At 40.0% G+C, this 57,671-nt stretch carries 54 protein-coding genes and 1 pseudogene (1 of these 55 running past the window's edge); 43 read left to right on the top strand and 12 right to left on the bottom strand.

Features of this window, described 5'->3' with window-relative positions; genetic code table 11:
- Window positions 1–421 carry the final stretch of a radical SAM protein gene (locus HGJ98_RS02990; RefSeq protein ID WP_291349543.1) on the top strand. It extends 872 nt beyond the left edge of the window, so the window shows 421 of its 1,293 coding nt (coding positions 873–1,293); its start codon lies off the left edge, out of view; it ends in the stop codon at window positions 419–421.
- Between the two features lie 58 nt (window positions 422–479).
- On the opposite strand, the gene HGJ98_RS02985 is transcribed toward HGJ98_RS02990, so the two are convergent.
- Both HGJ98_RS02985 and HGJ98_RS02980 read right to left on the bottom strand, forming a co-directional pair.
- Window positions 480–971, bottom strand: coding sequence for a hypothetical protein (locus HGJ98_RS02985; protein WP_291349542.1), 492 nt, complete (start codon window positions 969–971; stop codon window positions 480–482).
- Between the two features lie 206 nt (window positions 972–1,177).
- Window positions 1,178–3,877, bottom strand: coding sequence for a PAS domain S-box protein (locus tag HGJ98_RS02980; RefSeq protein WP_291349541.1), 2,700 nt, complete (start codon window positions 3,875–3,877; stop codon window positions 1,178–1,180).
- A gap of 328 nt (window positions 3,878–4,205) precedes the next feature.
- Here HGJ98_RS02980 and HGJ98_RS02975 point away from each other — a divergent pair, with 328 nt between their 5' ends.
- From HGJ98_RS02975 to HGJ98_RS02950, 6 genes are all read left to right on the top strand, one after another.
- Entirely contained in the window at window positions 4,206–4,538 is a 333-nt protein-coding gene (locus HGJ98_RS02975; protein WP_291349540.1) for a TfoX/Sxy family protein, read from the top strand.
- Complete coding sequence (locus HGJ98_RS02970) at window positions 4,535–4,690, top strand: hypothetical protein (protein WP_291349539.1); 156 nt, start codon at window positions 4,535–4,537, stop codon at window positions 4,688–4,690. Before HGJ98_RS02975 ends, HGJ98_RS02970 begins: the two co-directional genes overlap by 4 nt.
- A 207-nt stretch (window positions 4,691–4,897) precedes the next feature.
- On the top strand, window positions 4,898–5,173 hold the full coding sequence (locus HGJ98_RS02965; protein WP_291349538.1) for a hypothetical protein: 276 nt from the start codon (window positions 4,898–4,900) through the stop codon (window positions 5,171–5,173).
- Window positions 5,174–5,534: 361 nt separating this feature from the next.
- Window positions 5,535–6,068: a rubrerythrin gene (gene rbr / locus HGJ98_RS02960; RefSeq protein ID WP_291349537.1), complete on the top strand. Its 534-nt coding sequence runs from the start codon at window positions 5,535–5,537 to the stop codon at window positions 6,066–6,068.
- Window positions 6,069–6,408: 340 nt separating this feature from the next.
- Complete coding sequence (locus HGJ98_RS02955; RefSeq protein WP_291349536.1) at window positions 6,409–6,609, top strand: sigma factor-like helix-turn-helix DNA-binding protein; 201 nt, start codon at window positions 6,409–6,411, stop codon at window positions 6,607–6,609.
- A gap of 598 nt (window positions 6,610–7,207) precedes the next feature.
- On the top strand, window positions 7,208–7,420 hold the full coding sequence (locus tag HGJ98_RS02950) for a hypothetical protein (protein WP_291349534.1): 213 nt from the start codon (window positions 7,208–7,210) through the stop codon (window positions 7,418–7,420).
- A 137-nt stretch (window positions 7,421–7,557) separates the two neighbouring features.
- Here the strand turns inward: HGJ98_RS02950 and HGJ98_RS02945 are convergent, their stop codons facing one another.
- A complete protein-coding gene (locus tag HGJ98_RS02945) occupies window positions 7,558–9,993 on the bottom strand; it encodes a PAS domain S-box protein (protein ID WP_291349532.1) in 2,436 nt (811 codons plus the stop codon).
- Window positions 9,994–10,447: 454 nt separating this feature from the next.
- Between HGJ98_RS02945 and HGJ98_RS02940 the strand changes: the two genes are divergently transcribed.
- Genes HGJ98_RS02940 through HGJ98_RS02925 form a run of 4 tightly spaced genes read left to right on the top strand, consistent with a single transcriptional unit; the run spans window position 10,448 to window position 15,451 of the window.
- Entirely contained in the window at window positions 10,448–11,095 is a 648-nt protein-coding gene (locus tag HGJ98_RS02940; protein ID WP_291349531.1) for a TetR/AcrR family transcriptional regulator, read from the top strand.
- Complete coding sequence (locus HGJ98_RS02935; protein WP_367142656.1) at window positions 11,064–12,386, top strand: MFS transporter; 1,323 nt, start codon at window positions 11,064–11,066, stop codon at window positions 12,384–12,386. Before HGJ98_RS02940 ends, HGJ98_RS02935 begins: the two co-directional genes overlap by 32 nt.
- Window positions 12,371–14,689, top strand: coding sequence for an ABC transporter permease (locus tag HGJ98_RS02930; protein WP_291349530.1), 2,319 nt, complete (start codon window positions 12,371–12,373; stop codon window positions 14,687–14,689). The genes HGJ98_RS02935 and HGJ98_RS02930 overlap by 16 nt, the downstream gene beginning before the upstream one ends.
- Window positions 14,690–14,692: 3 nt before the next feature.
- On the top strand, window positions 14,693–15,451 hold the full coding sequence (locus tag HGJ98_RS02925; protein ID WP_291349529.1) for an ABC transporter ATP-binding protein: 759 nt from the start codon (window positions 14,693–14,695) through the stop codon (window positions 15,449–15,451).
- 8 nt (window positions 15,452–15,459) lie between these two features.
- Here HGJ98_RS02925 and HGJ98_RS02920 read toward each other — a convergent pair whose 3' ends face one another.
- The 5 genes from HGJ98_RS02920 to HGJ98_RS02900 are packed head-to-tail and all read right to left on the bottom strand — an operon-like array spanning window position 15,460 to window position 17,882.
- Complete coding sequence (locus HGJ98_RS02920) at window positions 15,460–15,765, bottom strand: spore coat protein (protein ID WP_367142655.1); 306 nt, start codon at window positions 15,763–15,765, stop codon at window positions 15,460–15,462.
- 38 nt (window positions 15,766–15,803) lie between these two features.
- Entirely contained in the window at window positions 15,804–16,034 is a 231-nt protein-coding gene (locus HGJ98_RS02915; protein ID WP_291349528.1) for a spore coat protein, read from the bottom strand.
- 49 nt (window positions 16,035–16,083) lie between these two features.
- Window positions 16,084–17,241: a zinc-dependent alcohol dehydrogenase gene (locus HGJ98_RS02910; RefSeq protein ID WP_291349527.1), complete on the bottom strand. Its 1,158-nt coding sequence runs from the start codon at window positions 17,239–17,241 to the stop codon at window positions 16,084–16,086.
- Between the two features lie 20 nt (window positions 17,242–17,261).
- Window positions 17,262–17,666, bottom strand: coding sequence for a spore coat protein (locus HGJ98_RS02905; protein WP_291349526.1), 405 nt, complete (start codon window positions 17,664–17,666; stop codon window positions 17,262–17,264).
- 15 nt (window positions 17,667–17,681) lie between these two features.
- Window positions 17,682–17,882, bottom strand: coding sequence for a spore coat protein (locus HGJ98_RS02900; protein ID WP_367142654.1), 201 nt, complete (start codon window positions 17,880–17,882; stop codon window positions 17,682–17,684).
- A 203-nt stretch (window positions 17,883–18,085) separates the two neighbouring features.
- Between HGJ98_RS02900 and HGJ98_RS02895 the strand changes: the two genes are divergently transcribed.
- Together HGJ98_RS02895 and HGJ98_RS02890 are read left to right on the top strand one after the other, a co-directional pair.
- A complete protein-coding gene (locus HGJ98_RS02895) occupies window positions 18,086–18,523 on the top strand; it encodes a DUF1285 domain-containing protein (protein ID WP_291349524.1) in 438 nt (145 codons plus the stop codon).
- 23 nt (window positions 18,524–18,546) lie between these two features.
- Complete coding sequence (locus tag HGJ98_RS02890; RefSeq protein ID WP_291349523.1) at window positions 18,547–19,344, top strand: lysophospholipid acyltransferase family protein; 798 nt, start codon at window positions 18,547–18,549, stop codon at window positions 19,342–19,344.
- Window positions 19,345–19,567: 223 nt separating this feature from the next.
- Here HGJ98_RS02890 and HGJ98_RS02885 read toward each other — a convergent pair whose 3' ends face one another.
- Window positions 19,568–20,179 (bottom strand): hypothetical protein, encoded by a 612-nt coding sequence (locus HGJ98_RS02885; RefSeq protein ID WP_291349522.1) that lies wholly within the window; start codon window positions 20,177–20,179, stop codon window positions 19,568–19,570.
- A gap of 240 nt (window positions 20,180–20,419) precedes the next feature.
- Here HGJ98_RS02885 and HGJ98_RS02880 point away from each other — a divergent pair, with 240 nt between their 5' ends.
- Entirely contained in the window at window positions 20,420–21,181 is a 762-nt protein-coding gene (locus HGJ98_RS02880) for a sporulation protein (RefSeq protein WP_291349521.1), read from the top strand.
- Between the two features lie 304 nt (window positions 21,182–21,485).
- A complete protein-coding gene (locus tag HGJ98_RS02875) occupies window positions 21,486–22,523 on the top strand; it encodes an HD-GYP domain-containing protein (protein ID WP_291349520.1) in 1,038 nt (345 codons plus the stop codon).
- A gap of 158 nt (window positions 22,524–22,681) precedes the next feature.
- Here the strand turns inward: HGJ98_RS02875 and HGJ98_RS02870 are convergent, their stop codons facing one another.
- Entirely contained in the window at window positions 22,682–22,900 is a 219-nt protein-coding gene (locus HGJ98_RS02870; protein WP_291349519.1) for a hypothetical protein, read from the bottom strand.
- 222 nt (window positions 22,901–23,122) lie between these two features.
- Here HGJ98_RS02870 and HGJ98_RS02865 point away from each other — a divergent pair, with 222 nt between their 5' ends.
- Entirely contained in the window at window positions 23,123–23,683 is a 561-nt protein-coding gene (locus HGJ98_RS02865; RefSeq protein ID WP_291349518.1) for a phosphohydrolase, read from the top strand.
- A 13-nt stretch (window positions 23,684–23,696) separates the two neighbouring features.
- Here HGJ98_RS02865 and HGJ98_RS02860 read toward each other — a convergent pair whose 3' ends face one another.
- A complete protein-coding gene (locus HGJ98_RS02860; RefSeq protein ID WP_291349517.1) occupies window positions 23,697–24,278 on the bottom strand; it encodes an HDIG domain-containing metalloprotein in 582 nt (193 codons plus the stop codon).
- Between the two features lie 297 nt (window positions 24,279–24,575).
- On the opposite strand from HGJ98_RS02860, the gene HGJ98_RS02855 reads away from it, so the two are divergent.
- The 16 genes from HGJ98_RS02855 to HGJ98_RS02780 all read left to right on the top strand — a co-directional run bounded on the left by HGJ98_RS02855 (window position 24,576) and on the right by HGJ98_RS02780 (window position 44,314).
- The gene (locus HGJ98_RS02855) at window positions 24,576–25,124 is read left to right on the top strand and encodes a pyruvate kinase alpha/beta domain-containing protein (protein ID WP_291349516.1); all 549 of its coding nucleotides are present in this window, start codon (window positions 24,576–24,578) and stop codon (window positions 25,122–25,124) included.
- A 380-nt stretch (window positions 25,125–25,504) separates the two neighbouring features.
- Window positions 25,505–26,332 (top strand): amino acid ABC transporter substrate-binding protein, encoded by an 828-nt coding sequence (locus HGJ98_RS02850; RefSeq protein ID WP_291349515.1) that lies wholly within the window; start codon window positions 25,505–25,507, stop codon window positions 26,330–26,332.
- A gap of 95 nt (window positions 26,333–26,427) precedes the next feature.
- Window positions 26,428–27,069, top strand: a complete 642-nt coding sequence (locus HGJ98_RS02845; protein WP_291349514.1) for an amino acid ABC transporter permease — start codon at window positions 26,428–26,430, stop codon at window positions 27,067–27,069.
- 80 nt (window positions 27,070–27,149) lie between these two features.
- The gene (locus tag HGJ98_RS02840; protein ID WP_291349513.1) at window positions 27,150–27,800 is read left to right on the top strand and encodes an amino acid ABC transporter permease; all 651 of its coding nucleotides are present in this window, start codon (window positions 27,150–27,152) and stop codon (window positions 27,798–27,800) included.
- Window positions 27,801–27,816: 16 nt separating this feature from the next.
- Entirely contained in the window at window positions 27,817–28,575 is a 759-nt protein-coding gene (locus HGJ98_RS02835; protein WP_291349512.1) for an amino acid ABC transporter ATP-binding protein, read from the top strand.
- A 212-nt stretch (window positions 28,576–28,787) separates the two neighbouring features.
- Entirely contained in the window at window positions 28,788–29,753 is a 966-nt protein-coding gene (locus HGJ98_RS02830; protein ID WP_291349511.1) for a cellulose binding domain-containing protein, read from the top strand.
- 228 nt (window positions 29,754–29,981) lie between these two features.
- Window positions 29,982–30,509 carry a hypothetical protein gene (locus tag HGJ98_RS02825; RefSeq protein WP_291349510.1) on the top strand — a complete coding sequence of 176 codons (528 nt, stop codon included), beginning with the start codon at window positions 29,982–29,984 and terminating at the stop codon, window positions 30,507–30,509.
- Between the two features lie 177 nt (window positions 30,510–30,686).
- Entirely contained in the window at window positions 30,687–31,229 is a 543-nt protein-coding gene (locus HGJ98_RS02820; protein ID WP_291349509.1) for a signal peptidase I, read from the top strand.
- Window positions 31,230–31,317: 88 nt separating this feature from the next.
- Window positions 31,318–32,283, top strand: coding sequence for a hypothetical protein (locus HGJ98_RS02815; protein WP_291349508.1), 966 nt, complete (start codon window positions 31,318–31,320; stop codon window positions 32,281–32,283).
- Window positions 32,273–33,679, top strand: a complete 1,407-nt coding sequence (locus HGJ98_RS02810; protein ID WP_291349507.1) for a S26 family signal peptidase — start codon at window positions 32,273–32,275, stop codon at window positions 33,677–33,679. Before HGJ98_RS02815 ends, HGJ98_RS02810 begins: the two co-directional genes overlap by 11 nt.
- A 351-nt stretch (window positions 33,680–34,030) precedes the next feature.
- Window positions 34,031–37,858, top strand: a complete 3,828-nt coding sequence (locus HGJ98_RS02805; RefSeq protein ID WP_291349506.1) for a phosphoribosylformylglycinamidine synthase — start codon at window positions 34,031–34,033, stop codon at window positions 37,856–37,858.
- Window positions 37,859–38,074: 216 nt separating this feature from the next.
- Window positions 38,075–38,386 (top strand): hypothetical protein, encoded by a 312-nt coding sequence (locus HGJ98_RS02800; RefSeq protein WP_291349505.1) that lies wholly within the window; start codon window positions 38,075–38,077, stop codon window positions 38,384–38,386.
- 42 nt (window positions 38,387–38,428) lie between these two features.
- Window positions 38,429–39,595, top strand: coding sequence for a DNA polymerase IV (gene dinB / locus HGJ98_RS02795; RefSeq protein ID WP_291349504.1), 1,167 nt, complete (start codon window positions 38,429–38,431; stop codon window positions 39,593–39,595).
- Window positions 39,596–39,990: 395 nt separating this feature from the next.
- A complete protein-coding gene (locus HGJ98_RS02790; protein ID WP_291349503.1) occupies window positions 39,991–42,219 on the top strand; it encodes a YcdB/YcdC domain-containing protein in 2,229 nt (742 codons plus the stop codon).
- Between the two features lie 271 nt (window positions 42,220–42,490).
- Window positions 42,491–43,777: a 3-isopropylmalate dehydratase large subunit gene (locus tag HGJ98_RS02785; RefSeq protein WP_291349502.1), complete on the top strand. Its 1,287-nt coding sequence runs from the start codon at window positions 42,491–42,493 to the stop codon at window positions 43,775–43,777.
- Window positions 43,778–43,792: 15 nt separating this feature from the next.
- Entirely contained in the window at window positions 43,793–44,314 is a 522-nt protein-coding gene (locus tag HGJ98_RS02780; RefSeq protein WP_291349501.1) for a 3-isopropylmalate dehydratase small subunit, read from the top strand.
- A gap of 416 nt (window positions 44,315–44,730) precedes the next feature.
- On the opposite strand, the gene HGJ98_RS02775 is transcribed toward HGJ98_RS02780, so the two are convergent.
- Window positions 44,731–45,411: an AIM24 family protein gene (locus HGJ98_RS02775; protein WP_291349500.1), complete on the bottom strand. Its 681-nt coding sequence runs from the start codon at window positions 45,409–45,411 to the stop codon at window positions 44,731–44,733.
- 131 nt (window positions 45,412–45,542) lie between these two features.
- Between HGJ98_RS02775 and HGJ98_RS02770 the strand changes: the two genes are divergently transcribed.
- The 11 genes and pseudogenes from HGJ98_RS02770 to HGJ98_RS02720 all read left to right on the top strand — a co-directional run.
- Entirely contained in the window at window positions 45,543–47,792 is a 2,250-nt protein-coding gene (locus HGJ98_RS02770) for a molybdopterin cofactor-binding domain-containing protein (protein WP_291349499.1), read from the top strand.
- A 118-nt stretch (window positions 47,793–47,910) separates the two neighbouring features.
- Window positions 47,911–48,369 carry a (2Fe-2S)-binding protein gene (locus HGJ98_RS02765; RefSeq protein WP_291349498.1) on the top strand — a complete coding sequence of 153 codons (459 nt, stop codon included), beginning with the start codon at window positions 47,911–47,913 and terminating at the stop codon, window positions 48,367–48,369.
- A 158-nt stretch (window positions 48,370–48,527) separates the two neighbouring features.
- Entirely contained in the window at window positions 48,528–49,703 is a 1,176-nt protein-coding gene (locus HGJ98_RS02760; protein WP_291349497.1) for a MalY/PatB family protein, read from the top strand.
- Between the two features lie 179 nt (window positions 49,704–49,882).
- The gene (locus HGJ98_RS02755; protein WP_291349496.1) at window positions 49,883–50,650 is read left to right on the top strand and encodes an ABC transporter ATP-binding protein; all 768 of its coding nucleotides are present in this window, start codon (window positions 49,883–49,885) and stop codon (window positions 50,648–50,650) included.
- A complete protein-coding gene (locus HGJ98_RS02750; protein ID WP_291349495.1) occupies window positions 50,643–51,485 on the top strand; it encodes an ABC transporter permease in 843 nt (280 codons plus the stop codon). Before HGJ98_RS02755 ends, HGJ98_RS02750 begins: the two co-directional genes overlap by 8 nt.
- A gap of 65 nt (window positions 51,486–51,550) precedes the next feature.
- A complete protein-coding gene (locus HGJ98_RS02745; RefSeq protein WP_291349494.1) occupies window positions 51,551–52,564 on the top strand; it encodes an ABC transporter substrate-binding protein in 1,014 nt (337 codons plus the stop codon).
- Between the two features lie 176 nt (window positions 52,565–52,740).
- Window positions 52,741–53,658 carry a DMT family transporter gene (locus HGJ98_RS02740; protein WP_291349493.1) on the top strand — a complete coding sequence of 306 codons (918 nt, stop codon included), beginning with the start codon at window positions 52,741–52,743 and terminating at the stop codon, window positions 53,656–53,658.
- Between the two features lie 195 nt (window positions 53,659–53,853).
- Window positions 53,854–55,917: a transglycosylase domain-containing protein gene (locus tag HGJ98_RS02735; protein ID WP_291349492.1), complete on the top strand. Its 2,064-nt coding sequence runs from the start codon at window positions 53,854–53,856 to the stop codon at window positions 55,915–55,917.
- Window positions 55,918–55,996: 79 nt separating this feature from the next.
- Window positions 55,997–56,365 carry a bacillithiol system redox-active protein YtxJ gene (gene ytxJ, locus HGJ98_RS02730; RefSeq protein ID WP_291349491.1) on the top strand — a complete coding sequence of 123 codons (369 nt, stop codon included), beginning with the start codon at window positions 55,997–55,999 and terminating at the stop codon, window positions 56,363–56,365.
- A gap of 20 nt (window positions 56,366–56,385) precedes the next feature.
- Entirely contained in the window at window positions 56,386–57,216 is an 831-nt protein-coding gene (locus HGJ98_RS02725; RefSeq protein WP_291349490.1) for an alpha/beta hydrolase, read from the top strand.
- Window positions 57,217–57,433: 217 nt separating this feature from the next.
- Window positions 57,434–57,671 (top strand): annotated as a pseudogene (locus HGJ98_RS02720) (Fe-S oxidoreductase); the annotation flags it as partial.

Below are 57,671 nucleotides of genomic sequence, written 5' to 3'. Positions count from 1 at the left end.
TGAATATATTAAAAAGAAAGTAAACCGCTATAATTTACACACAGAGTTGGCAGACTATCCCTCCATCTCGGCTCAGATCATTGAAGAAGATAAGTCGGTTTTTGGTTGTACTGCTGGGGGAACGGATAGATTCTATATAAATGCTAAGGGCGATTTACAACCCTGCGAATTTCTAAACATCTCCTTTGGAAATATCAATGTGGATAATTTCGAGGATATTTATCAAACGATGCGCAGTCTCTTTGCATGGGGTGGAGAGTGTTTTCTATGCGAAAGCTGTGCACCAGAGATTCACAGGCTTTACAAAGAGAATGGGTTAACTACCCTTCCACTAACCCCGGAGCTTTCGTCGAAGATCTACAGTTCCTGGGAGCGGGGGAGGAAAACGAATTTGTATGAGCGGTTGGAGAGGATGAGGTAAAACGTCAGTTTTCCTCTCTATTTGTAAGACCTTAGATGATTTTACAATGTGGGTTGTGCTAGCGACTGTAACGACCCTGGTAACCTGGGAAATTGTGTAATTCTTCGGATGTAAGGATCCTAAATCCCATTTTAGTCCAAAATGTACGAGCCTCTGCGACAGATCCCAGAACGATGTATTTGAAGCCAAAAGCACTAGCAGAATCTTTAAGCCATTTGACACAGAAAGTTCCAATCCCCTTTCTTATAAGATGAGAAGGTAACGTTAACTGGTCCACGTAAATGCCTTGTTTAGCGTTACAGAAATGAAAACAGAATTGGATAAAATCTTCTTTAGTTTGATCATCTAAACAAACAATATCAGTACCATAATTCAATTGTTTAAGCTTAAGTTCGAAGTTTATATTTAAGGCGTCTCTTAACACTTCAACCCTTTGGTGAACTTCCTCGTAGAACAAATCCGTACTAAGTTCTCTTGATTTTATTACTGACGGTTCATAAACAAAAATTCCAGTGTCATTTGCATGAATGCCGCAATTCTGGCGCAACATTTATACATCCACTCCTCTAAAGAACCCTGTTTAGTAACAGGATATGTATATAAGGAATGAATGAATACAAAATATTCAAAAAACATAAAAGTTGAATTATTTCTCCCTTCTCTATGAACGAGCAGAGTCCTTTAAGAAATGAAAATACTGTTTTTAATTATCTAAATGGTTAGGAGTCTAGGGGAACATTGCCAAAACAGATGTATTTAAGCAATTAAGTTTTCCTGCTCTGTTGACGGAATAGGAAAAGAAATATAAAACGTTGTACCTGTGGGACTAGAATCGACGCAGATATTAGCATTATGAGATTCTACAATTTTGTAACATGTTGCAAGTCCCAACCCAGTCCCAGTATCTTTAGTAGTAAAGAAGGGGGTCCCTAGTTTTTTGATATTTTCAAGTGGAATACCACATCCTTCATCTTCAATTGCCAGCACCACCTTATCATCCTGTAAATAACTTTCAATAGTCAGGCAACCTTTTTCCTCCATTGCTTCGAGCCCATTGCGGGTTAGATTTAGAATAAGTTGAGTGATTTCTTTAGCATTTAATTCAAGATAGGTAATCTCCCCCAGAGTGAAGCGAATCTGTTTATTTTGAAAAAAAGCATCGGCTTCTAAAAGAGGATATAACTGCTCAAGAATGTCGTTAAGGTTTTGAAGTTTCAGTTCGGTTTTTTTTGTTTGAGCCAGGGAAAGGAATTCAGTAATTATTGAATTTGCACGATCAACTTCGGAAATCATAAGATCAAAGGTTGGTTTCAGAATTGCATAATCAGATTTTGCGCCTATCAATTGGAGATAGCCACGAATTGTTGTCAGTGGATTTCTTATTTCATGTCCTATACCTGCAGCCAATTGTCCTACAAGATTAAGACGGTCAAGTCTTGCCATTTCTTCTTCAGATTTTTTACGACTAGAAATGTCTTGAAAATAAATGGTAAGCCCATTTTCTATTGGGTACAGTTTAATCTCTACCCACGTGTTACCTAACATTTCCGAAACAATTTCATAAGTAATGGACCTTTTTTCATTCATTGCCGCTTGATAGTTAAGATGCGAGGCTTCATGGAGGTTAAATACTTCCGTTAGTTTTTTACCTAATAATTCTTCACGACACTTTCCAAAGGCTTTCTCAGCGGGACCATTTATGTAAGTAAATTCCCAGTCCGAATTAATTGCAAAAAAACTATCAGTCATGCTTTCGAGAATCGATACTGTTTCTTCTTTAGATTTAATCAAATCCTCACGCGCTGACTTTTGTTCAGTAATATCCCTATAATAAACAGATAAGCCGAATTGGGAAGGATATCCAGTCGTTTGATACCATTTGTCTTTGTAAGAAATACTTTCATATTCAAACGTAAAGGGTAACCTATCATCCATTGCTTTTTTATAATAGAGTTCGAGTAAGGTCCCTTTTGCTTGAGGAAATAAGTCCCAATATACTTTGCCTATTAGCTTTTCTCGTGTTTTTTGAAATAACTCAACTGCTTTGTTGTTTATAAAAATAAACCTGCCTTGATCATCTAACACGTAGAAGCTATCGGGCATGCTATTGATAATGTTTGCTATTAGTTGGTTACTTCGAGAAAGTTCTTTCTCTAATGTCAAGTATTTTGAAAGCTGTTTAAGCCTTTCTGTTTGCAATCGTTTTATTTTTGTAATGTCATTATACGCTAGCAAAATACATTCTTGATCGTCTATATTTATTTTTTCAGCAGAAAGCAAGAACGTGCCTATTGAATTGTATTTCGAAACCAGTGAACACTCAGTATTATGTACTATCCCTTTCAACTCAAGGGCATCCATAAGGCGTCTAAATTCACTGTCAGGAACACCTATCTCGATGGGTGTTTTACCAATAACTTCTCTACGTGTAAAACCCCTGACTTTAAGGAAACGATGGTTAACATCAATATATTTGTAATCTGATTTACGAATAATAGCCATCATATGAGGACTCAATTCAAATACTTTAGCAAATCTATCGTTCGCACCCCTAAGTTTTTCTTGGTCTCTCATCCGATCAGTTACATTGTTTATAATAGCCGCACATGCAAACTCGCCACTGGGTAGTTGAAAACTACACAAGTCAGCGACATAGTGTCGCTGATCATCTGTACAAATTTCTCGATGCAGCTGTTTTGTAGCATTTAAGAAGGTTCTTTTGCAATCCTCTGTTTGAACTAATCTTTCAATTACATTTAAAATACTATATTGCTTTTTCAAATTTTCACTTTGTAGAATTGGTCCACTAGTATTAAAAATCATTAAATTTATTGGACTAAAGTTTAAGATCGTATTTAGGATTGATGCTTTACGAAAGAATTCGGAAATCAAAAAGTAAAAGTTAAAAATTATTGTTGTTGCAAGTGGATTGATGATTAATACAGGGCCAGCAATTACTCTAAGAATAATTGTCGTATCGTTTCTCCATAGGTCGATAAAGGCAATAATTAATAGCGAGATACTTGACATAACCAACCCAATGAAATACCAAAACAATAGTCTTTTGCCATTTTGACTACCCTTCACATGTCTTCCTAAGATACTTCCAAAACAAGCAAAAATCATAATACTTAAGACGCCGCCCATTGAGCCATTTCCACCTACAAAATAACGATAAAGCCCACCAATGAAAGCTGCAGTTATAGCAGTAACTGGACCTCCAATAAATCCAGCTAATGTCATAGTAATATTTCGGAAGTCATAAAAGTGATCGTTAACAACCTCAATTCTACCTTTAATAACATAGATAGTAATAAGTCCAAATAGAATACCTAATAAAACACGAGAATAATAGTTGCTTTTGAGAGATAAATTAATCCAAATCACAATACCGCATAAGAACAATACATCTAATACATTGGATGCAAAGTCATAATACAAAATAACTACCTCCATTATGTGAAAAAAATTTACCAATAATTAGATTGTACATCCAACGTTCCCAATAATTTGTCATATTTTTTTGTCGGATAGGAGTAATAATTTGAAATATTAATCGTTTGAATGAATTAAACGTCGGCTTAGAAGAATACCTATAGTATACCCAGGACGTATAGCAATCGATAAAACAGTATGTGAAGCAACGTAGAAAAGTGAAGAAATAACGGGTAATCGGTAGATTATTAATTTTTTAACACGAAATACTACAACAATGAAAACGCCTAGATGGGCCCTGATTGAAGGTAGGAGTAGAGACAGATGAAATAAAACCAGGAGGTGTGACATGGCTACGAGTTCGGATTTTATAGATTATGTTTGTGAACAGATCTCAGGAGCGGGTACAATCAGATATAAAAAAATGTTTGGCGAATATATGGTCTATGTGGAAGAGAAACCTATTCTTCTGGTTTGTGATAATACAGTTTACGTAAAAATCCTTGATTGTATCAGGGATAAAATGAAAGGAGAACAAAAAGGCTTTCCTTATGACGGCGCAAAGGAGCATTATATATTGGATATTGATAACAGGAAGTATAGCAAAGAGATCATATCGCTGCTATTGCCCTTCATCCCTGTCCCTAAGCCAAGGAAGAAGAAGCAAAGGGCAAGTGAATGAAGCGAGGAAAGGGCCCATTTCACTCTCGGAGAAGGTTTGAACAAGGAAAGGTTATGGTCAGTCATTACCAAGTTCCTGGGTTACAACAAGGACAACACTTAGCCTATCAGTTAATACTGGTGGGCTTATTAGTTGTCCCGATCATGGGATGAATATGTTAAACCATCCGTCAATATTACTTCGTGATCAACAATTATGACGGCTTGTTTAGAGTAGTGACTTTAATAAAACTAAATATCCACACATAAGTAGCAATAGTAGAATTACACCTCGCTTTTGTTTAAGTGGGTCATTTGGAGTAAGAACATCATAAAACGTTGGACAACCTGATTAGAACTTAGGACAAGGGGGAAAAGGATGTGGATGATGCACCGAGCCGAATATTTCTGCTTTGTGATGCAGATGAATGTGCCTTTAATGAGTTACTAAAGGAGGCCAGGAGCAAAGCAACTATTAAAGACCTCGAAAGTGAATACGAGAATTGGATTACCATATATGGAAAAACCATAGAAATAGAGACTACTCGGAAGGGTATTCAAAATAAATTCATTGGATGCCAAAGTGGCCTTATAGCTTATGTAGACAGGAATCGCATACGGTTCTTGCCTTTCTCCTCAAATACGTCGGAATCGTAGATATGGAATGTTAAGACTATCTCCCCTTAATTAAAGCCAAATTTTTATGGACAGTTAACACAAAGGTAAGCCTGGTTTGGATTAAACCTGAGGATAGCGCTAAAGTATCACATTACGAATCCTCTCGCCTGCCCATCCCCAGAGAGCGTAACTGGTTTGGTAAAGAGGCACTGTTGCAGTTGAGGGAATGTGCTAGGGTGGTTGGATTTGTAAGTAAGCTAAGTATAATCTGAGGTAGTATTGTTAACAAAAGTTATGTAATTCGCTGAAGTTTTTACAAATTTTAATTGATTTAAACTAAAAATAATTATAAAATAACTAAAAGCACTTATGAATTAATATATAGGAGGAAGGACATCTTATGGAAGAGTTTAGTTCTAAAACGGAAAAAAATTTATGGGAAGCTTTTATAGGAGAATCTCAAGCCCGCAATAAGTATACGTACTATGCATCCATAGCTAAAAAAGAAGGGTATGAGCAAATCAGTTCATTTTTCTTGGAAACGGCTGAAAATGAGAAGGAACATGCTAAAATATGGTTCAGAGAACTTGGCGGTATTTCAAATACTATTGAAAACATGAAAGCGGCAGTAGCCGGAGAAAACAGCGAATGGACTGATATGTACCCGAGAATGGCTGCTGAAGCTAGGGAGGAAGGATTAGAGCATATTGCCAAGTTATTTGAAAATGTGGCAAAAATAGAAAAAGAACATGAGGAACGTTATAAGCAACTTTTAGAGAACCTTGAAGAGGGAAAAGTCTTTAAAAAAAATGGCAAGGTTTATTGGAAATGCAGAAACTGCGGTCATATTCACGAGGGAAGAGAAGCACCTGAGGTATGTCCAGTCTGTGAACATCCTAAAGCATATTTTGAAGTTCGAGAACAAAACTATTAAGAGCTTCTTGACAAAATAGCAGCAACCCTAAAGTCAATAGGATTGAAAGTGGGTTGCGGAGCTTTGTCGTTTGTTAGGGGAACTGACGCTGAATAATCAGCGTCTTTTTGTTTGTTAAATACTAGCCAATTCCAGCGTCAGACGCCCCTAAATCAAAGGAAAAAAGGTAAATACGATGGAGAGTGATTTTTTTGGGGTGAATATCGATTAAAGCAAAGCCTAGGCGTTTTAGGCCAATTTAGAGTTGTCGTGTTACAAATAAGGGAAATTTTGGGCATAATAGTTAAAATGAATTGTGTAATGATACATACAAGCATTCAAGTGTACAAGGAGAATTAAATTGTATATACGCGAGCAAGTTGTTGACGCCATTGAAAACTGTTTAGATGAAGGTGAGCGAAAAATAATTAGGACAAGATTCGGTATAGATGACGGAATACCCAAGACCTTAATTGAAATTGAGGTTAGGTTTGGAGTGGATCGTGAACAGGTCCGTGAAATTGAAAAGAAAGTCCGTACTTATCTTAAGGAACACTGTTAACTTATTCGAGTAGGTTTTCTTTGGGCGGCAGTTGCCTTACTATACTCTTTTAAAATTAATGTAAACACAATTATGAATAATAATACTGCCGGAGTTTGCGTTACGGGACGCAGTGTGGCGAAAGGCTCATTCCTTCGCCACAAAGTGTTCCTTTGTGGTGGGTGGATCATTTGAGGATCGCGGCTTCGGCGAAAGTCTCCAATAGAGACTTTCGTATCACTCCTCCTAATTTAGAATCCCATAAGATTTAGAAGGTTTTTCTTAATATACTATTCAGCATGTCCATTGAATGTTCATAGATCAACGATTTGAAAAGGTAATAAGAGTAGACTAATTGCAAAAAGGGTGTTACTGGTTTAGCAAAGAAATACTGGCGGATAATGTGCTGGATATCTAGAATATAAGTAGAGTAGTAACACTTATTGGACGGATCAACGTTTAGACGCTTGAATGAGAATCTTTTTTTGTTTTTCTATTTCCATGGAGGAAAATGGGAAATGATTAAAGAATCATATAGGGAATGTTGGTAAGTTTTAAACTGACTCTTCATGGTGAACTTAGACTTAATAAAGTTGAGCGGAGAAGGGGGAACTTATTTATGGTTTGGATGAATGTTGATAAACCAACCAAGAAGTGTACCTTACACATGAATAGTAGCTGTACCTATTTGCAAAAGAAACGTGAGACACCCAATAAGGGGGTCGGAAACTTAAAACTAGACGGAGGATGGTTGAGTTTTGCAGATCCAAAACTAGCAAAATTATATCATCATAGCAATTTGCCTGAGTACGAACTTATTGACCATTGTTAAAGCCGAGGTAGAGAGATTTGTTAATCGATCATTTCTTTTCAATTGATTCGAAGGAATATATTGAATCGATCGAGGAAAACGGATTTGTATGTTGGTGGGGATGAGATAAAATATAATTTCCTTACTATTCTACGACTCTAAAACCTAACATAAAAGGTTGTTCCTTCAGGCCTTGTTTCTATACTAATAGAAGCATTATGGCGAGATGCTATACCGTAACAAATACCCAAGCCAAGTCCAGTTCCGTCTTTTTTAGTTGTAAAGAAAGGTGTTCCTAATTTCTCTAAAACTTCAGATTTTATCCCTTCCCCTTCATCTTCGATTGCGAGTATTATATTTTGACCTTCTAATAAGGTTTTAATCGTTAATGTACCACCAGCATTCATAGCTTCTAGTCCATTTCTGCAAAGGTTTAATATCAGCTGTCGTATTTCCTTACTATTTAATAATAAACTTGGAACCTGAGATAGTTCTATTCTTAGATATTTATCCTGTGTGTAAGCATCGGCTTCAATAAGAGGTTTGAGAGACTCTACAATAATATTCAAATTTTGCAAATTCAAATCAGTAGGAGTATTCTTTCCTATTGACAGGAATTCAGTAATTATTGCATTGGCTCGATCCAATTCTTCAATCATTAGTATAAAATAGTCTCTGTAATTAAGACATTCTTCTTTATTTTGAAGTATCTGCAAGAATCCTCTGACTGTTGTCAATGGATTTCTTACCTCGTGACTAATACCTGCTGCCATTTCACCAATTAGATTAAGTCTATCAAACTTGACCATTTGCTCTTCATATAGTTTCTTTTGTGTAATATCCTGAATAAAAGCAATAGCGAATTCATAGGGTTCCTTAGATTGTGCGATAGTTAAACTAGCCCAGAGGATGGTCCCGTCTTTTTTAACATAACGTTTTTCAATTTCGTAATAATCCCGGTTGCCATTAAACAATTCGTATGAGAAATCCATGTCTTTTTTTATATCTTCGGGATGGGTGATGGTCATCCAGTCCATGCTTGATAATTCTTCTTGCGAATAGCCCAGCATTTCCTCAATCGCACGGTTACATTTTTGTATCTTACCATCGAAGGTTGTTGTGCCAATACCCAGCTTGGAATTATCGAAAATAGCCTTCAAATATGCTTCGCTCTGTTTCCGTTGGATAATTTCTTCTTTAAGTTTTTTCTCTAACTTAATTCGATCTGTAATATCATGGAATATGGTTGAAGTACCGTAAACTTTACCGTTTTCGTCAACCAAAGGAGCGACTGATAATAATACATTAATAATTAGGCCCTGTTTGGTTATTCTTTCAGTTTCGAAACTATTAGATTTGTTTTTAGAGCTAAAGATATCTAAACTATGTTCTGCATCTATTAATCCTTCGGGAACTAGGATTGAGTTATGTTTACCGATTATTTCTTTATCCTTGTAACCAAACATGTTCTCTGCCGCATAATTCCAAGTACTAATTACTCCTTCTAAAGTCATACTTATGATCGCATCCTTAGACGACTCGACAATAGCAGCAAGTTGGATCAAATTATTTTTAATTTGTTTTTCTTGTTTAATATCCCTGAAGAAGACTGTGATTCCATTTAAATAAGGATAAGCACTTAATGAGTAGTAGTAATCTGATAATAATCCATCAGTTTCCCAATACAATGGAATATTATCATTCTTTGATTTATGAAGCTTTATGTAAGATTCGGAGCCAACAGCTTGAGGAAACTCCTCCCATATATTCTTCCCGATTAAATCTTCTCGCTTAAATGAAGCTTGTATGGCTCCTTTGTTAATATAGGTGAAGTTCCAATCATTATCAAGAGCATAGAAGCCATCTGTTATCCCCTCGAGGATAGTATTTAACAAACAAATTGAATTATCATATTGTTTGTTTGATTCTTTTAAACTGTTCGTATAATGTTGTATTTTCTCTAATACAGGGGTTAGTTCGGGTATTTTAGAAAACTGTGCTTCATCCTGCTTTTCTTCAACGATCTGCTGGCTAAATGTATTTAAAAGACTTAAAGTTTGACGGACACTCCGTCTAATGTACTTTAAAACACTAAACCAAACGATTAAGCCCATTATTATTACTTTAGCTGCAGCAAGTATAGAAAAAAAATATAGATCATCAATCTTAAGATTCGTCCAAGTATGCCCGATCATGTTTCCATTATAAACGACTGGTACGGTTACATTTAAAATTGGCTTACCATACCAACCTATTGATGTGTCATTAATTATAAATTCCGGTTTCCCAGATTCATAAGACTTAAAATAGGGATATGAACTAGGTACTTCTTTAAGTAACAAAGGATCAAAGTTGGGAGCAATGGTGATAATAGAGTTAAGTTCTATATCATAGTACCCCATACCAACATTCTTATATTCCTTAGAAATATCGTTAATAGATGTTTGAAGTATTTTATTCGTTGCTAATACCTTCTGATTGTATGATAGATCTGTTTTTTCTTTGATCTTTGATATATCATCAAAATGACTCGTGACTTCATTAAGGATTAACGTTGCAACTGACAATAATTCTTTTTCTTTAACTACACGCAAGTTGTTCCAGGATTGCACGGCAACTACCATAGACCAGAGACAGATAGTGATAACAATGAAGACTGTAATTTTATGTAATACAATATCTGTAAATGTATTTTGCTTACTTATTACTGATTCCTCCTTATAAACACTTAGGCATCCACAATATTGTTAATCGTAACACATAATTTTCTAAATAATTGTCGAAATACAAAAAGAATAATTGTATTTTGGCCAGTGGAAAACAAAAATTTAATTTTGCTATTGGCCTTGGAGACAGCGAGTTGAAGTCCATAATGGTATTTTTGCGGGATATTTAGCAATTACCTAGGTGGTTTTGCTGTTATACCGTTTGGTAAACGAGGTTAATACAATATTAATATGTAAAGACAGGAAGGCCCTCTTGACAACTCAAAAATAACATATTATCATTAATCGACAGACAGTCGGTCTATAGTGAGGAGATGTAATTATGAGAGTTGTCAAAGAAGCCGAAGAACGTAGGAACGAAATACTTGAGGCTGCGGATGAGCTATTCGGTCAGAAGGGCTTTGACGGAACAAGTACAAATGATATTCTCGAGAAGGTCGGAATTGCACGGGGAACCCTCTATTATCACTTCAAGTCGAAGGAGGATATTATGGACGCCCTGATTGAGCGGTATAATGTCCGTATTTTAGAGGCGGCGCAGGAAATTGCCGCAGACAAGAGCATACCCGTAAGTGAGCGCATTATCCGCGTTGTAATGGCACTGAACATAAGTGGCGGAAGCAGCAAGGAAATAATAGAGCTCATTCACAAGCCGCAGAACGCCCTTATGCATCAGAAAATACAAAAGGTTATCATCAACGGCGTTACACCTATACTGGCGGGAATAATCCGCGAGGGCATTGAGCAGGGGCTGTTCAGCACACCTTATCCTTACGAATGTATGGAAATGGTTGTAGCATATACTAATACCGTGTTTGATGATGATATGGTTATAATGACGAACGAGGAGCGTGCATTACGCATACAGGCGTTTGTTTACAATGCAGAAAGGCTGCTTGGTGCTGAGAGTGGAAGTCTTGCTTGCGTTACGCAGATGTTTGGCAGCGGAAACGGAGGGAGCAATGAATAATTCGAAGAAATCCTTCAAAAAGTTTCTTCTTCTGTGGTCGGGACAGCTTATTTCAGGAATAGGGAGTGGGCTTACATCATTTGGGCTTGGGGTATATGTTTTTGAGCAGACGGGAAAGGCATCGGCAATGGCACTTGTAATCTTGCTTGCGTTTCTGCCGTCCCTTCTGTTAAGTCCCGTGGCGGGGGTGTTTGCGGACCGCTATGACCGCCGGCTTCTAATTGTGCTGGGCGACAGTCTTTCCGCGGTGGGGCTTGTATTCATTTTAATTTGTATGCTCCGCGGAGAAGTACAGTTCTGGCAGATCTGCGTTGGAGTGACAATAAGCTCGGTATTTGCATCGTTGCTTGAGCCCGCCTACAAAGCTACGGTTACGGATTTGCTTACCGAGGAGCAGTACACAAAGGCAAGCGGTCTTGTTCAGGTGGCAGGCTCGGCAAAGTATCTGATTTCGCCCATAATCGCGGGATTTTTGCTCACAGTATGGGATATAAAGCTACTGCTAGTAATCGACATATTCACATTTTTTGTAACGGTCACTGCAACTCTTGCTGTACGCAGCGGTCTAGCCTCAAAGAAATGCGAGCAGGCAAAAACCTTTATCGGTGAATTTAAAGACGGCTGGGGTGCCGTTTGTGGAAATAGGGGCGTGCTTGTTCTTGTAATAATGACCTCCGTGATAACATTTTTCCTAGGCTTTATACAAACGCTTTCCATGCCTATGATACTTGTTTTTTCGGACAGCTCCGTATTAGGAACCGTTGAAACAATCGCCGCTTCGGGAATGCTTGTGTCAAGTTTAATTATAGGAATCCTTTCAATTAAAAGGGGCTTTGTAAAAATTCTTACGGTCTCGCTGTTTTGTGCCGGACTATTTATGGCCGCCTTCGGACTGCGCGAAAATATCGTAGTTATCAGCGTTTCAGGATTTCTGTTTTTTGCAATGCTCCCCTTTGCAAATACTAGCCTAGATTTTCTTATCCGCACCAACATCGAAAATGAACTTCAGGGCAGAGCGTGGGGGCTAGTCGGTGTAATTTCGCAGCTCGGATTTGTTGCCGCATACGCACTTTCGGGTGTGCTTGCGGATTATGTATTCACTCCTTTGCTGCTTGAGGGTGGAATGTTTGCTGACAGTGTGGGAATGATCATCGGCACCGGCAGTGGCAGAGGGACGGGATTTCTCATTGTCATCGCGGGAGTACTTCTATGTGTGACCTCGGTAATTCTGTATAACCTAAAGTCGGTTAAAAATCTTGAAATTAGAGGTGATTTATGTATTACAGGATAATCCGCAATGACATTTTAAAGAGCAAAGCGATAACTCTGACAACAACAATATTTGTCGCTGCAGCGGCTATGTTAGTCTCCCTTGCGGCGATACTCGTCGTAAATCTGTCCGGCTCCATAGATACACTTATGAAGCGGGCGGAAACTCCCCATTTTATGCAGATGCACTCGGGTGTAATTGATATTAAGCGACTTACGGCTTTTGCAGAACAGAATGGCCATGTCGATGAATTTCAGGTACTTGAATTTCTCAACGTCGACGGCGTGCAAATTGTATTTGGCGAAGGTTCGCTTGGGGATAATGTTCAAGATAACGGTTTCAGCATCCAGAGCGAAAAATTCGACTATCTTCTTGATCTTGACGGAAACGTCATAAATGTATCCGACGGTGAGCTTTATGTTCCCATATGTTATATGAAGGACAACACCGCAAGGGTGGGCGATAAGGCAGTGATATGTGGTAAAGAATTTACGGTTGCGGGATTTCTCCGGGATTCCCAGATGAATTCTACCCTCTCTTCCTCAAAGAGATTTTTGGTCAGTAAAAATGATTATGCCGAAATAAGGAACCTTGGAAGTACGGAGTATCTGATTGAGTTCAGATTAAAGGATTTGTCGGCCCTGGTTGCATTTGAAACCGCTTACATCTCCGCAGGACTTGAAGCAAACGGGCCTACGATTACATATCCACTTTTCAGACTGCTTAACGCAATTTCCGACGGCATGATGATTGCGGTCATCCTTCTTGTGAGCGTGCTAGTAGCTGCAATAGCATTTATGTGCATACGCTTTACCCTCCTTGCGAAAATCGAAGACGACTACCGCGAAATAGGAGTTATGAAAGCAATAGGACTGCGTGTTTCTGACGTAAAGAAGATTTATCTTGCGAAATACGCGGCAATTGCGGTGGCGGGCAGTATCCTAGGATTTGCACTTTCCTTTGTATTCAGGGGCATGCTTCTTGAAAACATTCGGCTTTATATGGGTGAAAGCGAAAATTCTTCTTTTGCTATGTTTTTCGGAATTGCCGGCATACTGCTTGTACTGCTTGCGATTATTGCCTATGTATGGGTCGTACTGAGACGCTTTCGGAAATTATCCGCTGCGGAAGCAATACGCTTTGGCACTTCACAGGAGAAATCTGTGGGTGCAAGATCTTTTTGCCTAAGTAGAAACAGGCTATTTGATACGAATAGTTTTCTCGGTGTCAAAGATGTTCTGGCCAGGAAAAGTCTCTACGCCACAATGCTTGTGGTACTTGTGATTTCGGCATTTATCATTATTGTTCCGCAGAACCTGAGCAACACAATTTCCTCAAAAAGTTTTATAACATATATGGGGATAGGAAACTGCGATATGCGCATTGACATCCAGCAAACCGACAATATTTCTAGAAAAGCTGCTGAGATCTCCAAGACCATGAGAAGCGACAGTGCTATTATAAAGTATGCCGTGCTTACAACAAAAACTTTTAAAGCCACCAAGTCGGACGGCTCTGAGCAAAGTATTAAAACTGAGCTTGGCGACCATTCCATATTCCCTGTAGAATATTCCGAGGGCAGAGCACCCGCTGCAGAAAACGAAATTGCATTTTCGGCTATGAACGCCGATGAGCTGGGCAAAACGGTCGGGGAAGGCATTACGCTGGTAATTGAGGGGAAGGAGAGAAATCTCACAGTATGTGGAATTTATTCCGACATTACTAACGGCGGCAAAACCGCAAAGGCTGTTTTCACCGACAATTCAGCGGGCATTATGTGGTGCGTTATTTCCGCAGAGCTTGCGGATGAATCTCTTGTCAGCGGAAAGGTTTCAGAATATGCGGACAGGTTTGATTTTGCAAAGGTTTCGGGAATCGATGAATATATTAACCAGACCTTCGGTTCGACAATCAGCTCTGTCGGAAAGGCCTCCCGTGCAGCGATTATTGTTGCGCTGATTATAACGGTACTGGTTACACTGTTGTTTATGAATATGCTTGTGGCAAAGGACAGATATTCCATTGCCGTAATGAAAGCCTTCGGTTTTACAAACTCGGATATAAGGCTACAGTATGTATCGCGTTCGGTATTCGTTCTGATTATCGGAATTGTTCTCGGCACGCTTCTGGCAAACACTCTCGGAGAGGTACTTGCGGGCACTGTTATCTCCTCTTTTGGAGCGTCTTCGTTTAAGTTTCAGGTCAATCCGTTCTCAGCGTATCTGATTAGTCCGCTGATGATGGCAGGCTCAGTACTTATCGCGACAATTATCGGTACATCGGGAGCGGGAAAAATCAAAATATACGAAAATATAAAGGAGTAGCTTATGAAGAAGATTATTATGGGTGAAAATATAGTGAAATCTTTTGGCGAAGGCGATGAAAAGCGCAATGTTCTCGATGAAGTGTCTGTGGAAATAAACGAGGGCGAGTTCGTTTCGGTTATGGGACCTTCGGGATCGGGAAAATCGACACTGATGTTTAGCCTATGCGGAATGGACGGCATAGATAGTGGAAAGGTTACTTTTGGCGGCAGGGATTTATCAGTGCTGAAGGAGCAGGAGCTTGCCGACATACGAAGGACAAAAATGGGGTTTGTTTTTCAACAGCCGACGTTGCTAAAAAATCTAAACATCCTCGATAACATCATTCTACCCTCAATGCGGGACAATAGAAAAAACGCTGCCAAGATTACCGAAAAAGCAAGAGCCCTTATGAAAAAAGTTGGCATTGCGGAGTTGGAAAAACGTGATATTACACAGGTTTCGGGAGGACAGCTTCAGCGTGCAGGGATATGCCGTGCACTTATGAGCAATCCAAAAATCATCTTCGGTGACGAGCCTACGGGTGCGCTTAACTCAAAGTACGCCCAGGAGATTATGGACATATTATCTGAAATCAACGCGGAGGGTACTGCGGTTATGCTTGTAACTCACGACGCAAAGGTTGCGGCGCGGACGGAGCGTATTATGTTTATGCGCGACGGAAAAATTGTGAGTGAAATGCGGCTTCCGAAGTTTAACGGCACACATATTGACGACAGAATGATAAAAGTTATGGCGAAAATGCGGGAAATGGGAATATAACTATTCAACTATGGCTTAGGGATGGCTAAAACTGTTTCTGCTGCCTGATTATCCACTCTAATCTGTTCTTGGGGATCTTTGACGTGGTAGTATCCATTTTTCATCATATAGCTAGTGACTTTTTCGTGGGTGTCAATAGCCACATCCAATTGTCTGCGAAGTATATCCCGTACCTCAGGAGTAGCAGTTTCGGAGATAGCCATGGCATAATTGATGACCCCTGTTTTAGCTGATATTAAAAAATCTGTAGCAATCACTTGCTCGGTCATATCCCCCATACCTATCATATCCTGTATAATTCCCAATATAGACACCTTCTTTACTTAAGATTAAGGCTTAAAACATTTACATATTAATGAGTTAGTTCATCTGTGCGTTCTAGAAGCTGTGAAGATCGGAGTAATTCTTGAAGTTCTTTTATATGTTCTTGCCCCGTTGTAAAGTCTTCCTCGAGCAGAGTTCTTAGTTCTTCATCTTTAACAAATCGGACCATTGCCGAGGCTTTGGTGGCACATACATTCTTAAAGGTTAGAATTTCATGAATCTCAAATGTTTCATGAGGAGCTATTTTTTGATAAGTCATTGCTTCACCTGCTTTTGTTTAAAATTTGTAGTTCTTGATGGAATTGGGATTAATGAAGATATCCTTTTCCTTCGGGATGAAGTACAACCTTTATACAGCCATCGGTTTTGGTATCAAATACTTCATAGCCATGCTTAGCCTGGTCTAAGGGTAGTCTATGAGTGATAATATCGCTTGGATCAAACGTTTTGTCAGCTAGCATCTGATATAGTCGTGGCATATAAGGAATTACGGGGGCCTGTCCCATTCTTAGATTTATATTTCGATTCATTAAATCTCCCAGGGGAAAAGCGTTATACCTAGATCCATAAACCCCAGTAACCTGAATCATTCCTCCTTTACGGACGGCTTGGCTAGCTATTACAAAACTACCTAATGCTCCTCCCTGAAGCTTTAGACCGCTGGCTAAGAATTCGAGGGGTGTCATCTTTCCGTCCATTCCTACCGCATCTATGACGATATCTGCTCCACCTTGAGTCATCTCTTTTAAATAGTCTCCAGTGTTTGGATGATCTTCAAAATTAACAATTTCTACGTTGTTAAATTTTTTGGCATGGTCTAAACGATAGCCTATGTAATCAACGGCAATGACTCTTTTAGCACCCATTATCCAGCAGAACTTTTGGGCGAGGAGTCCTATGGGTCCACATCCTAAAACAATCACGGTATCTCCATTTTTCACTCCGGCGTTTTCTACACTCCAATAAGCAGTTGGTATGACATCGGCTAACAATACTAATTTTTCATCCTCGAGTTCACTATCTTCTGGAATTTTAAAAGGCGTAAAGTTAGCAAAAGGAACTCTCATATACTCTGCCTGTCCTCCCGGATAACCACCTGTTGTTTCTGAGTAGCCAAAAAAGCCTCCCATTCCTCCATGGGGATTGGAGTTATCACATTGACTTGTTAGATCGTGTTTACAATAGAAGCATTCGCCACAGCTAACGTTAAAAGGAACAATGACCCTGTCGCCTTTCTTTAGCTTTGTAACCTCTGGACCAACTTCTTCAACGACGCCCATTGGTTCATGCCCAATAATGTAGTTTTTGGGAAGGTTAGGAATCATGTCATGAATCAGGTGCAAGTCTGAGCCACAAATCGCAGTTGTAGTAATTTTTACGACGATGTCATCCGGTTTATGGATAGTAGGAGAGGGTACATCTTTAACCTCTACATTTTTAATACCTTGAAATGTTACAGCCTGCATTATTCTCTGTCCTCCTGGTTTTAATAGTTTGGTGTGGCAAAGGTACCGAGTCTGCTGGTATCCCCGGGGAAGAGCTGCATATTGGCAATTTGGAGTGCCGCCTGGGCTGACATCTTATCCAGTTTAAATTGTTCGCTTACCTGGTATGGTTGGAACCAGCCCTTTTTCATCATCAGGTTTGAAATTTCGGCATGGAGATCAATTGCAACATTTAGCATCTTGCGAACTTCAGTTCTCGCTTCAGGGTCAGCAATTTCAGTTAAGGCTACGGCGCAATTCCGTATGCCGCTTTTGGCGGTAAGCAAAAAATTCAGAGCAATGGTTGAGTCTACTAGTCCAGGCATTCCATCCGAGTTTTCAATTTCTAAATAATCATTACTCATGGGCTTTTTAATAGCATTAATAGGTTTTTTTTCATAGTTCATTCAGTTTCACCTCTACTAATGTGGTTGGGTTTTGCCTAATAACCCTTGTAAAACATTGACAGATTGCATAGATTGTTGCACATCTTTCTCAAGCAATGCCTTTAATTCTTGATCAAAAACAACACCCTGTATCATTTTGGATGTAGTCATGCAAACCGTTTTAAAATTCAATAGTTCATGCAGTTCCATTGTCTCATGTAAGGCAAAATCTTGCACTACATACACCTCCTTGTAAATCTTCTCTAGTTTGACCATATTAAGCCTACTTATGTAATTAAGTTTGGCGCATTTAATAATTTTGATTTGCAAATGATTATGCTGAAATAGGTTTAATTTATAATTTATAGTCTGTGGAGGAATTTGGGGATATACTGAAGAATCTTTTGAATTAGGTAGTGAATTTGAAAGGAGAGAATATCTTGAATAATTTACGTGCGCCCGAACTTTTCATTGATAAGAATGGACAATGGTACACCGACGGGGTGCTTATGATCAATAAAGAAATAATTAAGTTATTTGCTTCTCATCTAAAAAAAGATGGCTATGATAAATATCATATAGATTGGCAGAATCAACTGTACCCAGTACTGGTGGAGGACGCACCATTATTTGTTCAATCCCTAACTGAGCAGGCAGGTCTTCCTATAATACAGCTTTACGACGGACGAACGTTTCCTCTGCCCTCAGGTAGTATTTGGATTAAAAATAATATCCCCTACATCTCTCTCTTTTGGAAGCGTGATACGAAACTGTCTCACTCTTCCTATTGTGAATTATGTAAAAACCTAATCGAGAAGGATGGTCGTTATTTCTTCCAATACGGGGATAGCGAATGGCTCGTTGAAGAGGTAGGGTAGAGAAACAGGAGGAGGGAAGCCTTATGAAGGACTTATTTTTAAAGGATACATATCATACTGAGGATAATGCCCCTCGTTTTTTTCTAGATAGATTAATGATAAATACCCGCTTATTCTTCATGTATCAGTTCTGTAGGATCGTGCTGAAATCCCGTAGTGCTGCTCTAAAAGGTCAATATGATACAGAGGCTTGGATATCAGCCTCTTATGATGTTTTTAAGTTAATTGAGGGGTGCGGAGGTAGGTTTCATATTACAGGGCTTGAGAATTTGCATAAGTGCAAAGGACCTGTGGTTTTCATCAGTAACCACATGAGTACCCTTGAGACAATGGTTTTCCCCTGTCTTATTGCACCAATTATGAATACTACCTTTATTGTTAAAGATAGTTTGGTTGAACATCCGTTTTTTGGCCCTATAATGCGTGCTCGGAATCCAATTGTGGTAAGCAGGAAAGATTCTAGAGCGGATTTGCAAATCGTAATGAAACAAGGTCAAGAATTATTATCGAAGGGTGTTTCTATTATTGTATTTCCGCAAAATACAAGAACTGTAGAATTTATACCAAAGGAATTTAACAGCTTAGGGGTAAAGCTAGCCACCAAAGCAAAGGTTCAGGTTGTTCCAATTGCAATAAAAACAGACTTTTGGGGAAATGGGAAATACCTAAAGGATATGGGACCAATCAATCGTCGAGAACCAATTCATATGGCCTTTGGAGAACCATTATCCATCAAGGGATTAGGAAAAGAAGAAAATCAATTTATAATTGAATTTATTAGTTCTCATTTAGAGCAATGGAATAGTAAGGTCATGCGCTAAAACGACTAAATACGCCTGTACTAAAGTACAGGCGTATTTTTTAACGTATCAGAAAGCATAACTTTAGGGGCGTCTTTCATTTATGTCATCCTTGCGATAGCGAAGGATCTAGATCCTTCAGTCGTCCCTCCTTCAGGATGACACAGTACTTAAGTTCTTTCATAGCAAGAAATGTAGTAAATAGACACGTAGCGTTTTTCTTAGGGTGCGCCACCCCCGGCAATTAAGACACACTTGATTCACTGCGGAGTATACCAAAATCTTCGATATTAATATCAGTATTGAAAGTATCTACCTGCGGGTTAGTTGTATCAATCCCTGCAATCATAGTTTTTGTAGTCTGAGAATATTTAACTATAAAGTTATGTAAGCTTGTGCTATTAAAACCCTTGTCATAGATCAGTTCACTATTCAAATAATTATTTAAGGCATATTCCTTGCTTACAAAGTAATCGTCAAATTTTTTTTCAAGTACGCTTGGTCCAAAAATAGCCGCTTCTGGACAAATATATAATCTGCATACAGGTGGCGTGGCATCCTTTGGTAGGACACAACCTAAGTTGCTTATGAAGGGACATTGGTTTAAACCAGCCTTCATTTCTATCATAATTCCGTTAAATCCCTTAATAATCTGACCTCGTTTCAATATTAACTCATAAATATCAGGGTAGTGAAGGTGCAAAAAGACTAAATCGAAAAGACAAAATTCTGGTTCGTAAGAACAGCAACCTATTGATTTAGTTTCATTCTCGCTATTTCGGTAACAAACTGAACATAGATTTGTAGAAATACTAGGACGCAAGGGGTCATTAACAATCTTAAATTCTGCCAGCATTATTCGCTCCACCTCTTAATAAACAAATTAATTGACCTCGCACTGAAAATTCCTTTGAAATTGACGGTTTATCATAGTTAAAATATAATACTTAGTAGATCTATGATACATTTAGTTAGGTGATTTTTAAAAGCTAAACTATAGAATTAATATGAGTTAGAGTTTTAGCGGAATGAAAAAGGCATGATTCGATCATAAGAGTTAGCGGAATAATTGAAAATTACGTTTGGGGGGTTTGGAGTGTTAAAAAAATTCTTAGCTGGTTTAGGTATTGACGGTGCAAAGGTAAACTTTGTAATTGATAACGAGGTAGTGGAGCTTGGTGGTGTTGTTAGTGGAAACGTCTATGTTAGTGGCGGTGGAGTAGATCAAGTAATCGAAGAAATTACAATAGCCCTAGAGGTCTCCTCAAGATACAAAGCAGGGGACCATATTAGGCATGTAAATCAGGAAATAGCTAGTGGAGTCATCGCTAAACAATTGGCGGTTAAGGCAAATTCACCTGAATTCAAAATTCCAATACGGTTTGAGCTACCTTATAATATCCCCATATCAACGAATAACACAAAATACCAGTTTAGAACAAACCTAGATATACCAAATGCAGTTGATGCAAAGGATATCGATACGATTACCATAAAACCAAACCAACTCGTCCAATGCTTACTTGATGCAATAGGTATACTTGGCTTCAGGTCTAAAGCCGATTCTGGTTCCTTCAATGGGAAGTTCCAACAGTTCGAGTTTGTCCCAACTAGATTTCTTAAAGGAAAGCTCGACGAACTTGAAGTTTACTTTGAGGCCCATGAAGATAGGATAAACGTCATGCTTCAGATAGATAAAAAGGTGAGAGGACTATTTGCTAGTGCAATGGATGATCTTGACCTTGATGAGAGGCATGTTAACTTTAGTCTTTTAAAAAACCAGTTAGTTTCTCGTGAACAAACATCCGAAATCCTCGCCAGTATCATTCAACAGGAATATGATAAGATCCCTTGTTAAGGGTGCTTGTGGGAGCGTCCCATTTTGCTTCTAAATCGATTAGTCAGGTATCAGATGATATGCCCCTTAAATAGGGAACAGCTTGTAATACCAAAACTGTTTCCTATTTAAGAGGGCATTAATTTATTATGCAATGAAAAGCCAATGCTCCTTATAAATATAATCATTTCTTCGATTAATTAGGAGGAAATGAAGGAAGTATGTGGAATAAAGTTATTTCAGACATAGAACTTCTGAAAACTCTTTAGATTAAAGTTGAGTGAAGTAGAATTAGAATTAGTACAAGTCATGAGAGGTAGGATATATGCGATGCATTAATATTGCCAGCTTAAAACCGGGTGATGTGCTCGGTAGAACCATTTATGATCATAGTGGACGAGCGTTGCTGGTAGAAAAAACGGTGCTAACTGAGAATTTTATCAATAGGCTGGTTGGACATGGGGTAGTTTCAGTGTATATTGAGGACCCCAAATGTCCCTTGGGCGGAGAAGATATTATTAGCCAACGTACGCGTCAAGTGGCAATTAATACCCTGCGCGAAATTGCTACTTCTATTTCCCAGACCTCTTTCACCAGAAAACAGGATAATGGTCGTCGAATTAGTCAATTAGTGGAGGACATTATTGAGGAATTGCTTAACCGAAAAGATTCTCTAATTAATGTGATTGATTTAAAAGATTATGATAACTATACATACGCCCACAGCGTGAATGTGGCGGTGCTCTCCTTGGTTACAGGGATTTCTTTGGGCTTGGAATATTCCCAATTAAAAAGTTTGGGTATGGGTGCATTACTTCATGATCTGGGTAAAATTTTTGTGCCGTTAGAGGTATTGAACAAATCAGGAAAACTAACTGATACGGAGTTTGCCCAAATAAAAAAGCACCCGGAGCAAGGGTTTGCTAAGGCTAAAGAAGACGATATACTAGATGCACCTGCACGGGCAGTTATCCTGCAGCACCACGAAAAGCTGGATGGTTCCGGTTATCCAGGCAATCGGAGAGGCAAGGACATCCACAATTTAGCCAAAATAGTGGCGGTAGCGGATGTTTATGATGCGTTGACTAGTGATAGACCATACAGGGCCAGATGGGCACCGGCACAAGGTTTAGAGTATATTTACACTATCGCCGGCAGCCATCTGGAAGTAGGTATAGTTGCTAAGTTCGTTCGCAACATTGCTCCTTTTCCCCTTGGGTCTTTAGTAAAATGTTCAAATGGCATGACTGGTTATGTGGTGGAAAATGAAATCAATCCACATCGTCCGGTTTTACAGGTCGATGATATAAAAATTGATCTGAATACAGAACTTAATATTACCATAACGAATATTGTTACCTAAGGTTATATTGATCAGATATTAGTACACGAAGAGTATTTGCTTAGTAAAGTAGAGGAACAGACCCGTCAAAGTACTGGGTTTGTTCCTCTAGCATTAATACCTTTTTTGTTATGTGCTGTAATTAATACCAACTAGTTATAGCTTACTGTGCCTAATTATTATTTTGCAGCTTGGGGATAAGAGTTTTCTTCTAGTACATAATTTGCTCCAAGATAACATATTTTTCTATCATCAAATTCAACAAGGTCATAGACATTCAGTTCAAGGTCAGATTGATTAATCACACCACCGTTCACCGTCACAGATCCATCTTGAATTAATTTATTTGCAACATCCTTGCCCACTTTATCCGCTATGATTTCCAATACTTTAACCATTATTAATACACCTCCTTTTTCCATAATTATATACTCTTTTTACAGAAATTGTACCATAAATCACAAAGTTCCAAGATTAAATTTATTCCTAATGTTAAGAATATTCATACACCATAAGAGTAAAGACGATGACGAATTTTGGTTAATAGAGTTGTTAAATTGACCGAGATACAATATTATTGAATAGATCTAGTTTTATTATATCAAAGCGAGGGATAAGATTTGTCCGATTACATATTGACGTATTCTAAAATCAAGTTTTTCCCACTGGAGCCTATAAAAGAAGACATCAAAATAGAGGATATTGCCCACTCATTGTCACTTATGACTCGAGCCAACGGGCATTGCAAACATTTTTATTCTGTCGCTCAACATTCGGTGCATTGCTATCGGGAAGCCAAACATCGAGAGTATTCGGAACGGGTTCAACTCGGTTGCCTTTTGCATGATGCCAGTGAAAGCTATATTTCAGATTTAACAAGGCCAGTAAAACGTAATATGCCAGAGTATTTTGCTATAGAGGAAAAATTGCAAAGTGTGATCTATGACAGGTTTGGTTTAGGGGACTTATCATCTGAAGAACGGAAACAGATAGAAAATGTTGACGACACTCTTCTACATTATGAGTTTAAAGAGTTGATGAATTATCCAATATTTGAGACTGCGCCAGAATTGGCGACTCGGCATGACTTCAGCCAAGTAAGTTTTTCGATTGTGGAACAAGAGTTTATTTCTATATTCAATCAATTGACAATCAGGAAACAAGAGGCTACCTCCAAATGAGGCAGCCTCTTGCTTAAAGTTCTCCTTTTAAACCAATACCTTCTGCTACATTTTGCATACCTAGGATCGTTTCTTTGATGATATAGTCAAGCTCCATATTCAGCATTTTTGCACCCTTCTCAATAACCTCGCGGTTTACACCTGCCGCAAAACTTTTCTGTTTCCATTTCTTTTTAAGTGATTTAAGTTCAAGGTCAAGAATACTTTTGCTTGGTCGCAGCATAGCTGTAGCTGCAATTAAACCAGTTAATTCATCGACAGTAAATAAGATTTTCTCCATTCTATGAATAGGCTCTACATTGCAACATATCCCCCAACCATGACTTTCAACAGCGTGGATATAGTCCTCGGGCCAATTGTGTTGCATTAATATCTCCCTGGCTTTTATACAATGCTGTTCAGGATACATTTCATAATCAATATCGTGTACCAATCCAATAAGACTCCATTTTTCCTTTTCAGGTTCATCAAGAATATTAGCAAAATGAAGCATGACAGCTTCTACAGCCAGGGCGTGAGTGATTAGGCTGTCATTTTTATTGTACTTAGTTAAAAGATCATAGGCTTGTTCTCTTGAAGGTGCGTTCTGTTCCACGATATAATTCCTCTTTCGTTTTTACATAAAATACTAATCTTTTATACCATGGATGTCAACTTTCTTCACTCATTTTGAAGGAGTGACAATTTAAGATTAGTTAATACTAATTGGGAAACAACGGGATAGCTCTTTCTACAGCAAAACTCTCAATACATAGCAGGAAAGTATTGTGATTTTGTCGAATCATTTTAAGGTAAGCGTTGTCTGGGCAAATTAGATGCCCAAAATTGTGTTATTCTATCGCAGGTTCACGTGAACTCCTTAACTAAAGATAAATGAGGTGAGGTAAGACTTATGTATTTTGATGCAGTAGGTAAGACAAATACAAAGGAAACGGCGGCTTTAGCCCTAAAAGCTGCGCTAGAAAAAGGGGTTAAATATATTGTTGTGGCTTCTTCGAGAGGGGACACTGCAAAAATGTTAGCAAACAATAATGAACTTGATATTATTTGCGTAACTCACGCTCATGGTTACCCAGAAGCGGGTAAAAGCGAAATGTCACAACAAATCCGCGAGGAACTAAAAGGTATAGGGATAAAGATATTGACCACAACTCATGTGCTGAGCGGAGCTGAAAGAGGTATCAGCAGAGCCTTTGGGGGAGCATATCCAATTGAGATAGTGGCTCACACTTTACGAATGCTTGGTCAAGGCACCAAAGTATGTGTCGAGATAGCGATTATGGCTCTAGACGCAGGGCTAATACCCTATGGAGAACCCATTATTGCAATTGGTGGATCCGGTAAAGGGGCAGATACAGCAATAGTCATAACCCCGTCGCATGCAAGTAGTTTATTTGAGACAAAAATTCATGAAATAATATGTAAGCCTTCATTATATTAATGAAGAAATTCATGGGGTACGTCACTTAAAACGAATTCAAAAAGAACTAATAATTAGACAGTAGACCGTCTCAGGAATGTGGCGGGCTACTGCTTTTTAGGCCTCAAATTTGGTGAAGTATCAAATAAATTTCCGAGAGGTTAAGGAGCTATTATTGTGATAACCCACGTTATGTCGGGGCTTTTATTGTTACTTCAATTTTCAACTACGTGTACACAATATTCAGCTATCCTAAGACCTAGCCAAAATAGGGGGGATTCGTGTATAGTATTACAATAGGGGGGATGCTATAGATATTTTCCACTTTAATTTATTAAGAATTGATGGGAACATAAACTAGGTTGTTTGAATGATTGACATCAAAGGGAAGGATAGTGAACATGAAAAGAAGATGGTTGGTATTATTAGTAACAATCTGTACAGTTGCTCTTCTAGCTGCTGGATGCGGTCAGAAAACCCCAGACACCGCACAAACAGGGGATCAATCTTGGAATAAAATCAAGGAAAAAGGGGAATTTATTGTTGGTTTAGACGATAATTATCCACCCGCTGGTTTCCGTGATAAAGCTGGAGAGCTGGTTGGCGTTGATATTGATTTAGCCAAAGAGGCAGCCAAACGTTTGGGTGTAAAAGCTGTATTCAAGCCAGTTCAATGGGATGGAGTTCTCTTGAATTTAAAGAGCGGTGAAATTGATCTGATCTGGAATGCCCTAGGGATTACTCCTGAAAGACAGGAGCAAATTGGCTTTACAGACGTTTATATGGAGGATCGGAATATTATCATAGTTAAGTCTGGTTCACCGATCAAGACAAAGGCTGATTTAGATGGTAAAACCATCGGACTTCAATTAGGCAGCACTGCAGAAGAAGCGGTTGCCAAAGATGAGATTTCCTCGAAAATCAAGGAAGTCAGAAAGTTTGAAAATCCTACAGTTGCTTTATTGGATCTTGATGCTGGTCGTATTGATGCAGTAGTAACTAATGAGATGAATGGCCGTTACCTGATCACTACAGAAAAAACTGCCGATAAGTACTATATTTTATCAGCAGAAGAAGGGTATTTTGGTGAAGAACCTTATGGTGTCGGTGTACGCATTGAGGATAAAGCCTTCCTTGCGGAACTTAACCGAGTTCTCGATGAAATGAAAGCCGATGGAACTTCTGCCAAAATAAGTAAGCAATGGTTTGGATCAGATATTATAAAGTAGTATAATAATAAAGTAGTATAATAATAAAGTTAAAAGGAATAGGAAGTCGATAATTTCTTCCTATTCCTTATTTCATAAGGGGACAAGAGAAAACAATGGATTATGTTCTATCGATATTACCCGTTCTATTAAAAGGGCTAAAGCTTTCCCTTACGGTTTATGGAATTGTAATTATTTTGATCTTTCCTTTAGCGATCTTGGCTGCTATTGGCAAAGTCTCAGGCCCCCCCATGATTAAAAAGATTCTACATTTATATACTTGGATCTGGCGAGGCACTCCACTTTTGCTCCAATTGTTTTTTATATACTTTGGTTTGCCATACTTTGGGATCAACTTACCGCCCCTAGTTGCTGTAATTATCGCTTTTACCTTAAATGTGGCAGCTTATGAAACAGAGATTATCCGAGCAGGAATTGAATCTATTGACAAGGGGCAGTATGAAGCTGCTAAGGCTTTGGGACTGACCTATGTCCAGACCATGCGACGGATTATTATTCCTCAAACCATTAGACGGGTGTTGCCTGCTACCTGCAATGAAGCCATTCTTACATTTAAAGATACCGCACTGGTTGCGGCAATCGGTATGGGTGATTTACTTCGCTCAGCTAAAGAAGTGGTAACTAGTGATTTCAAAATTACAGCCTTTTTTGTCGCTTTTGTATTCTACCTAATCATTTCTTCTATTTTACTACAGGTGTTTACCCGACTGGAGAAGAAATATTCGATTTACGAATAAGGAGCTGTACTAAATTAGCAGCTATGATATAAATGAAAATAACAGTCTAATTAAGGCAAACGAAGGGACAAGAGACGATAATGGATCAGATGGACTATGTTCTGAGTATACTACCGTTTATTTTATCTGGATTAAAGTTGACTGCTAAGGTTTATGTCTTTACCTTAGTATTCGCGTTGCCTTTAGGGCTTTTGGCGGCTATTGGAAAAGTTAAAGGCCCAAAGCTTCTTCAGAAGATCTTGTATTTATACACATGGATCTGGAGAGGAACACCATTGCTTCTCCAATTGTTTTTTGTGTTTTATGGCTTGCCTATTATAGGTATTAGACTCTCCCCCTTTGCAGCGGCAACAGTTACCTATGCCTTAAATTCTGGGGCGTATTTAACAGAAATTTTCCGAGGCGGAATAGAATCAATCGACAAGGGTCAATATGAGGCGGCCAAAGCTTTGGGGATGACGTACCCTCAAACCATGCGCCGGATCATCATTCCCCAAACCGTGAGACGGGTTTTGCCTCCATCCTGTAGTGAGGCTGTTAACTTGGTAAAGGAAACCGCTCTGCTCGCTGTTATAGGAATGCCTGATTTATTGCGTATCTCAACTCAGATCTTCACGAGAGATTTTAATATCACTCCTTTTATTGTGGCCTTTGGTTTGTACCTAATTATCTCTTCTGTTCTTGTCAAACTTTTTGGCACATTAGAGAAGAAGTATTCGATTTATGATTGAATAGGAGAGGGAATTTATGACGATGATACGTATGCTTGATATTCATAAACACTTTGGGAGCCTAAATGTATTGAAAGGGGTATCCTTAGAGGTCAAAAAAGGGGAAATTATTGCCATTATTGGTCCTAGTGGTTCAGGAAAAAGTACGCTCCTTCGCTGTATGAATCAATTGGAAACGATTGACCAGGGTATCATTGAGATTGAAGGTGTGGTTGTAGAGGCAGCAGGAAATGTAGACGTAAAAGTGACTGCTTCTACTCAAGAAGTAAAGGCTACCTATCGAAAAATGGGTATGGTGTTTCAAGGCTTTAACCTTTTTCCCCATATGACAGCTTTAGGTAATGTGATCGAAGCCCCCATGCTTGTAAATAAGGTGGCTAAAGATGATGCTATACAAATAGCCGAGAAACAATTAGCAAAGGTAGGTTTGCTGGAGAAGAAGGATGCCTATCCCTCAAAATTATCAGGGGGACAAAAACAGCGGGTAGCTATAGCCCGGGCCTTGGCTATGAACCCTGACATTATGCTTTTTGATGAACCAACATCAGCTTTAGACCCGGAGCTGATTGGAGAAGTGTTAAGTGTTATCAAAACACTGGCTCAGGAACACATGACAATGCTGATTGTAACTCATGAAATGGGATTTGCTAAAGAAATCTCTGACCGAGTGATTTTTATGGATGACGGAAAAATCCTCGAAGATTCTAATCCAAAGGATTTCTTCGAAAATCCTCGTCATCCTAGGATTAAAACATTTTTGGAAAAGATGCTGTAAAAGACAAATAGCTGACATCGTCAACTTGCGGGTTGGCGATTTTTTTAGTGCTTTCTAAGTTCGGATAAAAGGGAACTAAATACTAAGATTGAAATATATACAAATTGACTCAGGATTTTTACTCGTGCTACTATAGTAGAGTCATAGAAAATAATATTAATTTAAAAGGAAGTATAAAATAGTAATAATTATTAGTAACTATCGAGGTGGTTATGAAAAAGTTTGCGTTTTTATTGACTTTGGTTTTAATTATGGTAAGTTCGATTGCGGCAGGAACCTTAGCTATGTATACTGTCTCCATCGACAAATTAGCTGAGGGCAGTGTGGTCGCCAAGGAGTTCATTTTTGTTGGGGAAGGTACCGAAACTTTTCAGCAGGGACTGAAGATAGCTCCGACGGAGATTGTTCAGTGGCAGTTCAAAGTTAAAAACTATGAAAACCATGTTGTATCCGAAACTGATATGTTCTACAAGCTTACGTTTAATGTAGAAGCCTTGTTAGGTAAAAGTGCAATAGAACCCTTAACAGTGGCTGTTAAGGACTTGAACGGAAACGTGCTTAATCAAGTAAGCGGAGTTGGAACCTTCGAAGTGTTGGGGTCATTTCCTCTGGCAGTTAATGGACAAGAGCAGGATTATTTGGTCGAGATTTACTGGCCAGCTGACGAAGGGACTAACATTAATTATGCTGGCGGTAATTATGGAACGCAAATTAATGTTAATGCTGTCGCTTCGCAGATTCCTTTAGGTGCAACCAATCCTGTCCCAGAAGAACCTTCCCCGAGTAAGCAAGTCAGTATTCGCTATCAGACAACGATCCCTTGGCAGAATGGACAAAGTGGTCATTACCAATATGAATATAAGATTACCTTGACGAATCATTCTACTGAACCAATTGATCATTGGAAACTGAGGTTCCTTCTTTCTACTGACCAACTGATTAATTCTTGGAATGCCAAATTGGTGTCCAATACTACCAATGGATCCTATGAATTTTTAAATCCAGGTTATAACAACCAGTCGACAGATAGTATTCTGCCCGGGCAAAGTGTATCGTTTGGTGGTCTAGCACGAGGTATGGGCACTGAGGAGATCCAAAATGTCCTTGTGAGTGGCAGTAATATTAATATCACGAATATAGAGTTAATCTGTGAATTTGGCAAGGCATCCCTGAACTAAGGAGCCTGAGCTGGATTATATGGAAGATCTAAGGAGGGGGGAAATGAGGAAAAAGGTTCTTATAATTCTTGCCTTAAGCACAGTACTATTTGTTTCCTTAACCGTAGGCACTCTTTCTAACTATACAAGTGTCTCCTCCTTCGGTACAAGCATTTACCCCAAATTGGACAAGGTGAGGAACTAACCAGTTATTGTGTCATTATTAAAAACTAAATTTGGAGGATAACAATGAAGAAAACTTTATCGATTATCGCACTAGTCTTAATTTTATCGACGTCTTTGATCGCAGGGACATTAGCTAGCTATACTACGACCATTGATAATATTGCTGAAGGTAGTGTTGTTGCTAAGGAATTTATCTTGGTAGAAGGTGGTACAGATACTTTTGAGAACAATATAAAAATAGCGCCCACTGAGACAGTAAATTGGCAGTTTAGTGTGAAAAATTATGACGATACAGTTATCAGCGAGACAGGTATGGATCTGAATGTTGTAGTGGATGTTATAGCTGAGAATGGTAAAAGCGTAATTGCTCCCCTGGAAGTGACCGTTAAAAATGCAAATGATCACATTGAGGGGTCACTAAACTCAGAAGGGAAAATTGAATTCACCGACGAATTTGCACTGAGTGCAAACGGGCAGGAAAAGATATATACAGTATCTGTAAACTGGCCAAGCAATGACTCCGATATCAATTTTGCTGGAGCAGACTATGGAACGGTTGTAAAAGTTTCTGTAACCGGTACCCAGAAGTAATAGTGATTTAGTCGTAAGGTCATTCCAAATCGAACAGGGCACATGTATCATAATTGGTACACGTGCCCTGTTTATCAGTTTCATTGAGTCGACCTGATTTTTTATATCTCCATAGGACATAATAAATTTAATAATTTAAGCGTTTATCCCGATTTCTATTAAGAGTAGGTTAATGTAATGACACAATCAAAGTATACGACCCAAGAACAAATCGAAGCAATGCGGCGAGAAATCTTAAGTGAAAAACACAAACTAAAGGAACTATCGACGGGGAAAGGGACGTCTGTTGGCAGGCTGCAGAAGGTTAGATGGGTTAGGAAAGCAATCAGTGGAGCTGTATTTTTAGCTCTCTGCTTTCTTATTGTTTGGACAATTTTTTCGATCCAGTTGACAAGGAGCAGAGGAGAAATTCCCAGCGTCCTCGGTTATCAGCTTTTCGTAATAGAATCCGGAAGTATGGAGCCTACCTTGAAAATTGGAGCGGTTATCATCAGTAACAAAGTTGAAGACCCCTATGAACTAAGGGTTAATGATATTGTTACGTTCAGATCGATTTCTCGTGCGATTATCACACATCGAATTATTGAGGTGGTAATCAATGAGGATGGCAGTAAGGCTTACAGAACCAAGGGGGATAACCCGAAAAATTCAGCAGATCAGGAACTGCTTACACCAGATAGAGTGATCAGTCTATTTGTAGCCAAAATACCATTGACGTAACCATAACCCCTATACTCATTTTGATATTACCAAAAGAATAAGAAAGTAAATGTAATTAATGAGATTGAAGTTATATGGGAGAATTAGCATGGAACATAGTCCTGAACGGGTTGTGTTAATGGAAGGTATTTCATCTGTCGAACACTTTTTGTTAATTGACGACATACCCCGAAGAGTGCTTGGCGATATAACTCTAGTGATTAGAAGGACGGAAACTTGGGGTATTAATGGGACGTCACTGTTTGAGATTAAGTTGTTGCTAGAAATTATGGCGAATATAAGACCCTATGACGAAGGTAAATGCGTTTTAATCGAGCGGGGAATGATGAGGCGCAAAAGGGTAATTCTTAAGCATGTCTTTTATATTGGAAGCGCGGATATGCTTTACAACAATATGAATGTCCTAGAATTTCTGATGTTCGCTACTGCTCAGTTTAAGACCAATAAGGTAGAGCTCCAGGAAGAAATTTTTGAATTAATTATTACCGTAGGGCTAGGGCACCTTTCCCTAACCCCCAATCATAGTCTGACAAATGAAGAAAAAGCTGTCATTATTCTAATTGCTGCTGCTTACTCCGACAGTCTAATAATTGTATTCAACCTTCCTGAATACAAATGGGACAAAATTCTGATTGAGGCTATATCTAAGATCGCAGATTTTATCCGGGAACGGGGAAAAACCTTAATCCTCTCAACTCAAGAAAGCCTTTTAATTGAGAAGGCTTGTTCACATACGGCAGTAATACATCAAGGAAGCTTGATTTACAGCGGAACCGTGGAGAATTTCCGTTTGAAGTTTGACAAAGTGGAAGTGGTGATCAGAGATAAATCAGTCCACTCTATTAAGGAAAAACTATCTATACTTCTCCCAGGTTATAAGTTGGATATCGAAGACGACAACCTAATGATCAGCAGCATAGGTCTTAAGGTAAGTGACCCTAGTAGTATTTTTAGAATAATTCTGGAGTCCGGCTTTACGCCTGAATCGATTGAGATTAATCCCAAAACTGTGCAAAATGCCTATGAGGAGATTATGCGGCAGCATGATTTATAAAAATAGTTATTTCAGAAAAGAACTTCGCCAAGCCTATATGGAAAATAAGATCAGCACGAATCGTAAAATGGGATTCGCTCTTTTTCTAGGACTGTTTTCCTTTGCAATTTACTTTGTTTTTCAGACTCTGCAGGAAAGCGTCCTTTCCGATGTTGTCCCGGAAATTATGCAACCCAGTTTCTTCTCTACGATTTATCTATATCTTCATATCGCCGTTCTCTTTAATCTTGGTTATTATGTTTATTACTATGACGTTCTTTTTTTTACAGAAATACGAAAAAACTCCTGGTATCTTTTAATTCAAATGGGCTATCATCCGGTGACTATGTTTTTTTTAAAGCTGTTTGCTCTAATCTATTCTGTCTTTTTGATCTATACCCTTGGCTTTGCGGTTACGGTAATCCTCACATTTCTATTGAAATACAACTTTATCGCGGCATATCTCCCGACCCACTACATCGTTGGAATGGTGGACCTGCTCCTAATTACAATTCTTTGTATGACGTTTTCCCTTTTCTCGAAGACTGTGATTTATGGCAGGTATTGGACGTTCCTAACTGCCGTTATGGTTTTTATGGTAAAAAAAGTTTCGGGACAGTATGATATTATTTCCAATCGTGTGTCCATGCAAAACATAACTACGTTGTTCAACTTGGAGCTTTCATTATATTGGCAAATTGTGATGGCGATCACATTCATCTCCTGCCTGATATGCCTGTTTCAAAGTAGAAATCTTGCTAAATACTATAATTTTCCTCCTGACGCTACCATTTTACCTGAAGAAGTTGTACTTGTAGAAATTGATTCCAGAACGGGCTTGAGGAAGTTAATCAAGAGTAAAGTTAAGGAGGGTTGGCGTGCCCGAATTATTGATACGGTAACGACTGCGTTTCTGATCGTTTTTATCTGTGCTGCCTTAGCGTTCAATCTTTTCATTATTTTGATTAATGCTTCTACACCAGGTCAAGTGGTCAGCATTCGAGGGGTCATTCCCTTTGTATTTAGCTCCAGTACTATGGAACCGGAGATTATGATGAACGATCTCGCTTATTTTCAGAAAATCGATGATCAGTACCCCATCGAGGAGGGGCAGATTATTCTATTCGAAGAAAATAATGTGCTCTATGTAGAACGAGTCATTAACAAGACTGAAAGACAATTGTACGTGGATATTGATAATTACCCGCCTCTGTCGCAGATCGGAGTTATGAAAAAAACGGTGCCACGACAAGCGGTACACGGACTATACAGCGGCAGGAGTCGTTGGCTTGGAGCGTTGATCCTTTTTGCCAACACCATTGTAGGCAGGCTGCTTTTTTTGCTGGTTCCGGCTGTGTTGCTGTTTTATCAGGGACACATTTATAGGTATATTAAGAGAAGTAAAAAAGTTAAATAAAAAAGGAGTATTTCAATACTCCTAAATTTATTTAACTTTAGAACACAGATCGTTTTCAACGTTAATTTCTATTTGTTGAACGCGATTCGTTAGTTCTTTGAGTTGGTCATTAGTTTATCGACTTTCAAAGATAAGTCAACATATTTTTCATGCTCTTTTATTTCAATCAAAATCATGGTATTATGCAATCTAAGAGAATTCTGCGTCAACTAATGATTGCGCGAAAAGGCCATAGACAAAGTGCTATGGCCTTATACATATTTTAGGGACGCGAGGTTCTTGTTATTAAGAGATTATTATCAACAAGAAGATATAATCCATAGAGCAAATTTAAATTATTTGGAGGAAGAAATGGAGTCAGAAACTGTAAAACGTATTTACGTAGAAAAAAGGCCAGGTTATGATATTGAAGCTCAAGGTCTTTATAGTGATCTAATCGAAAATTTAGGGATCATAAGGTTAGAAGGCTTAAGAGTCATTAACCGCTATGACATTTCAGGAATTACGGATGAAGAATATGCAAAGTCTCGACCGATTATCTTTGCCGAGCCTCCCTTAGATTTAGTGTATGACGAAGATCTAGAAATTCCTGCTCAGGATAGAGTTTTTGCTATGGAATATCTCCCCGGTCAATATGACCAACGGGCAGATTCCGCCGCTCAGTGTATACAGATCCTGACCCAAAAAGAGCGTCCAATGATTGCTTCAGCCAAGCTGATAGTGTTAAAAGGGCAACTTTCTGAGGACGATGTTCAAAAGATCAAGGATTATTGCATCAACCCTGTTGAATCAAGGGAAGCAACTTTAGATAAACCTGAGAGTCTGGAATTTGATGCAGTGATTCCTTCAGATGTCGAAATTCTTGATGGCTTTATTGAGAAGTCTCCTGAAGAACTAAGAAGTTTTTTTCAGGAAACAGGCTTGGCAATGAGTTATGAAGATTTGGAGTTTTGTCAAAGGTATTTTCGTGATACAGAGAAACGAAATCCTACCATTACCGAAATTCGAGTCATCGACACCTACTGGTCAGATCATTGTCGGCATACGACCTTTAATACTAAGATCGAAGAAGTTTCTTTTTCAGAGGGCGAATTTTCTCGCCCCTTAACCAAGGCCTATCAAGAATATTTAGCATCTCGAGACTATGTTTACGGTGAAAATCCAGTTAATCGAGATATCTGCCTCATGGATATCGCTGTTTTAGGTATGAAGGAGCTGAAGAAACGAGGGCAATTACCTGACCTTGATCTATCGGATGAGATTAATGCCTGTAGTATCGTGGTAGATGTCAATGTCAACGGTCAAGATGAAGAGTGGCTGGTGATGTTTAAAAACGAGACCCATAACCATCCGACAGAAATCGAACCCTTCGGTGGGGCGGCAACTTGTCTGGGAGGGGCCATTCGAGATCCTTTATCAGGCAGAACCTATGTTTACCAAGCCATGCGTGTCACCGGAAGTGGGGATCCGAGGTCGAAATTAGAGGATACTCTTCCAGGTAAACTCCCTCAGAGAAAGATTACAAGAGGTGCGGCTTCAGGGTATAGTTCCTACGGAAATCAAATAGGACTGGCCACGGGACAAGTAACTGAAGTGTATGATGAGGGCTTCATAGCCAAACGTATGGAGATTGGTGCCGTAATTGCCGCTGCTCCCCGTAAGAACGTCGTACGCGAAGTTCCTGAACCGGGGGATGTCATCGTACTTGTCGGCGGAAGAACAGGTCGTGATGGGTGTGGTGGAGCAACTGGTTCTTCTAAAGAGCACACCACTGAATCCTTACTTACCTGTGGCGCGGAAGTGCAAAAAGGAAATCCGCCAACAGAACGAAAAATTCAGAGGCTTTTCCGTAATCCTAAGGTCAGTACTCTGATAAAAAGGTGCAATGATTTTGGTGCTGGTGGAGTTTCCGTAGCTATTGGTGAATTAACCGACGGTTTAGAAATTAATCTAGATGCTGTTCCCAAAAAATACGAAGGGCTTGATGGGACAGAACTAGCCATTTCTGAATCTCAGGAGCGCATGGCTGTGGTTCTGCGTCCTGAGGATTTCGAGACATTTGCTAACTATGCACAAGAGGAAAACTTAGAAGCAACACTAGTAGCTCGAGTTAGCTCTCAGCCAAGGCTCACGATGGTTTGGCGAGGGCAAGCCATCGTTGATCTCAGCCGAGAATTTCTTAATACCAATGGAGTTAAACAGACAACCAAGGTACAGGTCTCTCTACCTGAGGTTAGTGATAACTACTTTAACAGGCTTCCCTTATTAGTTGAACAAAAAATTGTTTCCTGTAATATAGAAAATGCAATAGAAAGCCAAGACGCCTTAATTAAAGAAGCTTGGCTGGCTAATCTATCTGACTTGAACGTTTGCAGTCAAAAAGGTTTGGTGGAGAGGTTTGATAGTACCATCGGAATGTCCTCCGTCTTGATGCCCTTAGGCGGATTATTTCAGGTTACTCCTGCTGAAGGAATGGTGGCAAAGCTCCCAGTCCTAGAAGGGGAAACCAATACTGCCACTATGATGACCTATGGTTATAATCCTCAATTAGCAAAGTGGAGTCCATTTCACGGTGCTTTATATGCCGTCGTTGATGCGGTGACTAGGATTGTGGCCCTGGGAGGGGATTATCGGAAGGTTCGTCTTACCTTGCAAGAGTATTTCGAACGATTAGGAACAAGTCCGGAAAAATGGGGGAAACCTTTTAGTGCTTTGCTGGGGGCTTTTTATGCTCAGAAAAAACTCGGCGTTCCGGCTATCGGGGGGAAGGACAGCATGTCTGGAACCTTTATGGATTTACACGTTCCTCCGACGCTGGTTGCTTTTGCGGTCAATGTGGGTGAAGCGGATAAAGTTGTATCCCAAGAGTTCAAAAAGTCAGGCAGTCAGGTTGTCTTAGTGAAAGTCACCAGGGATGAAGAGGAAATTCCTGATTTTGAACAATTGAGTAAAAACTATACCAAAACCTTTGAGTTAATTCGATCTGGAGTAGTACTAGCTTCGCACACCGTCAGAATGGGAGGTCTGGCAGCATCCCTTAGTAAAATGTCATTTGGAAACCGGATTGGAATATCTTTGGAAGGTTCGATTGACATTCGCAGTTTGTTTACGGCTGATTATGGTTCAATCATCTTAGAAATTAAGGAAACGGTCAATTTGGCAGAAGCCTTCGGTGAAGTACCCTTCCAAGTTCTCGGGGTGACTCAAGAAAAACCAGCTATAACGGTTTATGGGGTAGACGTTGATCTAGACACCGCTTTCCAAGCTTGGGAAAAGCCGCTGGAAAAAACCTTTCCGACCCATACAGATCCTGTGGCAGAACCCCAAGAAGTGCGCTTTAACTTAAGAAATACGCAAAAACCGTCCTTTAAAGTGGCAAAACCAAAAATCTTTATACCCGTTTTTCCTGGCACCAATTGTGAATACGATTCAGCGAAAGCCTTTGAGAAAGCTGGAGGGATCGTGGAAACCTTGGTGATCAGAAATCTGACGGCAACAGACGTAGAACAATCAATCCAAGAGATGGTAAAGAGGATAAAGAATGCTCAAATTGTTATGCTTCCGGGGGGCTTCAGTGCTGGGGATGAACCCGATGGTTCAGGTAAATTCATTGCAACCATGTTTAGAAACCCCTGGATTAGTGAAGCTGTAGCAGACCTTATGAACCAACGAGATGGTTTAATGCTCGGAATTTGTAATGGATTTCAAGCCTTGATTAAACTAGGCCTCGTTCCCTATGGTGAAATAATCGACCTGATGGAAGATTCTCCGACCCTCACCTATAACAAAATTGGACGTCACGTTTCCAGCATGGTCCAAACTAAAGTTGTCTCAGTCCTATCCCCTTGGTTTAGTGGTGTGAACTTAGGAGACATTCACTCCGTGCCAATATCTCATGGAGAAGGCCGGTTTGTAGCAGACAATCAAATGATCCAATCCTTAATTGATAATGGGCAGGTTGCTACTCAATATGTGGATCTTGATGGTAATCCGAGTAATGATGTGATCTACACACCGAATGGTTCTTATGAAGCAATCGAAGGTATTACTAGTCCAGATGGACGTATTTTAGGCAAAATGGCTCATTCCGAAAGGACAGGTTTAGATATTGCTAAAAACGTTCCCGGTAATAAGTATCAACCGATATTTGACGGCGGGGTAAATTATTTTAGAGGATAGACCTTATGCTATGAAAGCAACTTAAGCACTGTGTCATCCCGAAGGAGGGACGACTGAAGGATCTAGATCCTTCGCTATCGTTCAGGATGACATTAACCTAAACTTATTTTAGGGCAGACCTCGTGGGCGCCAGCCAAGGGTTCCTTAAAGGATTTTTCGAAGGTTTGTCGAATTCTTTATATAGTTTTAGATTTTAATAATTAGGAGATGAAATTCTTGAACACTCAATTTGAAAGTGCTGTTGTAACAGAACAAGGCAAAACCATTGCCGTTGTTTCTGTTCAACCGACTGTATTCCAAAACTCGTTTAACGCATCCATGGTTATCAAAGGGTTGCTCCCAGTATTTAAAGGTATACCCGTTGTTCTTATGACGTTAGATCCCCAAGGAAAGCCCGCTTATTTCGGTAGATCAGATCTCATTCTTCTTTTGGAAAATGTTAATATCCAAGAAGCACCTTGGAAAGAAGTGTCGGCCGACATTGATTTAACTAATTCTTGTCCAATGAAAGAAGAAGCGGAAGAATAAGCAACCTAGGCTGTTATAAAATCTGTACTCTATGAGGAAACCATGGATGTTTGGACAAACCATCGCAAGATATTACATGTAGATATGGACGCTTTCTATGCCTCTGTCGAGCAGCGAGACGATCCTACCCTAATGGGAAAGCCTGTCGTTGTTGGGGGCAGACCTAATAGCAGGGGTGTAGTTTCTGCGGCATCTTATGAAGCCCGTAACTATGGGATACGTTCAGCAATGCCTATTGCTGAAGCTGCGCGACGTTGTCCGTCAGCAGTTTTCTTGCCGGTGAATGGACGGAAATATCGTGAAGTCTCTTCGCAAATCCGGCAAATATTTTTGACGTATACCCCCATGGTTGAGCCTATTTCTCTGGATGAGGCCTTTTTGGATGTTACTGGTTCTACGAGCTTATTTGGTCCTGGGGATAAAATTGCGCTAACGATAAAAGAACGCATCCAACAGGAATTAAATTTAACTGCTTCAGTAGGCATGGCCTGCAATAAGTTTTTAGCGAAACTTGCCTCAGACCTTAAAAAACCCAATGGCTTTGTCATTGTGCAACCCAATGAAATCCAGGAGTTTCTTGATCCTTTGCCTGTAGAGAGGATCTGGGGGGTAGGAGCAAAGACCGCAGAGAAATTGCATATTCATAAGATTAAAACTGTAAGGGACTTACGCAGACTGGAATTGATATCCTTAACTAAGCTATTTGGATCTTTGGGCAGCCAGCTTTACCAGTTAGCTCAGGGAATTGACGATCGTCCCGTGGAAAGTGATCGCGTCATTAAATCAGTCGGTCGTGAGACCACGTTTGAAGTGGATATTGGTGATTATGATCTTTTGGAGACGACTTTATTGAAGCTAGCCGTCGATGTGGGTCGGAGCTTACGTAAAGAGTCTCTCAAAGGAAAAACCGTGACCTTAAAAGTGCGGTATGCAGATTTTCAAACGTTAACCCGTTCCCGCACACTGCCATTGGCTACAGACCTGGATGATGTGATTTATCAAGAAGCCTGTAGCTTGTTACGAGAGTTATCCCTTAAACAGCCCCTGAGATTAATTGGTATTACCTTATCTAACCTGACTGATCAGGTACAAAATCAATTGTCCTTATTTGAGGAACCTCAGCTCGAACGCGAAAATCTCACTAAGGTCCTTGATTTAGTAAAGGAGAAGTATGGTGAGCAAAGTATTACAAGAGCTAGACTTTTGTGAATAATTGATGTAGGTCATTTGCGTTTTTATGCAGATGGCCTATTTCTTATAGACGCCTAGACGCCCATAGGAGTAAATTTTCAAGTAAGTATCTGCAGAAAGCGATGATCATAGAATTATACATAATAATGTCGATAACTTTTTTGTCAGAAACACGGCCCAACTGCGTCTATAATTATAGGTAATAGGTAACATTTACATGCACACCATTCCAGTCTTTATGGCTTTAGCGTGCCGAGAGAAAAAAATAGAAGTTAAAGGAGGGACCTTTCGAGAACATAATAGTAGCAACCTGTAGGGGCAATTCATGAATTCCCCCTAATCAAAAGAATCTATTCAAGTTCGAACTACGAATATCGAACATCGAACCACGAATTTGGGAGGTAGATAATAGAATGAAAAAGAATTGGCGTTCTTTCCTGGCTGGGATTGTTGTCGCTTGTTTACTAGTACCAGCGACTTCTGCGCCCTTAGCTTTAGCAGGAGAAACTAGTGCATTTCCAGCTGTCGGGACTTTAGCTATTCAAGCAGTGAACCTAGAAAAAGCAATTCAAATCGTTAAGACGAACTTCGATGTTCCAAGTGAATACACAGATTTTAGCTCTTCTTACAATACATACGATGATCGTCATGTTTGGGCTTTACGTTGGAATGGTACAGCGGAACGACCAGGAGAGTTCGCAGCAGAGGTAAACGCCCTAAATGGGGATATTGTAAGTATGAACTATTGGAAAAATGAAGATCAATTAGCCAATAGTCCATCGGTCCCGACCATTTCTAAAGCGAGGGCGCAAGAAATCAGCGAGAAATTACTAAGTCGTTTAATTGGAAAGCGAACTGAGGAATTACGCTTAATTCCTAATGAGTTAGAGATCGTACCCTTAAGTTATGGGCCCTTTAATTATTCGTTTCAGTATCAGCGGCTTATCAACGGTGTACCCTTCCTCAACAATGGAGTTAATGTGCAAGTTTCAAGTAGCTATGGTCACGTTACTTCGTACAATCTCAACTGGAATGACGTGAAGGCGCCTGATGCAAAGGGTGTAATTAGTATTGAGCAGGCGCAGCAGGCGTTCACTGCGGCACCATTTTTTAAACTGGAATACTGGATTCCATCCTACTATAGACCTCTGACTGTTGGGCAAAAGCAGGAAGCAAAGCTTGTCTATCGATTAAAAGGAGATAATAGTGGAGGGGCAATCGATGCCTTAACGGGTAAACCACTTCAACTAAATCCAGGAGAATGGCTGGCCACTGATGCTTACGGCGTTGGGGGAATGGGAAGTGCTAAGGAGTCAAGGTCTGGATTAGCAAATGATACAGTCCCAGTTCTGACCCCTCAGGAACAACAAGAAGTGGACCGCACGGCCAAGCTTCTTAAACAGGATGAGGCGATTGCAGCGGTCAAGCGCTGGATTGAGATTCCTACAAATCTAACGTTACGCAGTGCAAATCTAGGTAAGGAATGGCGCAGTACTGACAAGCGTATCTGGAGCTTTGACTGGAGTAATATGACGCCCAATAAAGAGCAAGGACATCCTCAATACCTGAGTGCAAGAGTCAGCGCTTCAACTGGTGAACTATATGGTTTTTCTTTCTCTACTCAACCGAACGACAAGACTGAAATGAAATTTGACCGAGCAGCCGCTCAAAATCTTGCTGAGGAGTTCCTGAAAAAGGTTCAACCCGAGCGATTTACTCAGGTTGTACTAGACCCAGAAATAGAAATGTCCAGTAAAATGAACCCGGAACCATGGAATAATCAGGCCTTCTCTTATAAACGAGTGGTCAATGGGATTGATTTTCCGGAAAATGGAATGATTGTCAACGTCGATCCTGTCACCGGCAAAGTTACAAATTTTGAACTGAACTGGTCTGAATATGATCTGCCTAGCGTTTCTGGAATTCTCAGCAAAGATAAGGCTGTAGAGTCCTTCCTTAAGATACGTCCTTTAACCCTCACCTATGTTCGTATCTATACCAATGGAATGCCGGGTGATTTACGGTTAGTCTATTTGCCAATCGTCAAAGACCGCAGTATCCAAGCCTCCAACATCTTGGACGCCAAAAGCGGAGAATTGCTTGATTATCAGGGACAACCAGTTGAAAAGGGGCCAAAACCATTTAGTTTTACGGATTTGACTGGGGTTAACGGAGCAGCAGAGATTGCAGCTCTTGGGCAAGCTGGGTTATTTGGTGATTATGGGAACAGCTTTAAACCTCTTGAGAAGATAAGTGTTGACTCTATGATGCGTGCCATGTATCTTAGCCGATTTGGAGTATGGGGAAACACTGACCTCACGGAGAAAGAAGTTATCAGTAAGGCCAAAGAGCTAGGCTGGTTGAAGGAAGACCTTAAGTCTGGCGATCCTGTAAATCGTGAATATTTAGCAAAAATTTTACTGCGCTATATTCAGCTGAATAAAATAGCAGAACTCAAAGATATCTATCAAGTTAGCTACAAAGATGCTGACCAAATCAGCTCGGATGCTCGTGGCTATGTCGCCATAGCCAGCAGTACAGGGATTATTAAGGTAGAGGGGGAACTATTAGCCCCACGCGAAACAGTAACCCGTGCTGAAGCTGCAACCGCACTGTTTAGGGCGTTAGGTTGGAGTAATTAGTATTCTCCATCAAAGTGCAAGTCCCCTCGGAACATAGTCTCGAGGGGACTTGTACTTTTTTAAACCTGGGATCATGTAAATCCATCAATGGAAAAAGGTAACACTTGAATGTTAGATGATTGATGTTATTATAAAGTCCAACTGGTACGACCAAGTTGAGTTTAAAAGAGTGTAATTATATACTTTTATCCTACAAGAATTTGTTATAGAATAGAGTAGAAGGTTTACACAATTGGCTTAAACGAGAGACTTCGCTAAAAAGGAGATAAAAATGGGAAAAACAATAGCTGAGAAAATATTTGATGCACACAGGGTAAACATGCCGTTTCCTGATACGCATGTTTTAAAATTGGATAGGGTTTTCTGTCACGAAATTACCACACCCATTGCAATCACAGATCTTATGGCAAGAGGAATGGACAGAGTCTTTGACCCCACGAAAATAAAAGCTGTCATAGACCATGTCACACCTGCAAAAGATTCTAAAACTGCCGAACAGGGAAAGATCCTACGGGATTGGGCTAAAAGGCATGGTATTAAAGATTTTTTTGACATTGGAAGAAATGGTGTTTGTCATGCAATATTTCCGGAAAAAGGATTCGTCAGACCAGGTTATACAGTAATTATGGGGGATTCCCACACATGTACTCATGGAGCCTTTGGAGCTTTTGCCGCAGGTGTCGGAACGACTGACCTTGAAGTAGGTATACTAAAGGGTGTATGTGCCTTCCATTTTCCTAAAACAATTAAATTTGTGCTTAATGGCACCTTAAAACCTGGTGTTTACGCAAAAGACCTGATCCTCTTCATTATTAAAGAATTGACTGTAAACGGTGCAACAAACATGGTCATAGAATTTACGGGACCAGTTGTCGATGCCATGTCAATGGAATCACGTATGACATTGTGCAATATGGCTATTGAAGCCGGAGGTACTTGTGGTATATGCTATCCGGATATGACAACCGTCGAATACCTTTGGGAATTCATTAAAGACGAATTTAATACAAAAGAAGACGCTTTGACAGAATACTCAAAGTGGATTTCCGATGCAGATGCTTCCTATGAAAAGGTATATGAATATGATGTTACGAATTTAGAACCAATGGTTACTTTCGGATACAAACCAGACCAAGTTAAAACAGTCAATGATATGTCAGATACAAAAATTGATCAGGTTTATATTGGAAGTTGTACCAATGGTCGTATAGAAGATCTGAGAATTGCTGCAAGTATCCTAAAGGATAAAAAGATCAGTGATGAGGTACGTGCCATTGTAAGCCCTGCAACGCCTGATATTTATTCCATGGCCTTAAAAGAAGGAATCATCGAGATTTTTCAGAATGCTGGTTTTTGCGTTACAAACCCAACCTGCGGAGCTTGTCTTGGCATGAGTAATGGGGTCCTAGCCAATGGTGAAGCCTGTGCTTCCACAACAAACCGTAATTTTAATGGCAGGATGGGGAAAGGCGGTACAGTTCATCTTATGAGTCCTGCTACCGCTGCAGCTTCTGCCCTTGAAGGAAAAATAACAAATTCTCAGTTATATAAAGCATAAGCACAGGAGGGAAAAATGAAAGAATTTAGTGGAAAAGTCTTATTCCTAGATAGAAGCGATATTAATACAGACGAAATTATTCCGGCACGGTATCTTACTGAAATCACTAAAGAGGCCTTGAAACCTTATTTATTAGAGGATTTGACTCTTGGTGGTTTTAGCAATGAAGATATTAAGGACAAAGCTGTGATTCTAACAAGAGCTAATTTTGGTTGTGGTTCCTCCAGAGAGCATGCTCCATGGGCGTTAGAAGTGAACGGAATCAATGTCGTAATTGCTGAAAGCTACGCAAGAATCTTCAGACAGAATATGTACAATTGCGGCATGTTCGCTATAGAATTGCCAACAGATAAGATCCAATATCTTTTTGAGAACTACGCTGGGAAAGATACCTCAATAACCATTGATATTGATAATAATAAAATTATTGTAACTTCATCAGACCAATCAGAAGAAATTGGTTTTAGTGTCGGCGAGTTTGACAAGACCCTTGTCAAAGAAGGCGGCTGGGTTGGTTACGCAGATAAAAACTATTGATTCAAAAATAGTAGTTATGCTTAAGGCACTGGGACTTTGGTCTCAGTGCCTTTTTTGATAGATCAGAAAGTACAAGTTTAACGGAGCACAGCGAAGAATCTTATTTACCCGAGTTTTGGTACAAAGCGGGATAGATTCTTCACTACGTTCAGAATGACAGGATACTTCGTTTTATATGGATGGTTCCTTAACAAAGGACCTAGGCGCAGCCTCGGCTTTTTTTAAGATTTAGCCCCAATGAAGGTACGATTTAGGTTTAGAGATGAGATCCTAGCATTAAACACCCCTTCTTAATGAAGGGGTGTCTCGAAAATTCGATATTATCCAAAGGATCGAAAGATTATGTTCTTAGAATAGTATCTAGTACACTTAGAAGTGACAATTAATGCTATAATTAAAAATGAACATGACAGCAATCAATCAACACTAATTTTTAATCCTGATAATCTCTCCGATGGTTGAACAAGAACCATTTGGCCTGTTTGATTAAACTGGAACTGATAGGATTCCCCAGAAGTTTGTCCAATCGCTGTTTTCCAGCTAAAGTTATTCATGGCCACACTTGGATCTCCACCGCCATTAGGGCTGCTTGTCCAAGCTACGACAGCATCAGGATCAACAACACAGGGTGCTTCAAGCATGAGAGGATTACCATCGGTTATTACGGCAACTTGTTGAGGCAGGTTAGAAATGTTGGTCAGGACAGTGGATGCTAATCCTTTTTGTGATAATACTCCACTCCCTACAAAGCGGACATCGTATTTAAGCTCGGTAGGAAAAGCGAGCAGGTTTTCACTCTCAACGGATAAGCAATCCCCTGGCTCAAGTTCGAAAACTGATACATGATAAGCATTTTTGGCTAAATATATAATGCCTGAACCTTCAACGGTCATGAGTTCAATGTTTTCCCCGGTTAGTGATCTTTTTGCCAGACCTAAGAGAGAGCCCATTAATCCTCCGCCATTGTCTGGGCCAAGCAACATTTTGTCAAACTTAAAGTTCCCTTTAAAGGCAATCATGGCCCCTTTTTTTGCAATAAACTTTCCAGTACCTTCTATTTTACAGCTTAGCTCTTCCTCTACATTAAACTTAAACACCTGCATTGCCTCCTTATTACTTATAGTCTCTTTAAGTATTCCGGTAGATATTTAAAATATATAACAAAAGGGCTAATAGTACAATCCGATGTAGTATACATAAGTGTCAAAAGCTGAGGGAGTGAGAGTAATTGAAAAAGGACTTAAACTATGTAGGACGAACTTATCCAATTCATGATGCAACGCAAAAGGTCAGAGGAAGTTTAGAATACTTAAGTGACATGAAGCTGCCAAAGATGTTATATGCCAAACTACTCTTAAGTCCAATTGCCCATGGGCTCATTACTAGAATTGACCCTAGCAAAGCAGAAAATCTCCCAGGGGTTATTCGAGTTTTTACACATTTGAATACGCCCAAGAAAACCTACAGTCGCTATAGAATAATACCTGACCAAGAGTATTGCTTAGAAGATGAGCGCCTCTTAACTGAGAAAGTAAGGTTCGTAGGGGATCGAGTGGCGGTTGTGGTGGCTGTCAGCAAGGAGATTGCTAGGCAGGCCATTGAACTAATTCAAGTGGAATATGAAGCATTGCCTGTTCTAAGTACACCTGAGAAAGCCCTGGATGACCAGGAAACAAAAATCCATCCCGAAGGGAATTTGCTTCATCAATACCAACTTAAACTAGGTGAGCAGCTTCCACTTCCTGATGATTGCATTGATATTGAAACTAAAACCAATACTCAAAAAGTGCATCATGCGGCAATGGAAACCCATGTCTGTCTGGCGGACTTTGATAGCTCTGGAAAGCTGACTCTTTGGGCGGCTTGTCAAGGGGTCTTTGGGGTGAGAACAATTGTCGCAGATTTATTAGAATTAAGCTATAACAAAGTACGAGTTATTAAAGTACCCATGGGCGGATCCTTCGGCGGAAGGCAAGAAACCATCTTGGAACCGATTACTGCTTTTTTAGCTAAGGAGGTTAAGCACCCTGTCAAATTGACTTTAACGAGGGAAGATACTATTATCTCTACGATGACTAGACCGGCCACGTCCTCCAGAATAAGAACCAAGGTTACTAAAGAGGGAATTCTTGTGGATTGCAGTGTAGAGACTATTGTAGATGCTGGAGCTTATGCGACCAGTTCCATTGACAATACCTATGTAATGTCCAAAAAGATCTGTAAGTTGTATAGAATCCCTTACTATGAACATTCGGGTAAGACAGTCTACACTAATACGCCGGTTGCAGGTGGAGCCCGAGGATGGGGAGCCCCAGAAATCATGACGGCCATAGAGATTCATATGGACGCTGCAGCTAAACAGCTTTCTATGGATCCTGTAGAATTGAGACGACAAAACCTTGTCCATCCCTATGACTTCGACAAATCCTCGCATATTTCTCTAGGCAATGCCCAAGTGATCGAGTGCCTGGAGAAAGGTGCTGAAGCCTTTCGTTGGAGTGAACGATTTACTAGGGTTTTAGATCAAGGTAGATTTCGCAGAGGAGTGGGATTAGCCTGTGCAGCCCATAAAAACGGTATGTATGGTGGGTTTCCTGAGCATAGTACGATGACCCTTAAAATGAATGAGGATGGCAGTTTCATTCTTAATACCGGTCTTCATGAGTTAGGATGTGGAACGATTACTTCGATCACACAAATTGCTGCAGAGGTTTTAGATATTGATCTTAGTAATATTACCGTTTTAGAAGCTGATACAGAATACGGTCCTTATGATTTTGGCTCCTATGGAAGCAGAGTAACCTATATATGTGGTGCTTGCGCCTTTGAAGTTGCAAAGCGAGTAAAAGAGAAATTGTTAGAATGTGCGGCTTATAGTTTGCAAAAGCCTAAGCAGTATCTAGAGTGCAAAAATGGGAGAGTGTGGGTATTAGGAAACGAGCAGAATTCAATAAGTTATCGCGACATTGCAACAACTGCCAAAGTTAAGGACAATACGGACATTGTCGTTACTCATACCTATCATGGGACATCGAATCCTGGCGCCTATGCAGTGCATTTTGCAGAGGTAGAAGTTGACACTGCAACGGGAAGGGTTAGGGTCCTCGATTATCTGGCGGCTCATGACATAGGTAAAGCAATCAATCCTGGGATGGTCGAAGGACAGATCCAAGGCGGCGTACAAATGGGAATCGGCTACGCCTTATATGAAGAAGTCAAGGTAGGGAACGATGGTAGTATCCTAAGTAGCAGCTTTAAAAATTATCATGTTCTTAATGCTCCGGACATGCCCAAAGTCAAAACCCTCTTAATTGAGCAAGGTGGAGATGAAGGGCCGTATGGTGCTAAAAGCATTGGAGAGATTGCCTTTGTTCCAGTTGCTGCGGCCATAGTCAACGCCGTTAATCACGCACTTGGAACCTCTATGTCAAACATGCCTCTCACACCAGAGAAGATCTTAGCTGTTTTGAACAAGTAGCTCGAGATTCGGGGGTTCGATGGACATATAAGGGGTCTGTAAAACTTAGAACCACGGTTTTGAGGAGAGTCATAAACGTGGATGAATAGCTTGAATAGCAGAGAGTTAGGTGGAAATCATGCAAATTGAGTTTAAGATTAATGGAAAAGAACATAATATGAATGTTCCTTCGACCATGAGGTTAATTGATCTATTAAGAGAGGAATTGGGGTTAACAGGAACTAAAGAGGGTTGTGGTGAAGGGGAGTGCGGATCTTGTACCGTACTCATGAACGGTAAAGCTGTAAATTCCTGTCTAGTCTTTGTGCCTCAGATCAGAGGGCAGGAGATCCTCACAATCGAAGCCTTAGAAAAGGATGGACAATTGGACCAACTCCAAGAATCTTTCATTAAAAATAGCGCTATCCAATGTGGTTACTGCACACCAGGAATGTTGATGTCGGCCAAGGCACTTTTGATGGTCAATCCTCATCCAACTGAAGATGAGATTAAAACTTCAATTGCCGGTAATCTATGCCGATGTACCGGATATAACAAAATAGTGCAGGCGATTCAAGAAGCTGCTACACAAGATTAAGCGTGTAAAAGAACCGTCCCCGCGACACGCCAAACGTGTCAGGGGGGCGGTCCTTTTTGACACGCCATAACCCAGATCGTCATCCTGAGCGATAGCTAAGGATCTAGATCTCTTTCAGGATGACACAGCCTTTGAGTTGCTTTAAGAGGAGAATCAATATGAACTATGATTTTGATCGGATTATTGATCGTCGTCAGACTTGTTCAGTAAAATGGGATTTTAATCAACAGATATTTGGTTGCGAGGACGTTTTGCCGTTGTGGGTTGCGGACATGGACTTTGAAGCACCCGAAGCTGTTGTAGAAGCCCTGGTTGACCGTGCCAAGCATGGGATATTTGGTTATTCTAATGGAATGGATGGTTATTACGAGGCCCTCATTGCTTGGCTGCGTGATCGCCATAGTTGGGAGATACGGCGAGATTGGATCTCATTTAGCCCAGGAGTTGTCTTTGCATTAAATGAATTGGTACGTAGTTTGACTAAGCCTGAGGATAAAATCCTGATTCAATCCCCGGTATATCCGCCCTTTTACAAAGCGATTAAAAATAATGGTCGAGAGGTTGTTAATAGTCAACTTAGGGTCGCACATGGGCGGTATGTCATGGATTTCGAGGATTTAGAAGAGAAGTTTTCAAGCGGTGTTAAGATGATGATTTTATGCAACCCACATAATCCCGTGGGGAGGGTTTGGGAGCGTGAAGAACTTAATCGTTTAGGTCGGCTCTGCCTGGATCATAAAGTCATAGTTATTTCAGATGAAATTCACGGTGATCTTATCTACGAAGGGTATCACCATATTCCCTTCGCTTCACTTTCCCCAGAGTTAGCCCTGCAATCGATTGTTTGTACTGCACCTAGCAAAACATTTAACTTAGCTGGTTTACAGACTTCGAATTTAATCATTCCAAACGCCGAGTATCGTCAAGCTTATGAAGCGTCACGCGACTTGACTGGGATTCATAATCCCAATGTGTTTGGCATAACTGCTTTAGAAGCAGCTTATCGGGAGGGCGGAGACTGGTTGAATCAGCTAATGCACTATTTGAAGGAGAGCGTGGAATTCCTTAAGACATCCTTCGCCCAAGAACTCCCACAGATTAAGATGATTCAGCCTGAGGGAACGTATTTAGTGTGGTTGGATTTTCGAGAGCTAAAAATGGAACCTCGTGAATTACAAAACTTCCTTGTACACAAGGCAGGAGTGGGTCTAAATCCTGGCTTTCACTTCGGTCCCGGCGGAGAAGGTTTTGCCCGGCTAAATATTGGTTGCTCTCGTTCAGTCCTTGAAGAAGGTTTTGAACGCATTAGAGCTGCTATTGGTGAATTGGCCTAGCGAATGGTCATTAGATCCTATGAAACTCCTGAGTCTTAGAATTTCAAAATTCTTAGACTCAGGAGTTTTTTACGTTCTTCAAATCACCTTTTGATTTGGTAAATTTACGAATTGCTCACCGATTAAGATCCCTCCCAATACACTATTAAAAATAATGATGCGTGTAGGGGGGGATGCCATTGAAACCTGTCGTAGAAGTTCAGAATGTTGGAATGAAATATCAATCCTTAAATGGGGAAATAACGGCTTTGGAAAACATTAATTTTTCAGTCAGAGATGGGGAGTTTGTAAGTATTGTTGGCCCAAGCGGTTGTGGTAAGTCCACCCTATTATCAATTATTTCCGGGCTAATTTTCTCAACCTCTGGAACGGTTTTGTTATCTGGAGAAAAGGTCACGGGGACGTCTCCGAAAATAGGATACATGTTACAAAAGGATCATCTTTTTGATTGGAGGACCATTTATCAAAATGTCATGCTTGGTCTTGAAATACGTAAAAGTGTTACTAAAGCGGCGAAGGACCGCGCCGCAGCTCTCCTTAAGACATATGGACTTTACGAATTCAAAGATAACTATCCCAATCAGCTTTCGGGTGGAATGAGACAAAGAGTCGCTCTTATCAGGACGCTAGTAACGGATCCTCAAATCCTGTTATTAGATGAAGCCTTTTCTGCCTTGGATTATCAAACTAGGTTGGTTGTCAATGATGATATTTATAGCATTATCAAAAAAGAAAATAAAACTGCACTTTTGGTTACCCATGACATTTCCGAGAGTATCAGCATGTCAGACAGAGTTGTTCTATTATCGAAACGTCCTGGTACAGTTAAAGAAATCTATGAAATCAATCTCAACAATGATAATAGAACCCCCTTATCCACTCGAGAAACACCAGAGTTCAGATATTATTTTCAAGAGATTTGGAAGGGGCTTGATGTCCATGTCTAATCTTCAGGAAAAGAGAAACATTCACATGGATCAAAGCTTAGACATTTCTCAAGAGCACAAAGATTACTTACACAAGGTTCGAATGGAAAAGATATCTGTTCGACTCATACAATTATTGATTTTCGGAATCGCCTTGTTACTTTGGGAACTATGTGCTAATGCTAAAATCGTCGATCCTTTTATCACAAGCCAACCTTCAAGAGTTTTTGCTACAATGGTTAATTTGTATCAAGATGGTATGCTGTTTCACCACATTGGAATTACTTGTTTAGAAGCCTTCGTTGGTTTTGTTTTAGGAACGCTAGTAGGCACGTTGATTGCAATTATGTTATGGTGGTCTGAATTTTTGTGTAAGGTTTTGGAACCGTATTTAGTCGTTCTTAATAGCTTGCCAAAAATCGCCCTTGGACCAATTTTTATAGTTTGGATTGGTGCAGGACCTGCAGCCATCATCGTAATGACGTTAGCCATTTCTCTTATAGTCACTGTTTTAGAGGTTTTAAATGGATTTCTAACGACAGATCAAGAAAAAATTAAGCTTGTTCAAACATTTGGCGGCACAAAATTCCAAGTTCTCACGAAGGTTCTACTGCCTGCGTCCTACCCTACTATTATCAATGCCCTTAAGATTAATGTTGGTTTATCCTGGGTGGGGGTTATTGTAGGTGAGTTTTTAGTATCTAAAGCCGGGTTGGGCTATCTCATTGTATACGGAGGGCAAGTTTTCAAATTGGACCTAGTTATGACTAGTGTCATCATCTTGGGTGTGGCAGCGACTGTTATGTACCAGGGGGTGGTTTACCTTGAAAAGGTACTCGTGAAAAATAAGTTTTAAGAAGCTACTTTCCAGTAATATGTGATATGTGAAATATACTCACCAAAAGAAGGAGGATCCTCATAATGAGAAAGAAAAATAGGTTTATGCTAGTACTTACTGCGCTGATTCTAGGAGTTTCCTTAGTGCTATCAGGCTGTACTGCTCAACAACCCGAGCTTACAAAGGTTAAACTGTCCGAGGTTACACATTCCATCTTTTATGCGCCACAGTATGTAGCTTTAAGTAAAGGCTTTTTTAAGGAAGAAGGACTAGATGTTGAACTAACAAATGGTCAAGGTGCGGATAAAGTGATGACTGCTGTGCTTTCGGGCCAAGCTGACATAGGTTTTGCCGGCCCTGAGGCGAGTGTTTATGTCTACAACGAAGGCAAAGAGGACAACGCTGTCGTCTTTGCACAACTGACCAATGGAGATGGAACCTTTCTGATGGGTAGAACCCCTGATCCTGATTTTCAATGGAGCGATCTAAAAGGTAAAGATGTTATTGGCGGACGTAAGGGCGGAATGCCCGCAATTGTCCTGCAGTATGTGTTGAGTAAAAACGGTCTCACGGTTGGAAAAGATGTCTCTATCGATACCACAATGCAATTTGCTGCTATGCCAGGTGCCTTCCTTGGAGGACAAGGGGATTATGTGATTATCTTTGAACCTACGGCATCCAGCATGGAAAAAGAAGGTAAGGCATATATCGTAGCTTCCCTAGGTAAGGATAGCGGCGAGATTCCCTATACAGCTTATTTCGCTAAAAAGAGTATGATTGAAAAAAATCCGGAGCTTATTCAGAAGTTTACGAATGCGGTTTATAAAGGCCAGCAATGGGTAGCAAGTCATTCGCCTGAGGAAATTGCCATGGCTATTAAACTTCAATTTCCGGATGAAAACGATCAAATTCTCGTCAGTGCAGTAAAGCGTTACAAGGAACAGAACTCTTGGAAGAAGGATCCGGTTCTAACCCAAAACGATTTCTATCTTCTGCAACAAATCATGAAGGATGCAGGAGAACTTAATAAGACCGCACCTTATGAAAAGGTAGTAACAACTAAATTTGGAGAAAACGCAATAAAGACGATCAAGTAAATCGTTAACCGTTGAACATTAGGGATCAGGCTCTCGGCCTGGTCCCTTCTCAGTTAGTAAGAATTGATTGACAGAAATTCTTCTATCCTAGATAATATAATAATCATGATCTCAAAGAGGAGTTAATGAAATGATTCACATAAAAAATTTAATAGCGTTGCTGCGGGAGAAAATCAATGAGTAAGCTTAACAAAGATTCTACTGGATTTGCCGTACTTTTAGTCCTTATTTCCACCTTGGGGTTTAGTTTTTATCCGATTTTAGGGAAAGTAGTCTTCGTGGGAGGCGCTAGTCTCTCTACAGTTTTATTTCTTAGATTTACCATTGCAGCACTTATTTTCTGGGCGATCATTATTAGCCGAGAAGGATTTCCACGATTGCCTTTAAAAACCTGGCTTGTATTATGGGGCATGGGTGGAGTTGGATATTCTATGATGGCCGGTCTTTACATATCATCGGTCCTATTCATTCCCGCCTCCTTAGCTGCGTTACTATTGTATGCTTATCCTGTAATTGTCACAGTATTAGCGGTTTTGACGAAACAAGAGAAGTTCTCTATTTATAAACTTATTGGCTTGATATTATCAACCTTTGGCTTAGTTTTAGTTCTAGGATTGGCCTTTAATGGAATTAATTATGTTGGAGTTATGCTTGCCCTTGGAGCGGCCTTTGTTTATGCGATTTATATATTGATAGGAAATAAAGTCTTGGAAACAACAACCCCTTTAGTTAGTACGACAATTATTTCCACGTCTGCTGCACTTACCTATGGGGTTATCGGATTGCCAATCGGTGGTTTGACTTGGAATCTTTCTTGGGGCACCTGGATGGGAATTGGTGGAATTATTCTGTTCTCAACAATAATCGGAATGCTGACATTTTTTCAAGGTATCAAGCGTATAGGCGCCACATCTGCGTCAATTATAAGTATGACTGAACCCGTGATGACGGTTGTTCTAGCCGTTCTCATATTTAATGAACATCTTACTCTTATGCAAACAGTAGGTGGGATTTTTGTCGTCATAGGAGGGATTTTAGCCGTTCTATCTCCCGCTCCGAAAATAATCCAGCAGTTAAATTCCTCAACTAATTAGAGAGGTTTCTCTAGGACACAGTATTTTTACCGAAGATTTAGCAAAGCCTTTTACTCACCTCAAGGTGACTAAAAGGCTCTTGCTTTTAGACTCTAAAACAATTGTTGTTACTGTTTTGGTGATCCACTGTGGTACAATAATAGTAAGGTTTATATCTTTATGTACGAAGACTGAGATAGAAAGAAGGAATCCCAGTTGGAAAAACCGAGTTTACTTCAACTCCAAAAATCAAAAACGGGTGCACTTCCTAAGCTTTGGAGTCGATTAAGCATTATCTTATTAGTCTTAATCATTTTGACCACCGGAGGAATCACCATTTACATTTCCTCATTAGATATAAGTAAACTACAAACTCCTCTGGCTCATCCCTCTTATCTTTACGACCTAAAAGGTAACCGGGTTTCTCAACTATCATCCTCAAGAATAGAACCTATTACTGACCAGCAAATTCCGCTCTTCATGAAGAATGCTATTATTGCGGTAGAAGACCGTCGTTATTATGAGCATAAAGGGGTCGATCTTCGCTCTATCTCCCGGGCTTTATATAGAGATGTGATATCTGGCGATTTTTCTGAAGGGGGAAGCACGATCACCCAGCAATTAGCTAAAAATCTTTTTTTAGCTTCGGATAAAACCCTTGCTCGAAAACTCAAGGAAGCTGCCTATGCCTTAAAAATCGAGGCGGTTCTTAATAAGGATGAAATTTTAGTCGCCTACCTTAATCAAATTTATTTTGGCGAAGGGCGTTGGGGGCTGCAAAATGCAGCTCAAGTCTATTTCGGTAAAGATTCTGAGCAGCTAACCTTAGAAGAATCCGCTTTGCTCGCTGGTTTGCTCAAAGCACCTACTAACTATTCCCCCCTCAGCAATAAAGAAAAGTCGTTAGAGCGAAGAAATCTGGTACTTACCTTGATGAAAGAACAGAATTATATAACTGCTGCCGAATACGAAACAGCAGTTGTTCAACCGATCACTCTGAGAAAAGGGTCTCTAAAGAATCTTTCAGGTCAATATGCCCCCTATGTTGATTATGTCATAGAAGAAGCCATTGATCGTATTGGCTTTACAGAAGAACAAATCTTAAATGGAGGTCTTCAGATATATACTCAGATGGACCCTTTGGTACAAAAAGCAGCCGAAGATGTCTACGAGGAAAGCCATTATTTCCCCAAAGGAACGCGCGACCAAATTGTTCAAAGCGGAGTAGTGATTATAGACCACACAACAGGAGGTATCAGGGGATTAGTAGGATATCGAGGGGAGAGAGTATACCGTGGCTTGAATCATGCAACCTCGACCCAACTCGAGCGTCAACCTGGTTCTTCTTTAAAACCATTTTCGGTTTATGGCCCAGCCTTAGAAAAGGGCTATTCTCCGGATTCTATGGTCAGTGATCATCCGCTAAATATTAATGGATATGCTCCCAAGAATTACGACAACCAACATCGGGGATATATAACCATGCAAGAGGCTGTTCGTCATTCTTGGAATATTCCTGCAGTTTGGTTATTGAACGAAATTGGAATCGCTAGTGGGGTTGACTTCACTCAACGCAGCGGAATTCCTTTAGAAGAAGAGGATCATACCCTCAGTTTAGCCCTCGGGGGTCTTTCCAAAGGGGTCACCCCGCTGCAAATGGCACAAGCTTATGGAATGTTTGCCAATCTAGGGATTATGAATAAGGCCTATGCCATTAGTAAGATAACCACCAAAGATGGTACGGTAATTTTTCAAGCACAACCAGAAGCAGTTCAAGTGACCACTCCAAGCGTAGCCTATATGATGACCCTCATGTTACAAGACGTAGTCATCAATGGAACCGGGGAAAATGCCTATCTCTCTCGACCGACAGCGGGTAAAACTGGTTCCGTCGAGCTTCCCCATACCGAGGAATTCAAAGGTATCAGCAAAGGGGTTAAAGATGTTTGGTTTGTTGGGTATACACCGGAACTTACGGCAGCGGTTTGGATGGGGTATGATAACACAGATCGCAATCACTACCTTACAACTTCAGGAGGATCTGAACCAGCTGTCGTATTCAAGGAAATATTATCTCGAGCCCTAGAATCCACCCCAGTTGTTCCCTTCGAAATTCCCCAGGAATATATTGAGCAAAATAAATTTTCCAATAAACTATACAAGTGGTACAAAGAGAATTTTTATCCTCAATCACGATATGAGGATCAGTTTGACGACGAAGACGAAGACGAAGACAAAGAAAAAGGCAAAGGAAAAGATAAGGGAAAAGATAAAGATTAGGGTCTAAGAAAGGCGAGTTGTAAGACGAATAATCAATTGTGTATCGATACTATATTCGTGGATAAGGAGAGAATAAACCATGGCAGAGTTCAAGGAAATTAATAGTCCCCAGGATCTGGAGGGAATTCTAGAGGAATCCCGTCTACGCAAAATAATCATCTTTAAACATAGCACTGCCTGTCCTACGAGTGCAAGGGCTTGGCAGGAGGTTCAGGATTTTATTCAGGAAAGTTCGGATGAAATCTTAGTCGTCATGATTAAGGTAATTGAGTCTCGATCAATTTCTAACCAATTAGCTGAAACTTTAGGAGTAAAGCATCAATCCCCACAAGTATTGCTTTTAAGTAATCGGCAGATTTTATGGCATACTTCCCATCAGACAGTGACCCAAACCAATATTAAGAAAGCCTTAGAGGGTGAAATATCCCCTTTTAATCAAGCCTTTTAAACAATGAAGGGTGGATGATCGTGAAGTATACTGAATTTGAATTTAGCGTTGATAGTGGAACGGTACTCTATGCTAAAGAGTGGCAGCCAGCAACTAAATCCCGAGGCGTGATCTGCCTTATTCATGGTTTAGGAGAACACAGCGGACGATATGTTAATATGGCACAATACTTAACCCAAGCGGGTTATGTTTTATTGGCCTATGATCAACGGGGTCATGGTAAATCCTTGGGCAGGCGTGGGTATACGCCCTTCTATGACACGCTATTGGACGATATCGACCGTTTTAGACGTGAATCTATTAAACGTTTCCCAGGCTTACCTACCTTTCTATATGGTCATAGCCTAGGAGGCAACTTAGTTCTCAATTATGTCCTGCGTCGACGACCGGAATTTGCAGGAGTGATTGTTACTAGTCCATGGCTTAAGTTAACGGTTGAACCTCCTAGGTTGCTTATAGCGCTATTAAGGTTATTAAATAGACTATGGCCCACCTTTTCATTACCTAGCGGGCTTGATTTAAAAGCACTTTCCCGTGACCTAAACGTGGTTGATGCCTACAAAGCTGATCCACTGGTTCATAACCGCATTTCCATTCGTCTTTTTGTGACCATGGATCACGCAGGGCGGTGGGCGCTGAAAAATGCAGCAAAGTTCGATCTTCCCTTGCTATTAATGCACGGTGAAGCTGATCGTATAACCTCCTCTGAAGCTAGTAAGCAATTTGCTGGCCAGGTTCCGATGGATTGTACTCTGAAGCTTTGGCAAGGCCTGTATCATGAACTTCATAATGAACCAGAAAAAGATGAGGTACTAGCTTATATCGTTAAATGGCTCGAAAACTATTCATAGAATGTTTATAAGTTTTCACAATAATTATTGAGGTGTTCATATGGAGGCGACTAGGCAGTTATATTGGAATATTGACGGGAAGTCCCTAATGTATAGTTTTGCTCTGCTAGCCTTCGTCATTTTTATAATCGGGGTTACAAAAAAGGTTAGGCGATGGAAACAAGGAAGGCCTATTAAGTACGATCATTTGGGCATGAGATTTAGGATGTTTTTTTCAATGATCTTTAGGCATGATAAAGGGGTTTTCAGGGGGACGTTTCGCCGCTTTATGCATTTAGGGGTTTTTTATGGATTTATCGTCTTAACCTTCGGAACGTTAGTTATTGCGATTCAGGATCATTTTGGAATACCGCTGTACTATGGAATGAAGTATTTAGTACTAAGTTTGCTGCTCGATTTGTTTGGACTTATAGCTATGATTGGTATAGCTATGGCTGCCTATAAACGATATATCG

This window comes from Desulfosporosinus sp. (assembly GCF_014237355.1).
GTDB lineage: Bacteria > Bacillota > Desulfitobacteriia > Desulfitobacteriales > Desulfitobacteriaceae > Desulfosporosinus.
The sequence above is the reverse complement of the archived record's forward strand: the minus strand, read 5'-3'. Positions and strand labels throughout refer to the sequence as shown.

Excerpts from the sequence above, each read along its gene's own strand:
- HGJ98_RS02740 (WP_291349493.1), top strand. The coding sequence starts at position 52,741 with ATGAGTAAGCTTAACAAAGATTCTACTGGATTTGCCGTACTTTTAGTC.
- HGJ98_RS02915 (WP_291349528.1), bottom strand. The coding sequence starts at position 16,034 with ATGACTTATCAAAAAATAGCTCCTCATGAAACATTTGAGATTCATGAA.
- HGJ98_RS02790 (WP_291349503.1), top strand. The coding sequence starts at position 39,991 with ATGAAAAAGAATTGGCGTTCTTTCCTGGCTGGGATTGTTGTCGCTTGT.
- HGJ98_RS02810 (WP_291349507.1), top strand. The coding sequence starts at position 32,273 with ATGATTTATAAAAATAGTTATTTCAGAAAAGAACTTCGCCAAGCCTAT.
- HGJ98_RS02890 (WP_291349523.1), top strand. The coding sequence starts at position 18,547 with ATGAAGGACTTATTTTTAAAGGATACATATCATACTGAGGATAATGCC.
- HGJ98_RS02845 (WP_291349514.1), top strand. The coding sequence starts at position 26,428 with ATGGATTATGTTCTATCGATATTACCCGTTCTATTAAAAGGGCTAAAG.
- dinB (WP_291349504.1), top strand. The coding sequence starts at position 38,429 with ATGGATGTTTGGACAAACCATCGCAAGATATTACATGTAGATATGGAC.
- HGJ98_RS02940 (WP_291349531.1), top strand. The coding sequence starts at position 10,448 with ATGAGAGTTGTCAAAGAAGCCGAAGAACGTAGGAACGAAATACTTGAG.
- HGJ98_RS02765 (WP_291349498.1), top strand. The coding sequence starts at position 47,911 with ATGCAAATTGAGTTTAAGATTAATGGAAAAGAACATAATATGAATGTT.
- HGJ98_RS02930 (WP_291349530.1), top strand. The coding sequence starts at position 12,371 with ATGTATTACAGGATAATCCGCAATGACATTTTAAAGAGCAAAGCGATA.
- HGJ98_RS02780 (WP_291349501.1), top strand. The coding sequence starts at position 43,793 with ATGAAAGAATTTAGTGGAAAAGTCTTATTCCTAGATAGAAGCGATATT.
- HGJ98_RS02910 (WP_291349527.1), bottom strand. The coding sequence starts at position 17,241 with ATGCAGGCTGTAACATTTCAAGGTATTAAAAATGTAGAGGTTAAAGAT.
- HGJ98_RS02950 (WP_291349534.1), top strand. The coding sequence starts at position 7,208 with ATGGTTTGGATGAATGTTGATAAACCAACCAAGAAGTGTACCTTACAC.
- HGJ98_RS02815 (WP_291349508.1), top strand. The coding sequence starts at position 31,318 with ATGGAACATAGTCCTGAACGGGTTGTGTTAATGGAAGGTATTTCATCT.
- HGJ98_RS02760 (WP_291349497.1), top strand. The coding sequence starts at position 48,528 with ATGAACTATGATTTTGATCGGATTATTGATCGTCGTCAGACTTGTTCA.
- HGJ98_RS02925 (WP_291349529.1), top strand. The coding sequence starts at position 14,693 with ATGAAGAAGATTATTATGGGTGAAAATATAGTGAAATCTTTTGGCGAA.
- HGJ98_RS02885 (WP_291349522.1), bottom strand. The coding sequence starts at position 20,179 with ATGCTGGCAGAATTTAAGATTGTTAATGACCCCTTGCGTCCTAGTATT.
- HGJ98_RS02850 (WP_291349515.1), top strand. The coding sequence starts at position 25,505 with ATGAAAAGAAGATGGTTGGTATTATTAGTAACAATCTGTACAGTTGCT.
- ytxJ (WP_291349491.1), top strand. The coding sequence starts at position 55,997 with ATGGCAGAGTTCAAGGAAATTAATAGTCCCCAGGATCTGGAGGGAATT.
- HGJ98_RS02830 (WP_291349511.1), top strand. The coding sequence starts at position 28,788 with ATGAAAAAGTTTGCGTTTTTATTGACTTTGGTTTTAATTATGGTAAGT.
- HGJ98_RS02840 (WP_291349513.1), top strand. The coding sequence starts at position 27,150 with ATGGATCAGATGGACTATGTTCTGAGTATACTACCGTTTATTTTATCT.
- HGJ98_RS02750 (WP_291349495.1), top strand. The coding sequence starts at position 50,643 with ATGTCTAATCTTCAGGAAAAGAGAAACATTCACATGGATCAAAGCTTA.
- HGJ98_RS02805 (WP_291349506.1), top strand. The coding sequence starts at position 34,031 with ATGGAGTCAGAAACTGTAAAACGTATTTACGTAGAAAAAAGGCCAGGT.
- HGJ98_RS02825 (WP_291349510.1), top strand. The coding sequence starts at position 29,982 with ATGAAGAAAACTTTATCGATTATCGCACTAGTCTTAATTTTATCGACG.
- HGJ98_RS02970 (WP_291349539.1), top strand. The coding sequence starts at position 4,535 with ATGAAGCGAGGAAAGGGCCCATTTCACTCTCGGAGAAGGTTTGAACAA.
- HGJ98_RS02835 (WP_291349512.1), top strand. The coding sequence starts at position 27,817 with ATGACGATGATACGTATGCTTGATATTCATAAACACTTTGGGAGCCTA.
- HGJ98_RS02820 (WP_291349509.1), top strand. The coding sequence starts at position 30,687 with ATGACACAATCAAAGTATACGACCCAAGAACAAATCGAAGCAATGCGG.
- HGJ98_RS02870 (WP_291349519.1), bottom strand. The coding sequence starts at position 22,900 with ATGGTTAAAGTATTGGAAATCATAGCGGATAAAGTGGGCAAGGATGTT.
- HGJ98_RS02855 (WP_291349516.1), top strand. The coding sequence starts at position 24,576 with ATGTATTTTGATGCAGTAGGTAAGACAAATACAAAGGAAACGGCGGCT.
- HGJ98_RS02980 (WP_291349541.1), bottom strand. The coding sequence starts at position 3,877 with ATGGAGGTAGTTATTTTGTATTATGACTTTGCATCCAATGTATTAGAT.
- HGJ98_RS02745 (WP_291349494.1), top strand. The coding sequence starts at position 51,551 with ATGAGAAAGAAAAATAGGTTTATGCTAGTACTTACTGCGCTGATTCTA.
- HGJ98_RS02785 (WP_291349502.1), top strand. The coding sequence starts at position 42,491 with ATGGGAAAAACAATAGCTGAGAAAATATTTGATGCACACAGGGTAAAC.
- HGJ98_RS02975 (WP_291349540.1), top strand. The coding sequence starts at position 4,206 with ATGGCTACGAGTTCGGATTTTATAGATTATGTTTGTGAACAGATCTCA.
- HGJ98_RS02905 (WP_291349526.1), bottom strand. The coding sequence starts at position 17,666 with ATGAACTATGAAAAAAAACCTATTAATGCTATTAAAAAGCCCATGAGT.
- HGJ98_RS02875 (WP_291349520.1), top strand. The coding sequence starts at position 21,486 with ATGCGATGCATTAATATTGCCAGCTTAAAACCGGGTGATGTGCTCGGT.
- HGJ98_RS02985 (WP_291349542.1), bottom strand. The coding sequence starts at position 971 with ATGTTGCGCCAGAATTGCGGCATTCATGCAAATGACACTGGAATTTTT.
- rbr (WP_291349537.1), top strand. The coding sequence starts at position 5,535 with ATGGAAGAGTTTAGTTCTAAAACGGAAAAAAATTTATGGGAAGCTTTT.